Genomic DNA, 56,722 nt, shown 5'->3' with positions numbered 1-56,722 from the left:
TGACACCGGGGCAGACAAGGCGGCGGGGCGGTTCCGGGTGGGACGGTTCCGGACGGGGGGCTCGGTGGCGCGGGTCCGCGCGACGGTTCGTCCACGGGCCGAGGGGCCGGGCCCGCCCCGGGCCTTCCGCCCCCGGATGCCACTGCCTACAGTCGACCGTAGAGTTCCCCTCACACGGGGCCTGAGGTCCCCTCACGCCCCCTTCCCCACGTCCTCCGCAGGACCCCACCGGACCGAGGAATACCAGCCATGCACCGGGCACTGATCGTCGTCGACGTGCAGAACGACTTCTGCGAGGGCGGCAGCCTGGCCGTCGCGGGCGGGGCCGAGGTGGCCGCCGCGATCACCGACCTCATCGCCGAGTCCGCCCCCGGCTACCGGCACATCCTCGCCACCCGGGACAACCACATCGACCCGGGCGACCACTTCTCCGACGACCCCGACTACGTGCACAGCTGGCCGGTGCACTGCGTCGCGGGTACCGAAGGGGTCGGCTTCCACCCGAACTTCGCGCCCTCCGTCACCTCCGGCGCGATCGAGGCGGTCTTCGACAAGGGCGCCTACGCCGCGGCCTACAGCGGCTTCGAGGGCGTGGACGAGAACAACCGGGGGCCCGCCGAGTGGCTGCGCGAGCGGCAGGTCACCGAGGTGGACGTGGTCGGCATCGCCACCGACCACTGCGTCAAGGCCACCGCGCTGGACGCGGCGCGGGCCGGGTTCACCACCCGGGTGCTGCTCGACCTCACCGCCGGGGTGGCCGCGCCGACGACCGCCGCCGCGCTGGACGAGCTGCGGGCGGCCGGGGTGGAGCTGGTCGGCACCCCGATGGTCGGGGGCTGAGCCGGGCCCCGTCCCGTTCGCGGGAGCGGCCCCCGGGACCGCTCCGGCGTTTCGGACCCTCCGGCGGCGGCAGTGGCGGCTCCGGACTCCCGGGCGCTCACCGCTCGGTGACCAGCAGTTCCACCACGTCGGTGCCGCCCAGCCGGAAGGCCTCCCGCAGTTCGGCGCCGACCGCGTCCTCGTCCTCGGCCAGCCGCGCGCCGGAGACGTACACCACCCGGACCCCGAGGTACTCCATCCGGTGCTGCCCGCCGCGCACCCAGGCCGCCTCGCCCTCGCTGACGCAGCGCAGCTCCGAGTCGACCTCGACCGCGACACCCGCCTGCGGCCAGTAGAGGTCCGGCACGGCGACGTAGGTGCCGCCGCGCATCCGCAGCTCCGGCGAGGTCAGCGGGACCGGCAGCAGCCACTCGTCCACCAGCTCGCCGACCCGCTCCAGCACCCGGTCCCGCTCGGCGGCCAGCAGGCCGTCCAGCACGGCCCGCACCCGGGGGTCGGCGGTCAGTCCGGACTCGGCCAGCTCGGCGGCCAACTCCCCCACCGAGCAGTGCAGCTCGGGCCGGCGGACGGCCTCGCCGAGCACCTCCCGGACCGGCGCGGGGGCGAACACCCCGGCACCGGCCCCGGCCGTCCACTCGGCGGAGGTCCACTCGCGCAGCGCGTCGGCCACCGCCCTGGCGACCGGCGCACAGGCCAGGCCGTGCACCGAGCGCGCCACCAACTCCCGCTCGGTGCGCCGGATCCGCACCTCCCCGGCGTCCTTCAGCCGACGCTGGCGCGGCACCAGCACGTCCACCCCGGTGACCGCCGGCAGCCGGGGCACCGCGGCGAACCCGTACAGCGCGAGCGCGGCCGGGCCGGTGATCACCGCCCCCTCCCGGCTCCCCTCCTCCCGGCCGTTCTGCGCCGCGTACAGCAGCGCGGCCCACATCCGCTGCTCCGGCGAGGGTTCGCCGGACTGCATCAGATAGACCCGGGGCAGCAGCCGCTGCCAGGGCCCGCCGCGGCGGCAGTGCTCGCTGACGACCCGGGACGGCACGCCCCTGGCGCGCAGCTGACCGGCGGTGAGGACGTTCTGCTGACGGCGCGCCAGCTCCTCCAGGGAGGGCGGCGGCGTGGGAATCCGGTAGTTCATGCCGACACCATCCCCAACGCTCCGGAGCCTTTCCCGGCCGCCTGACGCACTGTTACCCAACCGTCGCGAAACCGGGACCAGCCCGCACTAAAGTCCTCATACCCTCACCCATTCGGAGGAATGGGTGATCATCGTCTTGTCATACTCGATCAGTCTCGATCGACCACCTGGCCGTCTGACCGTGCGTGACCAAGCACATACGGCAAAGTCACCTCCGGGCGTCACTCCAGCCCGCCGGATTGCCTACCCTTAGTACATGTCACGTGACGAGACCGCCGGCCTCCGCGCGGCCCAGCTCCGCCTCGGACGCCTGCCCGGATACGTCCGCCGGCCGGACCCGGCCCGCCGCAGCGGCGCACAGGGCCATACTTACAAGAAGGGTTGGGAGGTCCGCTTCACCGCGCGCAGCGAAGCGGAGATAGCCGAGATCCGCGACCTCGTGGTCGCCGCCGGATTCGCGCCCGCCCGACCCTTCTTCAAGGGCCATCAACTGATTCAGCCCGTCTACGGGATGGCAGCCGTCCAGGCCTATCTGGCGGCTAGACAGGCGGCCGAGGAACAAGCGGCGCGCACCGCCCCCGGACGAGTCCGGGGGACCTCCGCGACGGCCCGCCTGCGCACGGCCACCAGGGCCGCGCACGAGGCCGCCGAAGGCACCGCGCACGAGCTGCGCGAGCTCCACGAGGACCCCGGCCGCGAAGCCGCGGAGCACCCCGACCCGGGGCTCGCCGCCCGGGACGGCGATGCGCCGGGCGCCGATCTGCCGGAGCTCCCGGACCTGCCGGACGGCGGCGCGGCGGGACGCGGGACCGCGGACCACGGCACGGCCGATCTCCGCCCGGAGGAGCTCCGGGGCCGGGAGCACGAACGGCAACGGCTGGCCGTGGCCGAGGAAGTGGCCCGCACCGCAGGGGCCGCGGCTGCGGCGGCCGCGCGGCGCGCCCGCCGCCGGGCCGCGGAGGCCTTCCCCGCCCAACTCGCCCGGGGCACCGCACCGGACGACCTGACCGCTCCGACGAAGACCCGCAACACGACCTGACAGTTCGTCAACTCTTTGCTCGTACACGGCGATCCGCCGACGAAGGGCCGGGCACGCGGGACGCGTGCGACGGGGCCGGCCCACCGCCCCACCCCCTCCGGAAACGCGCCGCCAGGCCGCTGCCCGCGTCATCGCCGCAGCCCGGCCCGGCCGACCCAGCGCGCGAGCGGTGGTGCGCACGGTGGTGCGGGCGCGGCTTCGCGCCGCAGGCGTGGACGGGAACCGCCGAACCGCTTACGGTGGCACATCACACCCCCCGCGGTGGCGCACCGACCGATCCGCCACCACGGCCGTGCCACCCCGCTGACCGGCCACGAAGCACCGCACCCCAGCCTCTGACACCACTGCGCAGCACTCCACGCCCCTCCGCCACCGCCGCACCGCACGCCGGCCCCCACCCGGCCACCGCCGGAACCGGCCGCACGGCGACTCCTTCCGGGCATTCCATCCGATTGGTAACCCAGCGCACCGAGCGCCTACCGTAGAGTGAGCACAGATGATCGACCGTCAGATGCCCATCTCACTTGCCGAGAAGCCGAGATGACCCAACGCCACGACAGCACCGCCGAGCCACCCCCGGGGCCCGGCGAACCTCCCGCCGTACCGCTGGAGTTCGCGGCATTCTGCGAACTGCACCGGCCGCGGTACCTCAGCTACGCCCGGGTCTGGCTGCCGGACCCGGACCGGGCCACCGGCGCCGTCCAGCAGGCCCTCGCCGAAATCGCCGTCGAGTGGCGCGAATTACTGGGGAGCTCGAATCCCACCGCGCACGCCTGGCAGATCCTGCGCACCACCGTCGACGAGCACACCCGGCAGAGCGGCCTGCCCGCGGCCCGCCCCGCCGCCCAGGACCGTCCCGGCCACGCCGCCGACGACGACCTCGCGATCCTGCACTACGTCGTCGGTCTCGCTGCACCCGAGATCGCCGACGTCATCGGCACCGACACCGCCAGCGTGGCCGGCCGGCTCCGCCGCACCATGCTGCGTGAGGCCTCCGGCTGGTGAGCCGCCGCCGGGCCCCGACCCGGCCCGCACCGGCCCGCACCGGCCCGCACCGGCCCGCACCGGCTCTCCCGGGCCCCATCCGGCTCTCCCGGGCCCCATCCGGCCCGCCCGGGCCCGACCCCGGGCTCCCGTGCTCAGACCCGCTCGCCCGTCACGTCGTACAGGTGGTGGACCGGGTCGTGGATCAGGTAGCGGGCGAACGACTCCACCGTGAACCGCGCCCCGTCGGAGCGGTTGCCGGTCCGCTCCCACCGCGCGCCCGCCACCCCCTCGAACGCCGCCGCCAGCGCCTCCGCGGCCTCCGCCAGCTCCACCGCCACCACGGCCGGCCGCTGCTCGCCGTAGCGCTCGGCGACCGCCGTCGCGTCCTGGTCCCAGTTGGCGAACAGCGGGTCGTCCTGGTCCAGCATCAGGTCCAACCGGACCCGGAACAGCCGGAAGACGTCGCGGACGTGGCACGCGTATTCGAGATCCGACCAGATCTCCGGACGCGGACGACGACGCAGCGCCTCCGGGTCGCCGCCCAGCACCGCCGTCCAGCCGGCCGCGTTCGCCCGGACCATCCCGGCCACGTCCTCCCGCACCACGGCGCCCGCGTCCAGCCCGCAGTCGGCGCATGGCTGCTCCAGCACCCAGGTCCAGTCCTTGGTGTCGGGAACGATCGCGTCGGCGGTGACGGCGGGCTCGGGCGAGGTGTGCTCGGAATCGGTCATGCGCCCAGGATGACCGCGCCGCGACCGCCCCCACCAGCGGCTTCAGCGCCAGCGGTCACCGAAATCCTGCCAGCCCTACCGCTCCGCGAGCTCGGAAGCCCGCTCGGAGGCCTCCCGTGCGGCGAGCAGCTCCTCCAGATTCGCCCGGCTCCAGTCGCACAGCGCGTCCATCGGCCCCAGCAGCGTCCGCCCGAGCGGCGTCAACGCGTACTCGACCCGCGGCGGGTTCTCCGCGAACTCCGTCCGCTCCAGCACGCCGTCCTGCTCCATCGACCGCAGCGACTCGGTCAGCACCTTCGCCGTGATCCCCACCAGCGGCACCCGCAGCTCCGAGAACCGGCGCGGGCCGCCCTCCAGGCAGCGCAGGATCCGCCACGCCCACTTCTTCCCGCCCAGCACCGGAACCGTCGGCACGGGGCAGTCCGGGTCGAAGAAGTCCGGCGGCAGCGGCGCGGGCACGGTCCGAGTCATCCCCCGACCGTAACCGAGGAGAGGTCCCCGCCGGTACCGTTGAAGTAACCGGCACCCCCCGGTCTACCGTCACCGCACCAGCGGACGGCCACCCCGGCCCCCGCCCCGAACCACCGACGGAGACCGCCATGAACCGCACCCCCGCCACCACCACCGACCTCGTCGTCTTCGGCGCCGGCGGCCAGGTCGGCCGCGCCGTCGTCGCCGAGGCCCGACGCCGCGGACTGACCGTCACCGCCGCCGTCCGCGCCCCCGAACGGCACCCCGACCTGGCCGGCCCCGGAATCACCCTGGTCCCCTGCGACGTCACCGACCCCGACGCCGTCGCCACCACCGCCCGGGGCCACGCCGCCGCCGTCAGCACCGTCTACACGCCCGAGGTCCCCTCCGGCGAGTTCTACCCCGCCGCCACCCGCGCCCTGATCACCGGCCTCGCCACCGCGGGCGTCCACCGCCTCGTCCACGTCGGCATCGCCACCACCCTGGAGACCGCCCCCGGCGTCGCCGTCCACGACGACCCCGCCTTCCCCGAGGCCCACCGCGCCTTCTCCCTCGGCCACGCCGCCGCCCTCGACCTGCTCCGCGACTCCCCCGCCGCCCTCGACTGGGTCGTCGTCACCCCGCCCCTCGACCTCGACCGCACCGCCCCCGGCACCGGCCACTACCGCGTCGGCGGCCCCCAGGTCCTCGGCGCCCGGATCGCCCAGGCCGACCTCGCCGCCGCCGTCACCGACCAGCTCACCGGCCCGGCAGCCCGCCACCGCGAGCAGATCGCCGTCGCCGAATAGCCCCTCACCCCTGCCGCGGCGGCGGATACCCCTGGTACGCCGCCGCGGCCGCCCGGTCCCGCCGACGCCGCCCCCGCACCACCAGTACCGCCACCACACCCCCCACCAACACCGCACCGGCAACCCCCGCCGCCCCCACCAGCACCCACCGCATCCCGCGGTTCCCCCCGTCCGCCACCGGCACGGCGGCCTCCGGCGACTCCCATGCCTCCTCGGTCGGCTGCGGCACACTCCCCTGCGACTCCGCCCGGCCCAGCAGCGGGTTCTCCCGCGAGCCGCTGTCCACCGCCGGATTCGCCTCCAGCGCCTTGCCGGGCGCCAACACCCCGTAGCCGTAGCGGTTGCTGGGGACGGCCGACCCGTCGGCTGGTGCCGAGGCGGACTTGATCATCCGGTTGATGACCTGCCCGGCGGAGAGCGACGGGTACTTCGCCCGGATCAGGGCGGCGGTGGCGGAGACGTAGGCGGTGGCGTCGGAGGTTCCGTTGGCCATGGCCTGCCCGCTCGTCGACTTGGCGCTCGCCCGGGGGATATCCGCACCGGGCGCCACCAGGGTGGTCTGGGGGCCGACGGTGGACTTGCTCCAGAGCTGCCCGTTCCGGTCGACGGCCCCGACCGCGACGACTCCGGGAAATGCCGCCGGGTACTCCACTGCGTTCGCACCGTTGCCTGTACTTGCCACTAGGACCACGTCCTTGTCGACTGCGTACTTGACCGCCGCGCGTTCCTCAGGATCGGTACCGGAGAGTCCGCCGAGGGACATGTTGATGACACTCGCACCGTGGTCGACGGCGTAACGGATCGCCATAGCAAGCTCCGACTGCGGCGAGATCGACTCTCCCTCCATCGGGATCCGAACCGGAAGAATCCTGGCCTTGGGAGCCAGACCCATGATGCCGGCCCCATCACCGTGACCGTGGCCGGCGATGAGGCTGGCCATGCCGGTTCCGTGGCCGTCAGTATCAACAGTGCCGTCGGTGTTCGCCGCGGTGAAGTCCTTACCTGCCAGTACCTGCCCCGTCAGATCTCGATGGTCCTTCAGCACGCCGCTGTCGATGACTGCGACTGTGACACCGTCACCCTGCGATACCGGCCAGACAGCGGACTCGGCCCGGTAAGTAGCAAGCGGCCACTGAGAATCCCTCACGCTGTCGGCATGGGAGGCCCCAGCACCGATCGCTGCCAGCAACACCCCCGCCAACACGGCTGCCCCGCGACTCAGACGCCAGCCACTCAAGCCCTGCCACCCCACTCAGCGCAGAGGCTGCCCCTGATCCGAACGACCTATGGAGCAACCGATCGATTCGCCCGGGCCCGAAGGCCGACTGTCATTCCACCACGTTCGGATTTGCGGGCTCGTCGGACACCCAGGTCTCCTCGTCCTCGACCAGGTAGTCGGGGCGTCGCCGCTTCTTCTCCTCGTCCTTCCTTCCTCTGTCGGAGCTACCGAAGGGCATCAAAGGCGACTGCGTCGAAGGACTCCTGCCACCGGTCTCCGGCTGGATCCGCCCGCGCGCTCCCAACCCCGAGCCGCCTTCGGTAAAGGCCTGCTTGCCTCCGCCACCCTTCCCGGGCCGGTCACCGACACCGACGACCGTGCCTCCGGCGTGCCCGGCTGCACCTCCGGCAGTACCCCTCCCTCGGGCAGAACCGGCGCCGACGGTCCCACCTCCACTCATGCCGGGCATGCCCGCCGCACCGAAGGCCGCACCACTGCGACCGGCGGCGGTGCGGCCCGGTGCACCTTCCTTGCCGGCCCTCACAGCCTCAGGCCCTGCCGTGTCGCGCCGAGCCCCTGTGCCTGGCCCTTGGTTACCGACAGGAGTGAAGGGCTGCCCCGTCCCGTTCGAATGAGGAGATGCGCCGCCGATTCCCTGTGAGGCGACGGGCTGGGTCGCAGGGTTGTTCGGCAGCCCTTGATTGCCGCCGCTCCCCGGTGTACCGAGCAGAGACGTACTGCTCGGGTCGGGCGACTTTCTACCGGGCGCCTGAGCGGAACCGGGCTCACTGCCGTCCACTACCGTTCCGGAACCGAAGCTCACCGGAGCGGACTTGGGTGGCGGCGTGGCAACCCCACCTTTGACACCGGGGTCGGACGGGGCTGGCGGTGGCTTCGAGAACGACGGACTCGCCGTCTGGGCGGTCGAGCGTCCGGTACTGCCCGTCCGAGGATCCGGCATCCCTGCCTCTCGCGGCCGGGAGACAGACGCTGCTCCCGCCCCGGAGTTGCCTGCGCCGACACCGCCGAGGAAACCACCCACAGCCGCGTATCCACTCGCCCCGGCGTCGCCGCCCTCAGACAGGTCCGTTTTATCGTCCCTCCTGACCGGCTTCGGCGGCTGCCCCGGGGGTGGCGGCGGCTTCAGCATGGGGGCGGCGGTGCGGTAGTGCATGGCGAGGGTCTGGAGGACGGTGGCGGCCTCGGCCTTCTTCTGGTTGGCGAGGTCGGTGCGGGAGTCCTCGTCGTCGGCGCCGAAGAGGGAGGAGAAGGTGTCGCCGACGCCGTCCTTGAACTGGGCCCAGCCGCTGGGTTCCTCGGGCATGTTGCGTTTGGCCTCGGCGATGGCCTCGGAGACCGCCTTGAGGGTGATGGCCGCGTCGTTGGCGTAGGAGGCGGCGGTGTTGATGGTGGTGGCGAGGTGGAGCATGCGGGTGTGGAAGGCGTCGCTGGTGCTGCCTTCCCAGCTGGTGGCGGCCTCGGTGCTGGCGCGGGTGAGGGTCGTGCGGATGGCCTTGAGGGTGTCGGCGGCGCGGCGCCAGGGGTCGGCGGCGGCCATCACCTCGCCGGGGTTGAGGGCCTGGACCATGGCGCGGAGTTCGGCGTGGCTGAACTGCCGGAAGTCGGTGTACTTCATCGGACGCCCTTCCCGTCGTCGTGCTGGGCCGGGGCGGTGGTCCGGGCGTAGGCGGCGGTGCTGGTGGCCGAGGGGTCGGCCACGGACCAGCCGTCGTCGCCGAGCTTCAGCTTGGTCCGGGTGCGGTGTTCCTGTTCCTCGTAGTTGGTGGCGGTGAGTTCGGCCTTCTTCTGGGCCTCGTCGACCGCTTCCTGGAGCTGGTCGAGGACGTCGCGCAGGCCGTCGCGCATGGTCTGGTAGCGGCCGTGCAGGTCGGTGGCCTCGGCGAAGGTGCCGAGGGCCTTGGGGCCGATGCCGCTGCGGCCGTGGGTGGCGGTGCCGTCCGCGTGGTGCTGGAACTCGGCCAGGAGCAGCCGCACTTGGGCGGCGAAGGCGCGCAGTTGTTCGACCTCGACGCGGTAGCCGCGTCCGGACCCGCCGGTCGATCCTGTTCCGTTCCCCGTTCCGCTTCCCGTTGCCACTGCGGCGCCTCCCCCGTGCGTCCGGCCGGTGTGTCGTTCACGGTTCTGCTGATCCGGTCATGTCTAACACACGATCCGCGCCCCTGGCGTGCCGTCAGTTCACGTCCGACGTAACGACGGTGGTGCCGGTGGCTCCGGTTGCGGTGAGCGCGGCGAGGGCGCGGCGGCAGAGCGAGTCGGCGTGCCGGGTGGTTTCGGGGAGGCGGTAGTGGGGGGTGAGGGCGAGGGTGGTCTCGACGGCTTCGGTGAGGCCGATGCGGTGCCCGACGGAGACGAAGACGGGTTTGACGCCGGCCCGGGTGCGGACGGCGCTGCCGACCTCCTCTCCCGTGGCCGGGTCGGTGAGCGGGGTGCGGTCGCCGCGGTCGGGGCCGGGGGGCCGGTGGTCGAAGGTGAACGGGGTCTTGGCGACGCCGAGGGTGCGCAGGCCGGTGAGGACGCCGAGGTGGCTGGCGAGGCCGAGGCGGCGGGGGTGGGCGAGGCCGTAGCCGTCGCAGACGACGGTGCCCGGGCGGTGGGTGAGGGCGTCGAGGGCGTCGAGGACGGCGGGGATCTCGCGGAAGGCGAGCAGGCCGGGGATGTAGGGGAAGGCGATGCGTCCGGTGGCGGTGGCTTCGTCGACGACGGCGAGGGTGGCACGGTCGAGCACCACGGCGGCCGCGACGACGAGGTCCCGTTCGTCGTCGTAGGCGACGTCGACGCCGGCGATCAGCCGGTCGTCACCGGCCGGAACGGAGGAGGCCGCCCCGGTCGGCTCGACCAGCGGGCGCAGGCGTTCCTGTTCGGCGAGCGCCTCGGCCTCGGTGGTGGGCCAGTCGGCGGGGATGGGCACGGCGGTTCCCCCTGGTGCGTGGTGCGGTGCTGCGGTCGGGCCCACGGTACCGAGCGGGACGGACGGGGTCGGGGGCGGTTCCGTGAGCCCGTGCGCCCCCCGTGCCCCGGGCGCGCCGGGCTAGCCTGGACGGAATGCCGCGGACGAACCGCCGGAACGCGCCGAACGCCCTTGCCCCGCACGGTTCCCCGCCGCGGCCCGGGCGGCACCGGGGCGGCCGGTGTCCGACTCCGGCGGCGGCCCGCCCGTTCCCCCCGACGCGCGAAGGACTCCGCCATGTCGCACCGCCCGACCACCGCGCAGTTCGCTCTCGGTGTCTTCACCGTGGTCGCCGCCACGGTCGCCCTGCTGGCCGCCACCGGTGTCTCGGGTGTGCTGGGGGTCGCCGTGGTGGTGCTCTTCGCGCTCGCGCTGGGCACCTTGGTGACGGTGCTCGCGGCGCCGGCCCCGCACGCGGCCGACCGGCGCGCGGAGCACCGCACGCCGGTCGGCGGGCACGAGTAGGAAGCCGCTCGGGCCCCCCGCGCAGGCGCCACCCCACAGGCGCCACCCGCACAGGCGCCGCCCACGCGGGTTCAGGCCGTGGAGACCACCACGGTCTTCGCGGCCTTGTCGTGGATGCACTGCCGGTACGGCTTGTCGAACACGCCGAACACGCCGTCGATCAGCCACCAGAGCACGGCGCAGCAGAGCACGGCGGGCAGGATGAAGACCGCCGCCCTGGTCCAGGCGGCCGACGGGGTCGGGGTGTTGCCGTCGACCAGCATGGCCACCCGGACCTTCATGGCCTTCTTGCCGAGGGTCTGGCCGTCCCGGCTGAGCATCACGCCCTCGTAGACGAGCCAGATCCCGCAGGCGAGCCAGAACGAGCCGGCCGAACCGGAGCGGTCGGTGAGGCTGGCGAAGGGCAGGACCAGGATCAGGGCGACGGCCTGGACCAGCAGGTAGTCGATCAGCCGGGCGAGGATCCGGTTGGGCCAGGTGCCGAGCGGGGGCATCCCGGGGACGGGGCCGCCGCCGGGCGTGCCGTATCCGGCGGGGCCCTGCCCGGGCGGTGGCTGGTCGTAGGGCGACTGGCCGTAGGGGCCCTGGCCGCCGGGGGCTCCGCCGTAGGTGCCGCCGTACGCGCCGGGGCCGCCGGCTCCGGGGCCACCGGCTCCGGGACCACCGGGGGGCGGCGGGGTGCCGTACGGGTCCGACGGCGCACCTTCCGGCGTGCCGCCGCCCTGTTGCGGGGGCTGCTTGCCGAAGGAGGGCTTGCCGCCCCCCTCCGGCTCGGGGCCTGAGGGGTCGTAGGTACTCATTCCCCGAGTAGAACATCACGCATTCTGTGAATTCGGGATATTCAATCCGTTTTGTCCGCCGAGGCCACCGACAGGGCGGCGTTCAGAGCTGGCGTCAGAGCCGGGGTCAGAGCCGGACGACCCGGGTGCGGGCCGCCCGGTCGTGCCAGCCGCGCCGGGCCGGGCGGTCGAACAGCGGCCAGAGCAGTCCGACCACCAGCAGCGCCGACACCTGCCCGACCAGCCAGCGGACCAGGGACCGGCCGAGCCCGGGGCGGTTCCGGGCGGCGGCCTGGCCCGCCCCGGCCGCGGCGACCACCCGGATCCGGGCGAGCCGCTTGCCGAAGGTCTGGCCGGTGCGGGCGGTCGGCAGGGCCTCGTAGAGCAGGCCGACGAAGAGCAGGATGCCGAGCAGCACGGCGACCTTGCCGAGCACCGTGCCGTCCACCAGCCAGACGTCCACCTGACGGCGGGTGAGACTGCTCGCCATCCGGGCCTGGTCGAGCTTGCGCTGGAGGTGGGCCTCCACGGAGCGGCCGAGCGGGACTCCGGCGGCGACGCCGACCACGGCCAGGACGGCGGTGTCGACCAGCCGGGCGACGAGCCGGCGGCCGAGGCCGGCGGGGCGGAGCGCCGGTGCCGCCCCGGTGCGGCGGCGGGAGGCGGGGGACGACGCCCGGGCGGGCGCCTCGGCAGCGGCGGTGGCAGTGGCAGTGGCAGTAGCGGCGGGGGCGGGAACCGGACGGCGGGCGGGAACGGCGGCGGCCGGGGGCGGCTCGACGGCCTCCGCCACGTCCACCACGTCCACCGCCTCCTCCGGTTCCGACTCCGACTTCGGCCGCGCCCGGAGCTCCACGACGGCGGACGGCACCGGGGCCGAGACCCTCGGCCCCGGGACGGCACGCGGCTCGTCCGGACCGGGGGCAACGGGCGAGGCCGCCCCGGAGAACGGCTCGGAGAGCGACGGGGAGAGCGGTGCGGGCACCTCGACCACGGCGGGCACCTCGGCAGGCACCGCACCGGACGCCTCGCCGGACGGCCCCTCCGTCCCGGGAAGCACCCCCCAGGACACCCACCGCGGCGCGCTCCCCGTCTCCATCAGGCCGCGCTGCGCCCGGGGGTCCGCCTGCCAGCCGGCCGGCTCCGGTACCGACCGGTCCGGCGTCTCCGGGACCGGGTCGGGCACCAGTCCCGCCGTCCCGTCGACCACCACCGGCCCTCCGCCGCGGCGGAACACCGGGCCGTTGTCCGGGGCCGCGAAGGTGAACGACGCCCCGCCCGCCGTCCGGTCCAGGTACACCGGCCCGGTGTCCCCGCCGGACGCCGGTTCCGGCACCGGCGGGGACACCTGCACCGGCACCGGCTCGGCGACCACCGGCGGCGGCACGTACCGGGCCCCGGCACCGGCGCCCGCGGCGGCGGCGGGACGGCGGGTCGCGTACCGGGGCGGCTCCAGCACCTCGCCCTCGGCCGGGGCGGCCCTGCTGGTGCCGGGCACCCAGGCCGAGCCGCCCCAGTAGCGGACGAAACCGGGAACGGACGGGTCGGGGTAGTAGCCCGGCGCGGGGCCGACGGCCGTCTCCGTGCTGCCGCCGGCGTGGGGCCGGTCCGTCATGGGGGTCTCTTTCCTGGCAGGGCCGATGCGGCTCGCCCGGCGAGCGGGGTGTGCGCGACGGTGGCACGGGCGACCCGGATGGCTCCGCCGTCGGCGCGCGCGAGGGGGTTACCGCCGAGGAGGCGGACAGTCGCCGGGCAGTCACAAAGCGTAGTACCTCGGCGGGGGCGCGGTGCGAAGTTGCCCATTCGGGGGACAGCCCGGGGCCGCCCACGGTAAGGAATACGGCGCACATGCCCGACCGTGCGCCCGCCCTTGCCCGTTCACCACTCCGTGTACCACCGGCAACGGGCCGGCCGGGGAGTCCCGGGCCGAAGAAATTCCGGAAACCCGTGTAAGAGCGCTCCCGGGCCGCGCTCTCCCAGGTGACAGGGCCCGACACCGGGCACGAACCGCAGGCAGAGAGGAACCCGATCATGGAGCGCCCGACGAGCGTGGTCGAGCACGAGCTGGAGCTCAACCTGGTGCTCTCCCCCGAGCACAGCGTCCCCGTCCCCGCCCGGCTGTCCTACGGCAGCCACGACCCGTACGCCGTGCACATCACCTTCCACCTGGACACCGGCTCGCCGGTCACCTGGGTGTTCGCCCGCGAGCTGCTGGTGGAGGGCACCTTCCGGCCCTGCGGCCAGGGCGACGTGCGGATCTGGCCGACCAGGTCGGGACGGCGCAGCGTGCTCTGCATGGCGCTGAGCTCCCCGGCCGGGGACGCGCTGCTGGAGGCGCCGCTGCCGGTGGTGGCCGCCTGGCTGGAGCGGGCGCACCGGCTGGTGCCGCCGGGCAGCGAGATGGCCGCGCTGGACATGGACGGCTCGCTGGCCGAGCTGCTCGCGTGAGGCGCCGCGTCCCGGCCCCGCGAACGGACCGGACGGCACGAACGGATCGGGCGGACCGACGGGGCCCCACCGGCAGCCGGACGACCGTCCCCGACGCCCGGCCGGCCCTCCCCGCCCCCGCCCCCGGTACCCGGGCCGAGTCAGCGGGCCGCGGGGGCCTGCTGACGCTCGCGCGCGGACTCCGACGAACCGCTGTCGCGCTGACCGGGCAGCGCGGTCGGCGCCGCCCCGGCCGCCAGGCGCCGGGCCCGTACGCGTAGCGCGGCGGCCAGCAGGAAGCAGATCCCGACGAGCGGGTAGACCGAGGTCGGGATCTGGTGGAGCGGCGACAGCTCCAGCACCAGCGCGCCCTTGGGCTTGGCGAGCCACATCGCGAACGACAGGAAGGCGATCAGCGTGGCCCCGAAGGCGAGCCGCCAGCGCAGCTTGCGGACGGCGGCCGGGCGGGCCCGTTCGACCGCCGCCTCGCTCGCGAGCAGCACCAGCAGGGGCACGCACCAGACCCAGTGGTGGGTCCAGCTGATCGGCGAGATCAGGACGGCGGTGACGGCGGCGCAGCAGACGCCCCAGGCCTCGGAGCGCGCCAGCCGGCGCGAGCTGCGGGCGGCCCAGGCGGCGACGCCGAGGCCGGCCACCGCGACGGCGACGGCCGCCAGGGTGCCGGCGAGGCCCGGTGCGGGGGTGTGCAGCAGCCGGGCGACGGCGCCGCTGAGCGCCTGGTTGTCGACGATCTCGGTCTTGCCGACCCGCGAGGAGTCGTAGAGGTACTTGGTCCAGAAGCCCCAGGTGGCGTCGGGCAGGACGAGCGCGCCGAGCAGGAAGGTGCCGAGGAAGGTCGCGCCGGCCACGAACGCGGCCCGGACCCGGCCGGTGAGCAGCAGGTAGACCGCGAACAGGCCGGGGGTGAGCTTGATGCCGGCGGCGATGCCGATCGCGACGCCCTTGCTGCGCTTCCCGTCGGGCCGGGTGAGGTCCCAGAGGATGAGGCAGGCCAGCGCCAGGTTGATCTGGCCGTAGCGCAGCGTGGTGTAGACGGGTTCCAGCCAGACTCCGGCGCCGGTGACCAGGATCACGGCGATCGCGCGGAGGTCCCGGCGCGGCCAGCCGACCAGCTTGAACGACAGGTGGGCGAACAGCGCGAGCAACCCGAGGTTGCAGAGCGTGATCGCGACCCGCAGGAACGGCACCGGGAACCAGGTCGTCGGCACGAACAGCATCGCGGCGAACGGCGGGTAGGTGGCGGGCAGGTTCCACTGGGTGACGCGCAGGCCGTAGAGGTCCCCGCCGTTGACGACGGCGGCGCCCTCGGCCCGGTAGACGATCATGTCGACCATCGAGGTGTGCGCGAAGTGCCGCACCACCGCGTAGCCGAGCAGGGAGACCAGTGCGAGCACGGAGACGATCAGCAGCGGACGGCGCGGGGCCTCGCGCAGGGCGCGGACGGGCGCTCCGAGGGCCGTGCGCAGCCGGTCCGACAGGGGGGCGGGCGTCAGGTCGGGTGGGGTGTCCACCGCGCCGCGCTCGTCTTGCACCGCTGTCACTTCTCGCTCCGTCCGCCGATCGGCCAACCAGCGACGATACCGGATGCCCGGCGGACGGGCCGGTTCGTCTTCGTCACGGAGAGTGATGGTCGGGGAATTGGAGCCGGCCGGCCGTGCCCCGTTGCGGTCGGGGCACGGACGGCCGGAGTCGGTGCGGCGGACGGGTCCGCCGGGTGCCGCGCCAGGTCGGCGGACCCGGCGGGCCGGTCGGCCGGGGGGCCGTCGCGGACAGGCGGGCCGGTCAGCCGGTGTAGGCGCCCAGGGCCCGGGTGAAGTCCAGCGGCTGCTGGACGATCGAGCTGCAGCTCGCGTCCGCGTACGCCTTGGCGCCGCCCTCGCAGGCCTTGTCGCGGGTGCCGGACCACATCGCCAGCCAGGCCAGGTGCTTGCTCCCGGCGAACTCGGCGAGCTGCTTGGCGTCCGCGACGGTGAAGACCTCGCTGGCCACGTCGTTGACGCCGATCATCGGGGTGACCGCGACCCGGCGCCAGGCGGCCGCGTCGTCCAGGCCGAGCACGCTCTTCACCTGTGCCTGGGTGGCGGTGGCCGCGGCGATGGCGTAGGTGCCCATCCGGCCCTGCGGGGAGGGGGCGACCCCGTCGCCGTAGTCCATCGCCATGATGTTGACCGCCCCGATCGCCACACCGTTGTTCTTGGCGTCGGCGACCAGGTCGACGCCCTCCTGGGTCAGTCCGGAGGGCAGCGCGGGGAGGGTGAAGGAGACGTCCAGGGCCTTGCCCTTGGCGGCGGCGTTCTTCTGCAGCTGGGCGACGGCCTGGGCGCGCCGGGTGTTGGCCGCGGTGTTGGAGATCGCGCCGCCCTCGACGTCGAAGTCGAGCCGGGTGAGGCCGAAGGCGTCGACGGTCCGCTGGTAGACGGCGGTCAGCTCGGCGACCGAGGAGCAGGCGAGGGCGAGCTCGCTGCCGTTGGCGCCGCCGAAGGAGACCCGGACGTCGCCGCCGATCGCCCGCAGGGCGCCGATCCGGGCCGCCACCGCGTCGTCGGCGAGCTCGGTGACGCCGCCCCACTTCGGGGTGCAGCCGCCGCCGGAGACGACGAAGGCCAGGGTGAAGTCCTTGACCCCGGTGGCCTTGGCGGTGGCGACCAGGTCGTACGGCGGGTAGAGCGAGGTGTCGACGTAGGGCGCGAAGCGGCCGCCGCCCGCGGGGGCGGGGGTGCCGGTCGCGGTGGCGGTCGGCGCCGGGGTGGTGGGCGCGGCGGTGGCGGTCGTGCTGGCCGACGCGGTCGGAGAGGTCGGGGTGGTCGGGGTGGTCGGCCGGACGGTCGCGGTGCCGGTCGGAGTCGGTGCCCCGGTGGTGGGCCGGGCCGTCCCGGTGGCGGTGGCCGAGGCGGAGGCCGTCGCGGTCGCCGGGACGGAGGCGGACGGCGAGGCGGAGGGCGAGGCCGTCGCGGTACCGGTCGGACGGCCGGAGGGGGTGGGCACGGTGCCGTCCCCGGCCTTGCAGGAGGTCTTGTTGATCAGGCAGTTGCCCGGCTCGGCCTGGGCCGCGCCGGTGCCCTGGGCGACGTAGCCGACCACGACGCTCCGCCCGGGCTCCAGCCGCTTGCTCCACTCCTGGGGCCGGACGGTGATGTGCCCGCCCTCGGCGGTGAAGGTGGCGTTCCAGAGCGAGTCGATCTTCGCGCCGGCGGGCAGGTCGAAGGTGAGCGTCCAGTCCTCGATCGCCCGGTCCGCCGGGTTGGTGACCAGGTACTGGCCGGTGTAGCCGGAGTCCCAGCCGCTGGTGCGGGTGTAGACGGCGCCGAGCGGCGCGGCACTGGCCGAGGAGGCGAGGACGACGACTCCGCCGGCGACCAGGGCGGCGGCGACCGCCGAGGCGCCGAGCACCGTGCCCCTGCGGCTGCGCCGACGGCGGCCGCCGGGGCGGCGGTGGGGCTGCTGGGTCGTCATGGGGCGTACCTCCGGAGCTGGCAGATGCGCGGTCGGGGGGTGACCGGCGCGGCCGACGCTAGCGGGGCCGAACGGCCGGAATCCGACTGCTGAGCCAGGGGTAGACCTCCCTTACGGCGCGCTTAAGAAACGCGCTCAAGAAAGTGGTCCTCCGGCCCGCCACCGGCCCGCCACCGGCCCTGCCCCCGGCCCGGCCCGGCGCCGAAACCTTTCTTCAACCGCTCCACGGCACCCCTGCTCAACGCGCGAACAGCGATCCCCGGCCACGGCGCCGGCCGGTCCGGGGCGGGACGGTGCCGTCCGGCCGGGACCGCAGCCGCAGCCTGATCTCGGCCCCGCCCAGCACCGCCGACCGGCCGAGCGCGAGGTCCCCGCCGGTGGCCTCGGCGAGCTTGCGGACGATGTCCAGCCCGAGCCCGGTCGAGCCCTCGCCGCCGTGGCCCTCGCCCCGCACCATGGCGGCCTCCGGATCGGTGAAGCCCGGACCCGCGTCGCCGACCAGCACGATCACCGAACTCCCGGTGGCCAGCACGTCCACCGAGAAGGCGGTGCCGACCCCCGTGTGCCGGAAGACATTGCCGAGCAGCGCGTCCACGGCGGCGGCCAGGTCACCACGCTGGACCGGGACCGGAGTCTCCCGGTCCGCGCCGGCCAGCTGCCAGCGGCGGCCCTCGTCCTCGGCGAGCGCCGACCAGAAGCCGACCCGCTCACGGATCACCTCGGCCGCGTCGCAGCCGACCGTGACGGCGGGCGCGTCCTCGGGTGCCCGGCGGGCCGAGCGGATGATCTGGTCGACCTCGCGCTCCAGCTGCGCCACCGCGTGCCGGGTGGCGTCGGCCGCGTCGCCCTCGCCCAGCGAGGCCGCGTTGAGCCGCAGCACGGTCAGCGGGGTGCGCAGCCGGTGCGACAGGTCGGCGGCCAACTCCCGCTCGGCGGCCAGCAGCTGGACCACCCGGTCGGCCATGGCGTTGAACGCGTGGGCCGCCTCCCGGAGCTCCTCGGGGCTGCCGGCGGCCTGCTTGCCGTCCACCGGCACCCGGACGGCGAGGTCGCCCGCGCCGAGCGAACGGGCGGCGGCGGCGAGCCGGCGGGCCGAGCCGACGATCCGGGCGCCCATCCGGTCGGCGACCAGCACCGAGACGGCGACCAGGCCGAGCGCGACCCCGGAGAGCACCTGCCAGGCGGTGGCGACGCCCCGGGTGAGGTCGCCGTCGGCCACGAACACCTCGACCACGGCGGTCCGGGCGGTGTCCACCGCGACCGGCTGGAGCAGCGCGTAGCCGCCCGGGACCTCGACGGTGAAGGAGCGGCCCTGGCCCCCGGCGCTGGCCACATCGGCGGCCAGTGCCCGGACTTCGCCGATGGTCGCGCCGGCGGCCGGCCCCGATCCCGCGGCGGCGCCCGCCACCGCGGGGTCCGAGACCTTCCCCGCCGGGGCCGTACCTCCCGGGGCCGTACCTCCCTGGGCCGTCCCGCCGGAGGCCGTCGCACCGGGCGCCGAGGCCACCCCGCCGGCGCCGCCCGGTCCCGACAGCGCCCCCGCGCCGGCCCCGGCCGCCCCGGCCGGCGGCAGGTGCACCGCCATCCGCCCCTGGGTGCCGGCGTCCGTCGAGGCCACCGCCCGGGCGATGGCGTCCTGGTCGGTGGTGATGGCCAGGGCCGGGCCGAGCGCCGCCGCCTGCCGCTCCGCGGCCGTGAACGCCCGGTCCCGGGCGGTCTGCTGGACCATCAGGCCGAGCGGGATGAGGAAGGCCAGCGCGACCATCGTGGTACCGGCCACGGCGGCCTTGATCAGGGCCCAGCGAAGCGAGTGCCGCAACCGCATCATGTCCGGCGCTCCACCGGGACGGGCCCGGCGGGATGCCCGGACGCCTCCAGCCGGACCCCGACCCCGCGCACGGTGTGCAGATAGCGCGGGCTGGACGCCGTCTCCCCGAGCTTGCGGCGCAGCCAGGACAGGTGCACGTCGATCGTCTGGTCACCGCCGTAGGTCTGCCGCCACACCTCCGCCAGGATCTCCTTGCGGGGCACCACCACGCCCGGGCGGGCGGCGAGGAAGGCCAGCAGGTCGAACTCACGCCGGGTCAGGTCCAGCGCCCGCCCGTCCAGGGCGGCCTCCCGGCGCTGGAGGTCGATCGCCAGCCCGCCGACCCTGAGCACCTGGCTGACCGGGGCCGCCCCGCCGCCGAGCCGGCGCAGCACGGCGGCCATCCGGGCGCTGAGGTGCTCCCCGGAGAACGGTTTCACCAGGTAGTCGTCGGCGCCGTCGTTGAGCAGCCGGACGATCTCGGCCTCGTCGTCGCGGGCGGTGGAGATGATGACCGGCACGTTGGTCAGGCCGCGGATCATCTTGAGCGCCTCGCTGCCGTCCAGATCCGGCAGTCCGAGGTCCAGGATCACCAGGTCGCAGCCGACCTGGGCGACCTCGCGCAGCGCCTCGAGTGCCGTGCCCACGCTGCGGACCGCGTGGCCGGTGTCGGACAGGTGGCGGATGAGGGCGGATCGTACGAAGGGGTCGTCCTCGACCACGAGCACTGTTGCCATGGGGCTGCACGGTACGGCATCGGCCCCGAATGGTCTGTACCTCGGGGTCGCCCCGGGCAGCGCTTCGTGAACCTTCGGGACGGGTTCGCCCGGAACGTCGCGGGTTTGTGCAAGTCCCCTGTGGAAGTGCGGGGGTGCCCACCTGCCGGGAGCGGTGATGGGGCAGGATGTGCGCACTATGCGGAACGGACTGGTACAGCTCGGCGCCTGGGCGGCGGCCACCGGGGCGGCGGTGGCGCTGTCCTGGTTCGGCGTGCACACGGTGCTGACCGGGGCCGCGTTCGAACAGCCCACCGCGCTGCCGCTGCCCTCGCCGGCGTCGGCCGGTGGCGCGAGACCCACGCCGACACCGTCGGCGGAACCCACGCAGTCGGCCGGCCGGCCGGATCCGGCCGCGCCGCCGTCCACCGCCCCGGTGTCGGCCACCCCGTCCAAGGCCGCTTCCCCGGCCGCCGCCGCGCCGACCGCGGCCCCGTCGACCGCCGCCGCCGTGTCGCACCGCCCGGCGCCGGCCACGAGCACGACGTCCTCCGTCCGCAGTTATCTCGTCCCGGGCGGCAAGGTCGCCCTGGACCTCGGGCCCGACCGGGCCTCGCTGGTCACGGCCGCCCCGGACCCGGGCTGGCAGATGCAGGTCTGGGACGGCCCGCAGTGGATCCGGGTGGACTTCACCAAGGACAACCAGGCCAACTCGGTGTTCGTCTACTGGAACGGGCATCCGCCGGTGGTCGACACCGTCACCCGCTGAGCGGGTCCGGCCCGCGCCCCCGGCGCTCCGTCACCACCGCTCGAAGGGCACGTAGCCCGGCAGGTAGGGCCCCCGGTAGCGGGACCGGTCGACCAGGGTGTGCCTGGTCCCGCCGGGCACCCCGATCGCGGCGAGCACCACCGTGCCGTACGCGTCCCGCACCTCGTACGGCTCGGCGAGCGAGGCCGCGCCCCGGTCGACGGCGTAGTCGTAGGCGTAACAGACGTCCGGCACGGCCACCGCGAGGTCGATCACGCCGTCGCCGTGCCGGGCCAGGTGGCCGGCCAGCTCCCGGCCGCGCGGGCCGATCACCTGGACCAGCGAGGTCAGCACGAAGCGGGTGCCGGGCCCCTGCAGTACGTAGGAGACGATCTCGGGTTCACCGGTCTCGGGCCCGGCGTACGCCGCGCAGCGCAGGCCGAGCGCGACCGCGTACCGGTGGGCCGCCCGTTCGGCGTCGCCGACCACGAAGACCACCGCGTCGGCGCGGCCCATCGGGAGGAGGCCGGGCTCGTCGGGCCCGGCGGCGGTGAGCAGCACGGGTTCGGCGGCGGTGTCGGTCATGTCAGCCCTCCCGGTGGGGGTACGGGACCACGGTTCCGCTCGCGGACCGGTGGGGGCCGGCGCGCGGGGTTGTGGCTGGAGGGTGGCGCCGGGGCGACATCCGCGCAACTGTTCCGTTTCCTCCTGGTCAAGCTGTGCTCCGGGGCGGGAGAATCGGCCGCGCCGCTGTACACAATGCCCACCCGAGGACGGAGCCCGTGATGCCCCCCGCCCACGCCGCCAGCCCGACGGGCGCGCCCGGATCGCCCAACTCGCCCACCGGGCAAGGGCATTCCGGCACCACCCCGCCCCCTGCCGGAACCGCGGCCGGAGCCGGGACCGGAGCTGCGACCGGAGCCGGGGTCCCGGCCGGGGCGGCCGCGGGGAGCACCAACGACGCCATCGACGCCCTGGACGGCCGGCTGATCCGGCTGCTCGCCGAGGAGCCCCGGATCGGCGTCCTGGAGTGCTCGCGCCGGCTCCAGGTGGCCCGCGGCACGGTGCAGGCCCGGCTGGACCGGCTCCAGGCGCGCGGGGTGATCGGCGGCTTCGGCCCCGAGGTGGACCCGGCGGCGCTCGGCTACCCGGTGACGGCCTTCGCGACCCTGGAGATCTCCCAGGGCCAGGGCGCGGACGTGCGCGCGCACCTGGCGGCGGTGCCGGAGGTGCTGGAGCTCCACACCATCACCGGGCACGGCGACATGATGGTCCGGATCGTGGCCCGGTCGAACGCCGATCTGCAGCGGGTGATCGACCGGGTGGTGGGCTTCGACGGGATCGTCCGCTCCTCCACCGCGATCGCGCTGGAGAACCCGGTGCCCTACCGGATCCTGCCGCTGGTCGACCAAGCCGCCGCGGAGTAGCCCACCGCCCCGGCCACCCGACCGCTCGGCTGCTCGGCCGCTCGGCAGAACCCGGCGACCCGGCGGCTCAGCACCCCGGAACGGCCCCGCCCGACTGCAGCGCCTCCAGCACGGAGACGGACTCCCCGAGCGTGCCGACCGGCACCAGCCGCAGCCCCGCCGGGAGGTTCACCTTGGCGTCCGAGCACTCGTCCTTGGGCACCAGGAAGACGGTCGCGCCGTCCCGCGCCGCCGCCTGGGTCTTGAGCGGCACACCGCCGACCGGGCCGATCACACCCTGGTCGTCGATGGTCCCGGTACCGGCGACGGTCTGCCCGCCGGTGAGGTCGCCGCCCTTGCCGTCCCCGCGGAGCTTGTCGACGATGCCGAGCGCGAGCATCTGCCCGGCGCTGGGGCCGCCGATGTCACCGAGGTCGATCTTGACCTTCACCTGCGCGGGCGACAGCTGGAGGTAACCCAGTGCGGCCGTGGTGGCGGCGTCCTGGGACTCGGTCATCTGCTGGGCGGTGACCTCGTTGGCCTTGGCCGGGTCGCCCTGGGGGTAGACGGTCTCGCTGGGCCGGACGGCCTCGTCCTCGTCGAACCAGGCCTGCAGCGAGCGCCACAGCGTGGTCCGCTCCCCCGGGTTGGTCGCCGAGATGGTCACCATCCGCAGCTGCCCCTGGGTGGCGCGGACCGGGGCGCCGGTGACGGTGAGCACCGGACGGCCCTGGTAGCTGCCGAGGGTGTCCGCGGTCACGCCGGGGAAGGTCAGCGTGTAGGGCAGCGGGACGAAGGCGGCCACCCCGAACAGCGCGGCGACCGTCGCGCCGCAGAGCGCGAGGGCCCGGGTCCGGGGGGAGGTCAGGGCCTTGGGCAGCTTGGTGTCGGACACAGAGGCATCCAAACACACCGGGGCCGTCCGGCGGGCACGCACACGGCCACCCGAACGGCCCACCCGGCGGCTCGGGCGGTCAGCGCAGCGCGTCGGCGACCTCGGTGGCCGCCTCCACCACCCGGGGGCCGACCCGCTCCGGGACCAGCCCGTTCAGCATCACCACGCCTACGCTGCCCTCGATGCCGCTCAGTCCGAGCAGCGCGGCGGCGGCGCCGGACGCGCCGGACTGCTCCTCCGCCCGGGTGATGACGAAGCCCTGCTCCGGCCGACGCTGGCTGGGGAAGGTCCGGGCCTCCAGGATCGCCCGGCCCGCCGCGCTCTCCCCGAGGGGGTGGCGCAGCCCGGTCCGGTAGGCGACGTGGAAGTCGGTCCAGCTGGGTTCGACGACGGCCACCGCGAGCGCCTCGTTGCCGTCCACCAGGGTCAGGTGGGCGGTGGCCCCGAGGTCCTCGGCGAGGCTGCGCAGCGCGGGCAGTGCCGCCTCGCGCAGCAGCGGGTGCACCCGGTGGGCGAGCCGCAGCACGCCCAGGCCCACCCGAGCCCGGCCGCCGATGTCCCGGCGGACCAGCCCGTGCTGTTCCAGGGTCGCCAGCAGCCGGTAGACGACGGTCCGGTTGACGGCGAGGCGGGCCGCCAGTTCGGTCACGGTGAGCCCGCGCTCCGAGTCGGCGAGGAGTTTGAGGACCCGGACTCCCCGGTCCAGGGTCTGGGAGGTCTCTGCAGTCACGACGCGCAATTCCTTTCCGCGGCGGTCGCGGATCGGCTGGCCGGTCCGGGACTCGGTGGTCGCGCGCAGGGGGGTGGCCGCGCCAGGGCCGCGGTGTGTCGTCCTTGACGTCCTGGGGCCCTGCGGCGCCCGTCCGGCGGGGGTTGCCCGGCGGGAGAGCGTGGGGGAAAGGTAGTGAAGGAATTGCGGCGGCGGAAGTGTTTGTCCAAAATTCGGTCAAGATCAATTCTTCCGGGCCGGACAGAAGCGGACGAACCCCCGCATTCCACCCGGCCCAACCGGGCGCAAGTTCGAGCACAGTCCGAAGTCCGGACAGACAGCCGGGACCGGAGGAGTCGGGCGACCGACCCGGAACAGCCCCGGAGCGCCCGGGAACGACCCGGAGCACCCCGGCAGCACCCCCCGAACGCCGACTCGGCCACCCCGCCGGCGAATCCGGCGGAACGGCAGGCCCACAGACCGGCGGACCCACCGGCCCACCGGCCCGCGGCCCCGACGGATCGTTACTTCGCCCACTCCCGGATCTTGGCGATCCGCGCCTTCAGCTGGTTCGCGGTGGCCTGCGCGGTCAGCGGACCGCCGCACTGCCGGCGCAGCTCGTTGTGGACCGTGCCGTGCGGCTGGCTGGTGCGGTGGTGCCAGGCGGCCACCAGCGCGTTCAGCTCCTTGCGCAGCTCCCGCAGCTCCTGATGGGTCACCACCGGCCGCTGCTCGGCCGGCAGCTCCAGCAGGTCGGCCTCCTCGGCCGGCTTGCCCTTGCTCCGCTGGATCTGCCGGTGCTGACGCTTCTGCAGCAGCATCTGCACCTGGTCCGGCTCCAGCAGGCCCGGGATGCCGAGGTAGTCCTCCTCCTCCTCGCTGCCCGGGTGCGCCTGCATCCCGAACTCCATGGCGTTGTAGAGCACCCGGTCGAAGACCGCCTCGGAGCCCAGCGCCTCGTAGGAGAACTCGTCGCCGCCCGCGCCGTCCGGGCCGTCGTTGGCCCGCTCGGCCTCGGCGAGCAGCCGGTCCTCCTCGTCGAAGAGGCCCTCGCCCTCCTTCTTCGGCCGGTCCAGCACATGGTCGCGCTGGAGCTCCATCTCGTTGGCGAAGCCCAGCAGCATCGGGACGGTCGGCAGGAAGACGGAGGCGGTCTCGCCGCGCTTGCGGGCGCGCACGAAGCGGCCGACGGCCTGGGCGAAGAACAGCGGGGTGGAGATCGAGGTGGCGTAGACGCCGACGCACAGCCGGGGCACGTCGACGCCCTCGGACACCATGCGGACCGCGACCATCCAGCGCGAGGTCCCGGCCGCGTAGTCGGAGATCCGCTGCGAGGCCTCGGTCTCGTCGGAGAGCACCAGGGTGACCTTCTCGCCGCTGATCTCGCGCAGCATCTTGGCGTAGGCGCGGGCCACGTTCTGGTCGGTGGCGATCACCAGGCCGCCGGCGTCCGGGATCGCCTTGCGGACCTCGGTGAGCCGGCGGTCGGCGGCCTGCAGCACGGAGGGGATCCACTCGCCCTGCGGGGAGAGCGCGGTGCGCCAGGCCTGGGCGATGAGGTCCTTGGTCATCGGCTCGCCGAGCCGGGCCTCCAGCTCGTCGCCGGACTTGGTGCGCCAGCGCATGTTGCCGCTGTAGGACAGGAAGATCACCGGACGGACGACGTGGTCGGCGAGCGCGTGCCCGTAGCCGTAGGTGTAGTCGGCGACCGACTTGCGGATGCCGTCGCCCCCGGCCTCGTACTGGACGAAGGGGATCGGGTTGGTGTCCGAGCGGAACGGCGTACCGGTCAGCGCGAGGCGCCGGGAGGCCGGCTCGAAGGCCTCGAAGCAGGCCTCGCCCCAGGACTTCGAGTCACCGGCGTGGTGGATCTCGTCCATGATGACCAGCGTCTTGCGGGCCTCGGTGCGGTTGCGGTGCAGCATCGGGTTCACGCCGACGCCCGCGTAGGTGACCACGATGCCGTGGTACTCCCGGGAGAGCGGACCGGAGGAGTAGCCCGGGTCCAGCTTGATGCCTATCCGGGCGGCGGCCTCGGCCCACTGCTTCTTCAGGTGCTCGGTGGGCGCGACCACGGTGATCTGCTGCACCAGGTGGTTGTGGAGCAGGTACGAGGCCAGGGTCAGCGCGAAGGTGGTCTTACCGGCGCCCGGGGTCGCGACCGCGAGGAAGTCGCGCGGCTGGTTCTCGATGTACTTGTCCAGCGCCCCCTGCTGCCACGCCCGGAGCTTGCCCGCCGTACCCCAGGGGGCACGGCCGGGGAAGGCCGGGGACAGCTGGTGCGAGGTGGTCGGCGCGGCATGGCCGACGGCCCGGACGGGCGCGTGCGACTCGTTCGCGTCGGAGAAGAGCGGCATCGGGGCGGCGGCAGTACTCACGGTCTCCGAGGGGGGATCATCGCAGGTCAGAGGCGGTTTCGCGGCCTCGATCCACGGTCGGACGGCGTTCGGACAACCCACCCAGCGTACCGGTCCCGGCGTCGTTCGGGCGGCCACGGCGGCGCCGGGCCGGGCGGGCGTCCGCCCTGCCCGGGGCGGGTGCGGCCGGAAATCGATGTGAGGTGGATCACAGCGGAATTCCGGGAAACCCGGGTAAGCGGAACCCCTCCCACCGCCTCTCTTCGGGGTGAGGCCGCTCCACCCTCCACCGCCCGCCGCGGCCTCACCAGCGAAGGGAAGCGCCGTGCACGCCACCGCCGAAGAGACCGTCCAGGCCCGACTGATCCTGTCCGCGCACCGGTCCGCCCGGCTGCGGGTCACCCTGACCTATCGGACGGACGACCCGCTCGCGGTCCGGATGGCCTTCCCCGGCGAGTTCTCGCTGGACGAGCCCACCGCCGCGGCCGGGCCGGAGGGCGGCGACATCGTCTGGGTCTTCGCCCGCCGGCTGCTCGCGGGCGGCCTGGAGCTGCCCTCCGGCGTCGGCGACGTGCAGGTGCGGCCCGGACCCGGCCGGAGCACCCTGGTCGAGCTGCGCGCGCCCGAGGGCACCGCGCTGGTCCGGTTCGACGCCGCCGACCTGCGGCGCTTCCTGTGGCGCAGCCGCCTGCTGGTGCCCGAGGGCGAGGAGCACCTGTACCTGGACGCCGACCGCGCCCTCGCCGAGCTGCTCGGCTGAGCGGGGCGGCCCGGGTACGGCGGACGCCGGTCGTCCGGGACCGAGGTCCCGGACGACCGGCGTGACGAGGAGCAGGCATCCGGCTAGGACGACAGCTTGCGCATCAGCCGCACGCCCTGCGTCGGCGTGAGGTGCGGCAGGTACGCCTTGCCGATCGCCCGGGTGATGCTGGGCAGCGCCGCCGGGTCGGGGTACGCCATGTACATCGGCCGGTACTCCGGCTGGAACTTCGCCTTGAAGGCGAGCAGCGAGCGGAAGCCGTACACCGGCTCCAGCACCCGGCCCAGCCAGTCCAGGGTCTTCTGCAGCCCGGTGGGCGGCTCCTTCTCCGAGCGGGCCAGCGGCGCGCCGGAGAGCGAGAGGAAGCGCGCGCCCTCCTGCTTGAAGCCGAGCGCGGCCGAGGCGATCAGGAACTCGGTGACGCCCCGGAAGCCGTCCGAGCGCCGCCGCATGAAGTCCAGCGTCCAGCCGACCGGCTCGCCGTTCTCGTAGACCGGCATCCAGCTGGTCAGGCCGTGCACACTGCGGTCCTCGTCGATCGCGAGCAGCAGCCGCACCGCCGGGTCGTCCAGCTCCTCCAGGCCGCCGAGGGTGAACCCCATCTCGGGCAGGCCCTTCTCGGAGACCCACTCCTCGGAGATGGCCCGGATCTGTTCCTTCAGCGCCAGCGGGGCCTCGTGGTAGGACCACCACTCGGCGGTGATGCCCTGCTTGCCGGCCTTGTTGAGCGCGGTCCTGATGTCCTGCCACTTGCGGCCGGTGAAGGCGAGGTCGGGCAGGGCGACGACGGTGTCCTCGGCGACCTGGAGCGAGCGCCAGCCGAGCTCCCCGGCCGCGGCCCGGGTCTGCGGGGTGACGCTGTAGAAGCACGGCGTCCAGCCCTTGGCGTCGCAGTACCGGGCGAAGCCGGCCACCGCGCGGTCCCGGGCCGCCGGGTCGCCGAAGGGGTCGCCGGTGGTCAGCGCCACGGTGTTCAGCACCCGGTAGGCGACGGCGGCCCGGCCCTCCTCGTCGAACCAGTAGTGGTTGCCGTCCCAGGTGGTGAGGAAGGACAGCGTGCCGCCGCCGTGCTCGGTGAGCAGCGCCCGGGCCCGGGCGGCGTCCTCGGCGGCGACCTGGACCACCGGCCGGCGGAAGGTCAGCAGCAGCGCGGCCAGCGCGACCGCCCAGAAGCCGAGCCCGCAGTACGTCTCCAGGGCGCGGGCGAACGGCCCGACCGCGATCGGGTAGTCCGGCAGCAGGTCGTTGTAGGCGGGCGGCAGGAACTGGGCCGGCAGCCCGTGGACCAGCCCGCGGAAGGTCGCGCCCGGCTCGAACTGCCCGGCGGCCAGGACGCCCAGCCCGGTGTAGGCGGCGGAGGCGACGACCAGCGCCCCGCCGACCACCGCGAACAGCCGGCCGAGCACCGCGCCCGGCAGCCGCAGCGTGAAGCGCTTGCGGGTGGCCAGCAGCAGGCCGACGGTGACCATCGGCAGCAGCAGCGCCTCGACGAAGTACTGGACGACGTCGCTCGAACCGGTGCTGGTCTCCGCGAACAGGACGACCAGCATCGCGGTCCAGAGCAGCTCGGTGGCGACGGTGATCCGCCAGGCGAAGCGCAGGCCGCGGCGCAGGCCCTCGGCGAGCACCAGCAGCAGGGCCGGGAAGAGCGTGGCCATCAGCCGGGCCGGGGTGTCGAAGATCCGCTGCACGGCGTGCGCGCGGGCGCAGTCGTGGGCCGAGACCGAGCAGAAGTCGGCCACCTCGTCCGGGGTGAGCCGGTGCGAGAGGTAGATCTCCGAGAAGGTGTTGAACGGGCCGGCCGCGTTGTCGTACAGCGAGGCGATCATCGGGCCGAGCGCGGCGGCGACCAGGCAGAGCGCGACCAGCACCCGGGTCTCGGTGTGGGAGGAGCGGTGCGAGCGCAGGTGCGGGCGGCGGCGGAACAGCAGCGCGCCGGCGGCGAGGCCGACCAGCGCCCCGCTGAAGCGCTGGACGCTCTGCAGGTGCCCCACGTACAGCGCCATCACCAGCGGCATCAGCAGCACCAGCAGGTGCAGCCGCCGGCGCCAGAGCACGGTGAGCCGGTAGCCGAGCACGCCGGCCAGCGCGAACAGGCCGACGCCGGGGCCGACCGCGGTCTGGCCGGCTATGGAGAGGGTCCACTGCTCGCCGAGCTTCGCGCCGACCACGACCACGACGGTCCCGGCCATGACGCCGGCCAGCTGTCCGGCGACCAGCACCGCGACGGTGCGCAGCCGGCCGAGGCGGCGCTCGGCGGCCGGGCCGACCAGGAGCAGCAGCAGGCTGGTGAAGACGTAGGCGCCGATGCCGGAGCACCAGAACAGCGAGGTGAGGGGCGTCCACCAGCGGCCCGCGTGCAGGGTCGGCCGGCCGATGCCGACCTGCTCCAGCAGGGCGTCGGACGGCCCCCGGGTGAGGCTGCCGGTGGCGGCGCCGACGGCCCACAGGCCGACCAGCAGCACCAGGGTCAGCGGCGCCTCGCCGAGCCGGGCGGCCAGCCGGGCGACGAGCCCCGCGGCCGCGCGGACGACCCGCTGCCGGGGCCGCGGCGCGGGCGCGCCGGGGCCCGGGGCGCCGCCGTCGGACCCGCCGGAGTCGGCGGACGCGGCGTCGGCGCGGTTGGAGCCGGCCCCGGTACGGAAGGGCCTGGGCACGAGCAGGCGCGACTGTCCCCCGCCGCGGCTCTGCTCCTGCTCGGCGGCGACTCCCGGGGAGGCGCCGAGCAGGGTCACCGGATCATCCCGGTCTGCTGTGCCAGCCAGGGCAGCTGGTCGGCGATGCCGGGCCGGAAGATGATCCAGCCGTGCCCGCCGGGCATGAGGTCGAACTTGGCCTGCATTCCCGCCTCCACGACCGCGCGGTACACCTTCTCCTGCTGCGGCCGGAACTCGTCGTCGTCACGGCCGACCACGATGGCCCCCGCGGTGTCCGGGAACTTCTTCCGCGCCATCACCTGGAGCGGGTCGACGGCGGCGAACTTCGCCGCGTCGCCGTCGTAGGCCGCCTGGACGGTCTCCTCACGGGTGCCGAGGGTGGGCTCGTCCTGACCGGACATGTCGAGGAACGAGCCGTAGACCTCGGGCGCGTTGACGGCGAGCTGGAGCGCGCAGGTGCCGCCCATCGAGGCACCGGCGATCACCCAGTTCTTGCGGCCCTCGGCCGTCTGGAGGTTGGCGTGCACCCAGGCCGGCACGTCCTCGGCCAGGAAGGTCTGGACATTGGCGATCTTGGAATCGAGGCAGAGCGTGTTGTTCCAGGTCGAGCCCAGCTGGTCGACCATCACCACGATCGGGGCCAGCCCGTGGTGCTCGGCGGCGAAGGCGTCGAGGGAGTCGGCGATCTGGCCGCCGAACACCCAGTCGCCCGGCGTGCCCGGCTGGCCGGCCAGCAGCACGACCACCGGCAGCAGCGGACGGGGAGTGGCCTGGTAGGCCGGCGGCAGGTACACGTACCCGTCGCGGGACTCGAAGCCGGACTTGGTGCCCGGGACGGCGACGGAGGAGACGGTGCCCTTGGCCGGGAGGTCCGCGGGCGGCTGCCAGACCTCCTCCAGCACCTTGCCGGGCGGGCGGCCGATGGTGGCGGCGGCCTTCCCGGTGGTCAGCTCCTGGGTCTTCTCCAGCCACGGCGCCAGCATCACCCGGCCGGTCGGGTACTGGTCGAAGCCCCGGTTCACCTGGGAGGAGGCCATCAGCAGCACCAGGGCCCCGGCGGCGACCGCCAGCAGCCTGCGGCGCAGCGTGCTGCCGCGCATCCGGAAGGCGACCAGGGAGAGCCCGAGCAGACCGACGGCTATCCACCAGGTGACGTAGTGCGGGGTCCCCTCGGGGAAGGGGTGCCACCAGTCGTCGACGGCGGTGTCCAGCAGCAGGCTGAGCGCCGCCGCCGTGACCAGGGCCGCGGGCAGCCGGCGGCGCCACCACCCGCGGGTGCGGGAGTAGCAGGCGAGGAACAGCAGTGAACCCCAGCCGGCCACCAGGACGGCGCGCGGGATCGGGCCGCGGGTCAGCGGCCAGTCGATCGGGTTCCAGCTCAGGGCGAGGGAGACGGTGGTCATACGTTCGTCCCCGAATGCCTGGTGTCGGCCAGGAAGCCGTAGGCGACGACGTTGCCGTCGTAGCCCCGCTCCTCGCTGTAGCCTCCGCCGCAGGTGATCACCCGCAGCTGGGCATCGGCGGCCTGGCGGTACACCCGGTCGTCCGGGAAGTCCTTTCGGTCGTGCACTTCGATGGCGTAGAGCTGGTAGACCGCGGTGCGGCCGTCCTCGCGGAGGATCTCGATCCGGTCCCCGCGGTGCAGCGCGCCCAGGTCGTAGAAGACGGCGGGCCCACTGTGGTTGTCGACATGGCCGGCGATGATCGCCTGGCCGGGGGTGGCACCGTCCCGGTACCAGCCGGCGAGGTTTCGGTCCTCCTCGGGAGGGGTCTGGAGGTGGCCGTCCCGGTCGAGGCCGAGGCCGGTGACCGGGGCGTCGAGCCGCACGGCCGGGATCCGGATCCTGGTCGGCCGGGAGGGGCCGAGCGGTGGCACCACGGAGACCGGTGCGAAGCCGGTGAGGGCCTGCCCGCTGCCGGGGGCCGGGGGGAGTACGGCGTGACCGCCGTCGGTGAGCAGCCATGCTCCCAGCACGAGCGCGGCGCCGACCGCCAGGGTACCCGGCCACGGGCTCCTGCTCTGCTGGGCGCCCACCGGCGCTCCCCTCTGCTGACGTCGGACGGTTGCCGGTTTCTGGGAGATGTCTGAGAACAATGCAACCGGATCGGACCTTATGCCACATCCATACGATGGTCGTACTCACTCCCCCCGATCGGCAGGGTCCGAGGGGCCCGACATGGTCCGCGCGGGTGAGTCGTCACCGTGACGCCACACTCCGGTCACCTGGCGGTTGTCCGGTGAAGGGACAATCTCTTCATCTGACACTCAGGAACGTCATCGCGGTTGCATCCTTCGGGCGATGAGTTCCGACCGTTCGTGGTGGAGCGTTGACCGCTTCCGATCACATGCCATGCTGACCCCGTTCACAGGCCTATCACCGCACTTGTCCCACCGGACCCCCGTCCGGCGGACGGTCGCGCGCGCCTGCCGTGCCCCGCCCCCGCGCACGCCCCACGAACGGAGTGACCATGGACGCCCTCTCCCGCCGCACCCTGCTGGCCGCGGGTGCCGCCGGAGCCGCCAGCCTCGCCGCGGGCTGCGCGAGCCGGACCGGTCCCGACGGCGCGCAGGCGAACACTCCGGCCCCGGTCCCGGCCACCCCGGCCGAGGACCACGCGACGACCCCGACCGAGGCCGCCAAGCCCCCGGTCACCCTGATCGGCGACGGCTCCACCTCGGACACCGGCCCGCAGCCGAACCAGCCCACCCTCGAACCGCTGCGGCCCGGCCAGCGCCCGCCCCAGTTCGTCGTCTTCTCCTGGGACGGCGCCGCCGAGCTCGACAACGGCCTGTTCGCCCGCTTCCGCCGGCTCGCCCGGGAGCACAACGCGTCCATGACCTTCTTCCTCAGCGGCTCCTACCTGCTGCCCGAGGGGAAGAAGGACCTCTACCGCCCGCCGCAGCACAAGGTCGGCGCCTCCGACATCGGCTACCTCAGCGACCAGCACATCCACGACACCCTGGAGAACCTCCACGCCGCCTGGCTGGAGGGGCACGAGATCGGCACCCACTTCAACGGCCACTTCTGCGGCGCCAACGGCGTCGGCCAGTGGTCCCCCGAGGACTGGGACAGCGAGATCGAGCAGGCGATGGGCTTCGTCACGAACTGGCGGACCAACACCGGCTTCACCGACCTGCCGGCACTGCCCTTCGACTACCGCAAGGAGCTGATCGGCAGCCGCACCCCCTGCCTGGAGGGCCAGCGCAACCTGCTGCCCACCGCCGTCCGGCGCGGCTGGCGCTACGACAGCAGCGGCAACGGGACCCAGGTGTGGCCGCAGAAGATCCAGGGCGGCGCGCTCTGGGACCTCCCGCTGCAGTCCATCCCCTTCCCCGGACACACCTTCCAGGTGCTGTCGATGGACTACAACATCATGTTCAACCAGTGCGGCAGCAACACCAAGGCCGACCCGGCGCTCCACCCCGGTTACCAGACCCAGGCCCGGGAGGCCTACCTGCTGGGCTTCGAGCGCGCCTACACCACCAACCGCGCCCCGTTCGTCATCGGCAACCACTTCGAGGAGTGGAACGGCGGCATCTACATGAACGCCGTCGAAGAGGTGATCAAGGCGATCGCCGACCGGCCCGAGGTGCGGATGGTGTCCTTCCGCCAGCTGGTCGACTGGCTGGACGCCCAGGAGCCGGCGCTGCTGCGCAAGCTGCAGAGCCTCGCCCCCGGCCAGGCACCGCCCGGGGGCTGGGAGACCTTCTGATTGTCGCCCGCTCGCCTCCGGGGCAGGGCTCGGGGCGGGTTTCCACCCGTTCGCGCACAGGTGGGGGCCGGGGCGCCCGCTCAGGCGGCCTTGCGGACCCGGCCGGAGACCAGGGCGCCGAGCAGCGCCACCCCGGCCATGACCCCGAAGATCACCGCGAAGGCGCCGGTCGAGCCGGCGCCCGTCGCGCCGTCGTGGACGGCGGCCACCGAGCCGCCGCCCAGCGCCCCGAACAGCACTCCCGCCAGACCCATCAGCAGCACATTGCCCAGCGCGTCGCTCACCTGGAGCGAGGCCGAGTTGGCGCCGGCGTCCTCCGGTGTGGACAGCTTCATCATCAGCACGCTGATGCTCGCCACCGCCAGGCCCATGCCGATCCCGCCGACGCCCCAGGCCACCGCCGCCACCCAGGCGGGCACCGCCGGGACCAGCACCAGCGCCGCGCCCGCGATGGCCACCGCGGTCAGCACGAAACCGCCGCGGATCATCAGCGTCCGGTGGCGCTCCGCCCCCGGCCGGCCCTGGATCCAGGAGCCCAGCGCCCAGGACAGGCCGCCGCTGGTGAGGGTGAGGCCGGCCAGCGTCGGCGAGAGCCCGCGCTCGGTCCTCATCATCAGCGGGATGAACGCCTCGGCCGCGAAGAACGCCCCGGCCGCGACCCCGCGCAGCAGGATCACCGTCGGCAGCCCGCGCCCGGCCCGCAGCGTCCCGGCCGGCAGCAGCCCCAGCACCGCCGGGAGCAGCAGCGCCGCCCCCACGGCGGCCGGCAGCAGTCCGGGCAGGTCGAGCCGCTGGCCCGCGTACTGCAGCAGACCGGCGCCGACCGCGGCCATCGCGGCCAGCCCGGTGCGGCGGCGGTCGAACGCGGCGCCCTTGAGCAGCGGCTGCTCACGCTCCGAGCGGCGCAGCGCCGGGCCCATCACCGCGAGCGGCAGCAGGATCAGCGCCGGCACGGCGAGGAAGACCCAGCGCCAGCCGATGTGCTGGGTGACCGCCCCGGAGACCAGCGGGCCGACGATCGAGGGCAGCACCCAGGCCGCCGAGAAGGCCGCGAAGACCGAGGGCCGCAGCCGCTCGGGGTAGGCCCGGCCGACCACCACGTACAGGGCGACGATCACCAGGCCGCCGCCGAGGCCCTGGAGCGCCCGGCCGCCCACGAAGATCCACATCCCGGGTGCCGCCCCCGCCACCAGGAGACCGGCGCCGAACACCGCGATGCCGGTGAAGAGGGGTCGCAGCGGCCCGCTGCGGTCGCACCACTGTCCGGAGACCACCAGGGCGAACAGGGTGGTGGTGAAGTAGCCGGAGAAGGCGAAGGCGTACAGCCCGAACCCGTCGAGCTCGCCGGCGGCGACCGGCATCGCGGTGTTGACGGCCGTCGCCTCGAAGGCGATCACCAGGACCACCGAGACGATGCCCAGGGTCAGCGCCCGGAAGCGGTCGCCCATGACCCCTCCGCCGGGGTCGGTCGATATCGGAACGGAGGCGGTGTCGGCCGACACGGGGGAGGCTGTGGTCATACGTATGATCGTAAGGCGCATCTGGCCCGATGGCCCCTGACCGTGGTCGTAGTCCCACTCCTCCCCCGGTCCTAGGACGGGAGGGTCACGGGAGGGTCAGTGCAGCACCTTCAGGCCCACCACGCCGGAGACGATCAGGAGCAGGCAGCCGATCCGGGCCAGGGTCGCCGCGTCACCGAGCACGGCCATGCCGTAGAGCGCGGTACCCACCGCGCCGATGCCGACCCAGACCGCGTAGCCGGTGCCGATCGGGATCGTGCGCATCGCGTACGCCAGTCCGCCCATCGACAGCGCCAGGGCGATGCCGAACACCACGGTCGGGACCAGCCGGGAGAAGCCCTTGGAGTTCTCCAGGGCCACCGCCCACACCGTCTCCAGGACACCGGAAATGATCAGAACGAGCCAAGCCATGACGGCCGTACCTCCGCAGTCGGCAGCGGCCGGGTTGCCGCTGTCACTGCGCCGTCTTGTCGTGACCGGGTACGACGCGCTCGTCCGGGGCGGCCGCGAGGACCACCTGTTCCCGACCGTAGCACACCCGGTCGGGAATCCCGCCACACAGAATTTACAACAGGATATTGACGCTCCGCCCGGTATTCCGCCAGACTGAATTCATCAACACGGCGAACGACGACAAGGAGTCGGACATGGACAGGAGGACGGCGGCCCTCGCGCCCCGCACCTGCACCACCGCTCCCCGGTGTTGTCGCGCCTGTCGCTGCTGCCGCTGCGCCTGAGCGCACCCGCAGTTCCAGCCCGCACCACCAGCCCCACCCCATGGCCGTGTGCCCGAGTGGTTTAGGGAACCGCCTGCAAAGCGGTGCACACGGGTTCGATTCCCGTCATGGCCTCCAGAAAACGAATTGCCGGTCCGGCGCCGAAATGGCGCCGCCCGGCAATTCGTCGTGCTTTCCGAAACAGAACGCGGGCCCCGGGGGATTCCGCGCTCCTGCGGAATCACCCGGCGGCACCGGCTCAGCCGGTGACGGCGTCCTCCGGGCGGATCGGCAGCCGGCCCACCGGCAGGCCGGTGGCGGCCCGGACCGCCGCGGCCACCGCCGCCGGCGCGGTCACGGCCGGCACCGCGCTGACCGCCTTGGCCCCGAACGGCGCCACCACGTCACGCTCCTCCAGCAGGGCGGCGACCCGGATCTCCGGGGTGTCCAGCGCGGTCGGCAGCCGGTAGCCGGTCAGCGAGGGGTTCGCCAGCACGCCGCCCTCGGTACGGAGGTCCTCCAGCAGCGCCAGGCCGACGCCCTGGGCGACCCCCGCCTCGATCCGATCCTCGATCTGCCGCGGGTTCAGCGCCCGGCCGACCTCCTGGGCCACCGTCACCTCGACCACCCGGACCGCGCCCAGCTCGATGTCCACGTCCACCACCGCGCGCATCGCGCAGAACGCGATGGAGACGAAGGCGTCGCCCTGGCCGGCCTCGTCCAGCGGCTCGGTCGGGTGCGGGCGGCACTGCGCGGTCGCCCACAGCTCCTTGCCCTCCAGCGCCTCGGCCACCGGCATGCCGAGCACCCCGTCGTACGAGGTGATCTTGCCCTCGGCGATCTGCAGCAGCTCCACCGACATCCCGAAGTCGGCGGCGATCGGCTGGAGCAGCTGGTGGCGGACCATCAGCGCGGCCCGCTCGACCGCGCCGCCGGACACCCAGGTGTGCCGGCCCCGGGCCGCCGGCCCGGCCACCGCCTGGTCGCTGTCGGCGGGCGCGATGTACACCTCGCTGACGCCCAGCACGCTCTGCACGATCTGCCGGGCCAGCGTGGCGAAGCCCTGGCCGGCGTCGACCGCGGCGCAGATCACCGTGGCGTGGTCGCCGCTGACCCGCACCGTCGCGGTGGCGACCTCGTCCTCGCCCTCGGCGCCCAGCATGTGCACCATGCCCAGCGCGTAGCCGATCCCGCGCCGCACCGCGGCCGGGTCGCCCGCGCCGCCGGGCCCGCCCGGCAGCAGCCATTCGGCGTCCGGGTCGTCCACCGGCAGCGCCGGCAGCGGCTCCGCGGCCACCGCGTCCAGCAGCGCGGCCACCGGCGCCGGGCAGGTGACGGCCTGTCCGGTGGGCAGCGGGTCGCCGGTCGCCATCACATTGCGCCGGCGGACCTCCACCGGGTCCACGCCGATCCGGGCGGCCAGCTGGTCCAGCTGCGACTCGTAGGCGAAGCACGCCTGCAGCGCGCCCTCGCCGCGCATCCGTCCGGCCGGCGGGTTGTTGGTGCGCACCGCCCAGGCGTCCACGAAGACGTTGGGGCAGTTGTACGGGCCGACCGAGAAGGCGGTGGCGGCGGCCAACGCCTCGGCCGAGACGTCCGCGTAGGCGCCGCCGTCCAGCAGGATCTGCGCCTCGACCTTCACCAGCGTGCCGTCGGCGTCCGCGTGGTGGCGGTAGCGCAGCAGCGCCGGGTGCCGCGAGGTGTGGGTGTGGAAGGACTCCTCGCGGGTGAGCGTCATCTTCACCGGACGGCCGGTGCGCAGCGCCAGCAGCGCCAGGGTGACCTGGAAGGAGAGGTCCTCGCGGTCGGAGGTGGCGCCGGGCACGCCGGTGACCACCAGCCGGACCCGGTCCGGCTCCAGGCCCAGGCAGGTCGCGGTGCGGTCCCGGTCGCCGTGCGGGTCGGTGGAGGACAGGTGCAGCTCGACGCCGCCGTCCGGGCGCGGCACGGCCAGGCCGGCCTCGGCGCCGAGCGGGGCCGGGTCCTGTCGGCCCACCTGGTACAGGCCCTCGACGATGATCTCGCCGGCCGCGTCCGGGTCGCCGGTGCGCAGCGGCAGGTGGCGGAAGAGGTTGCCGTCCGGGTGCAGCGGCGGGGCGGTGAAGGCCTGCTCGGGGTCGGTGACGGCCTCCAGCGGCTCGTACTCGACGACGATCAGGCCGACCGCGAGCCGGGCGGTGTCGGGGTGGTCGGCGGCGACCGCGGCCACCGGCTCGCCGTGGTGGCGGACCACCCCGGCGGCCAGCACCGGGCGGTCGGCGACGATCGGCCCGGAGGGCGCGCCGTCCGGGCTGCCGTCCGGACCGGCCGGCAGGTCGGTGGCCGTGACCACCGCGTGCACACCGGGCAGGGCCAGCGCGGCCGAGGTGTCGATGCCGAGGATCCGGGCGTGCGGGTGCGGCGAGCGCAGCACCGCGCCCCACAGCAGGCCCTCGGCCCACAGGTCGGCGGCGTACGGGTAGATGCCGAGCGCCTTGGGCAGGGCGTCGCTGCGCAGCGGGGAACTGCCCAGCCCGAACGGCTCCGTCGCGCCGCCCGCGTCGCCGTCCTGCTGGGGTGCTGCGCCGATGTCGGTAGGCGACGTCATGATGCGTGGTCGTCCTCGGGGAGCCGGATGCCGTGGGCGGGGGTGGCGCCGTACGGGACGCCGGCCTGGGCGGTGCCCTCGGCCGGGACGCCGTGCGGGGGTGCGGGGACGTACGGCGTGCCGTGCGCGGGGGTGGCGGGGGTCTCGTAGACCGGGCCGTCGTACGCCGAGGCGGTGTCGTAGCCGGGCTGCTGCGGGTAGCCGCCCTGGTCGGGGTAGCCGGTCCCGGGCAGGTAGGTGCCGTGCGCCGGGGTCGCGCCGGGGTACGGCTGCTGCTCGGGGTAGCCCTGGGCGGGGTAGAACCCGGTGGACCCGTCGGCCTGCTGGGGCGGGACGTCCCGGACCGGGGCCAGCACGGTGGTGTCGTACACCCCGCTGTCGTAGCCGCCCTGCCCGTCGTAGCCCCCCCGGCCGTCGGGGGCGCCGTGACCGTCGGGAGCGCTGTGCCGGTCGGGCGTGCCGTGCCCGTCCTGGGTGCCGTAGCCCGTGCCGACTCCGGCGCCGGTGCCGGCCGTGGTGCCGGCCTCCTCCGTGCGCGGCTGCGGAACGTGCTCGATCCAGGTGTTCTCGGTGTAGACGGGCAGGTCTGCGGTCTGCGGTCCGGGGTCCGCGGGGGCGGCCGCGGCGGGTGCGGCGGCCCGGTCCGCCGGGGCGGCCGCGGCCTCCTCGGCGGCCGCCTCCGCGGCGCCGGCCACCGCCGCGCGCGCGTCGGCGACGGTCTGGACGGCGGCCAGCGCGCCCCGGTAGCCCGTGCACCGGCAGAGGTTGCCGCACAGCGCCTGGCGCGCCTCGACCTCGGTGGGCCGGTGGTTGCGCTGGAGCAGGTCGTGCACGGCCATCGCCAGGCCGGGCACGCAGTAGCCGCACTGCACCGCGCCGGACTCGGCCAGCGCCTGCTGGACGTCGCTGGCGCCGCCGCCGGCCGACAGGCCCTCGACGGTGTTGATCTCGCTGTCCTGGGCGAGCGCGGCGGGCACCAGGCAGCCGGCCACCAGCTGGCCGTCGACCTGCACCGAGCAGGCCCCGCACTCGCCCTGCTCGCAGCCGTCCTTGGCGCCGGCCAGGCCCAGCCGCTCGCGCAGCACGTAGAGCAGGCTCTCGCCGATCCAGGCGTCCGTGACGGGCCGTTCGAATCCGTTGACCCGCAGGGTGTACGAGGTGGTCGGCCGCAGCTCCCGGCTGACCTGCGGCGCGTGGTCGTGCGCGTGGTCGAGCAGCCCCGCGTCCAGGGCCTCGATGGGGTGGTCTGTGGTCACTTGAGCGCCCTTCCCAGTGCCCGGCGGGCCAGCACGGCTACGGTACGCCGCAGACGGACGGCGGCCGCGCTCGGCCCCTCGGTGACGGCCTCCCAGGCGCCCTCCGCGCCGTAGCCGTCGGGGACGCAGGCCGCGGCCACGTACTCGCCGAAGGCCGCGGTCGCGGCGGGGTCGATCTCCCGCGAACCGTCCCAGTCGATGCAGCCCGCGACCCAGGCCTCGGCCTCCAGGGGCCGCAGCGGGACCGGGGCGACGGCACCGACGGCGCAGCGCACGGCGCGCCGGGCCGGGTCCAGGACGAGGGCGACGGAGGCGGTGGCGCGGGCCGGGCCGCTGCGGCCGGTGGCCTTGAGGAAGACCTGCGGGGCGTGCAGCAGCGGCACCCGCACCCAGGTGAGCAGTTCGCCGGGCCGCAGCGGGTCGAGACCGGTCAACAGGTGACTGACCGGGACCTCGCGGGTGGCGCCGGCCCGGGCCAGGGTGACGCTGGCCTCCAGCGCCGCGAGCACCGGCAGGGTGTCCCCGGCCGGGGCGGCGGTGGCGATGTTGCCGCCGAGGGTGCCGACGTTGCGGACCTGCGGGGGGCCGGCGGTGCGGGCGGCGTCGGCGAGCGCCGGGATCAGGGCGGCGAAGTCCGGGCGGTCCATCCGGGCGTGGGTCAGCCCGGCGCCGAGGACCGCGGTGCCGCCGTCCTCGTAGCGCCAGCCGCGGAGTTCGGTGATCCGGCCGAGGCCGACCAGCGAGGCGGGGCGGAGGCGTCCGGCGTTGACGGCCTCCATCAGGTCGGTGGCGCCGGCCACCGGCACCGCGGCCGGGTGAGCGGCCAGCGCTTCGACGGCCTCGTCGAGGGAGGCCGGCAGCATGATCGTCCGGTTCACCTGGGTCCCACCGTGCTCCACTTGCTCATCGATCGCCTGCCGCCCGCGGCCCCTGGACCGGGGTGTCCGCTCCGGCAGCCCGGCCTGGCCCGTAGGGTACGGGCGATCGGGCCGGGTTGGGCAACTCTGGCACACAATGCTCGATGATCATTTCGGGACAGGCGAACGGTACTGCCCGATTGGGACCGATACCGGGCGGTATCCGCCCCGGTCCGGTTCGGACCGGGGCGGATGTTCATCTGTTCTTGACGTCCGACGACCGCCCGGAAGTTCCCGCGGGCCGTCCGGTCCGGACCGCCGGCCGTGCGGTTCAGACCGCCGGCGGGGGTCCTTCGATCGGTCGGCCCACCACTCCCGGCCGGGTCTGCCACGGGTGCGGCCCGCCCGCCGGGCGGTACTCGACGCCGAGCGCGTCCAGCACCTCCAGATGGCCGGCCAGCCGCTGTTCGAAGCCGGCGAAGTCGCGCGCGGCCGGGTCCGCGGGCAGCGCGGACCAGGCGACCTCGGCGAAGGCCGCGAGCCGGGGGAAGGCCCGGTAGTCGATGTCCCGGGCGCTGTCCATGAACTCGCTCCACAGGTTCGCCTGGGTGCCGATCACCCGGCGCGCCGCCTCCTCGTCCAGCTGGGCCGGCACCGGTTCGAACCGGTAGACGTCCTCCAGGGTGCGCACGAAGCCGACCGGGATCGGCTCCTGCTCCCCCGCTGCCTGCCGGTGGTCCAGGTAGACGTGCTGCTCGGGGCACATCACCACGTCGTGCCCGGCCTGCGCGGCGGCGATCCCGCCGCCGTAGCCGCGCCAGGACGACACCGCGGCGCCCGGGGCGAGGCCGCCCTCCAGGATCTCGTCCCAGCCGATCAGCCGGCGGCCGCGCTCGGCCAGCCAGCGGTCGAAGTGCCGGATGATGTGGCTCTGCAACTCGTCCTCGTTGCTCAGGCCCAGCTCGCGGATCCGCGCCTGCGCGGCCGCGCTGTCCTTCCACTGCTCCTTCGGGCACTCGTCGCCGCCGAGGTGGACGAACTCGGACGGGAAGATCTCCAGGACCTCCTCCAGTACGCCCTCGAAGAACCGCAGGGTGGCCTCGGAGGGGTTGAGCACGTTGTGGCTGACCCCCCAGTCGGTCCACACCCCGAGCGCCCCGGTGTCCACCACGTCGGTGTTGCCCAGCTCGGGGTAGGCGGCCACGGCGGCCTGGGTGTGGCCCGGCAGGTCGATCTCGGGCACCACCGTGACGGCCCGCTCGGCCGCGTAGGCGACGATCTCGCGCAGGTCGTCCTGGGTGTAGAAGCCGCCGTGCGGGCGGTCGTCGCGGCGCCCGGCGGACCGGTAGCCGACCATCGAGCGCTCGCGCCAGGACGCCCGCTCGGTGAGCCCGGGGTAGCGCTTGATCTCCACCCGCCAGCCCTGGTCGTCGGTCAGGTGCAGGTGCAGCACATTGAGCTTGTGCGCGGACAGCTGGTCGACGAAGCGCAGTACGTCGGACTTGGGCAGGAAGTGCCGGGCGACGTCCAGCAGCGCCCCGCGCCAGCCGAACCGCGGCTCGTCCGCGAGGTCGACGCCGGGCAGCACCCAGCCGGACGGGCGCAGCGGCGCGCGCCGGTAGGCGTCCGGGCCGAGCAGCCGGCGCAGCGTCTGGGCGCCCCAGAGCGCGCCGGCCGGGCCGCCGGCGGTGACCACCGCGTGGCCGGGGCGCACCGAGAGCCGGTACGCCTCACCGGCGAGCGCCGGGTCGAGGAGCAGTTCGACGCCCTCGCCGGGCCGCCCCGGGGCGAGCGGCAGGCCGGTGGCGGCGGTCAGCGAGGAACGCAGCCACCGTTCGGCCCCGGCCAGCTCCGGCGGCGCGGTCAGGGTGGTCGTCCGGTCGAGCGGGAAGTCCTGGTCCGGGAGGCGGACGGAACTCACGGGGGCAGGGATGAGGTCCATTGCGCCATCCTGCCCCGACCCCGACCAGTGGCATAGACCACTCGGGAAACGCGGCACCATGCAAAACGGTGGTGTGCGGAACGGGCGGGACGCGGGCTACTTGCCCTTGTCGCCGTCCCCGTCCTGCGGCTTGCCGATGCCGTCGTAGATCTCCTTGCACATCGGACAGACCGGGTACTTCTTCGGGTCGCGACCGGGCACCCACACCTTGCCGCAGAGCGCCACCACGGGGGACCCGGAGAGCGCGCTCTCCATGATCTTGTCCTTCTGGACGTAGTGCGCGAAGCGCTCGTGGTCGCCGTCCCCGTGGGACACCTGCGGGACGGGCTCGACCAGGGTGCCGGTGCCGAGGCCGCGCTCGGGCTCAAGAGTGCTCATGAGTGCCAAGTCTATGGGCGCCCCGGAGAAGCGGGCCAGTGTCGCGGCGCCGGTGTGACGGCGCACCTTCGATTCCGAGCCGGATTCAGTTCAGGGTCGGATCGTCCGGATAGGTCGCCAGCAGCGCCAGCGGCCCGCGCTGGCGCCGCAGTACCGCCCGCCACAGCCGCTCCGGCTCCGGGCTGGAGATGTCCCCGGGCTCGCAGTCCACCAGGTACCAGGCACCGGTGGAGATCTCCGACTCCAGCTGCCCGGGCGCCCAGCCCGCGTAGCCGGCGAAGATCCGCAGCGCCCCCAGCTCCCCGGCCAGCACCTCGGGCGGCGCCTCCAGGTCCACCAGGCCGATCGCGCCGTGCACCCGGCGCCAGCCGAGCGGCTCCCCGGTGCCCGGCTCCCCCGGCGCCACCGCCAGGCCGAGCGCCGAGTCCAGTGCCACCGGACCGCCCTGGAACACCACCGCGGGCAGGCCGACCAGCACCCCCCAGCCGTCCAGCACGCTGCCGACCTCGACCGGCGTCGGCCGGTTCAGCACGACACCGAGCGCCCCCTCGGCGTCGTGGTCGAGGAGGAGCACCACCGCCCGGGCGAAGTTCGGGTCGGTGAGCACGGGCGTCGCGACGAGCAGTCGGCCGGTGTGGGACCGGCCTCCGTGCGAATGGGCCGCCGTCATGCCTCACATGATCCCGCAGAACCCCCGGCGACGGCACCCGAAACGGCGACCGCACCGGCCACCCGGCCCCGCCCGACCCGCTCGCCACGAACACCCGTACGGACGCACCGGCGCGCGCCCCGGGGCCCGGGGAGAGCACCATCACGGGAGAGGCTCACAGGAACCATCGGCACGACCACTACCATCTACTGATGGTGGACGCCCCTCCACGGTGCCGACTCGGTCACACCGGGGGCCCGACGCGCCCGTGAAACGCTCCACCGACCGGCTCGTCGCCGAGCCCGCCCCACTCCTCTGGCACCCCGGATTGCGAGAACGATGACCGACGACGTCCTGCTGGTCCACGGCGGAAACCCGCTCGAAGGCGAGATCCGCGTCCGCGGTGCGAAGAACCTGGTCCCCAAGGCCATGGTCGCGGCCCTGCTCGGCCAGGGCCCCAGCAGACTGCGCAACGTCCCGGACATCCGCGACGTCAAGGTGGTCCGCGGCCTGCTGCAGCTCCACGGCGTGACCGTGCGCACCGGCGACGAGGACGGCGAGCTGATCCTCGACCCCTCGCACGTGGAGAGCGCCAACGTCGCCGACATCGACGCGCACGCGGGCTCCTCGCGCATCCCGATCCTCTTCTGCGGCCCGCTGCTGCACCGCCTCGGCCACGCCTTCATCCCGGGCCTGGGCGGCTGCGACATCGGCGGCCGTCCGGTCGACTTCCACTTCGAGGTGCTGCGCCAGTTCGGTGCCACCATCGAGAAGCACCCGCAGGGCACCTACCTGGTCGCCCAGCAGCGGCTGCGCGGCACCCGGATCGAGCTGCCCTACCCCTCGGTCGGCGCGACCGAGCAGGTGCTGCTCACCGCCGTCCTCGCCGAGGGCGTCACCGAGCTGCGCAACGCGGCCATCGAGCCGGAGATCGTCGACCTGATCTGCGTGCTGCAGAAGATGGGCGCGATCATCACCCTGGGCACCGACCGCACCATTCTCATCACCGGTGTGGACGAGCTGGGCGGCTACAACCACCGGGCGCTGCCGGACCGGCTGGAGGCCGCCTCCTGGGCCTGCGCGGCGCTGGCCACCAAGGGCGACATCTACGTCCGCGGTGCCCGCCAGCTGGAGATGATGACCTTCCTCAACACCTTCCGGAAGGTCGGCGGCGCCTTCGAGGTGGACGACGAGGGCATCCGCTTCTGGCACTCGGGCGGCGAGCTCAAGGCGATCGCCCTGGAGACCGACGTGCACCCCGGCTTCCAGACCGACTGGCAGCAGCCGCTGGTCGTCGCGCTGACCCAGGCCACCGGCCTGTCCATCGTGCACGAGACGGTGTACGAGTCGCGGCTGGGCTTCACCGGCGCGCTGAACCAGATGGGCGCGCACATCCAGCTCTACAGCGAGTGCCTGGGCGCCACCCCGTGCCGCTTCGGCGCCCGGAACTTCCAGCACTCCGCGGTGGTCTCCGGCCCGTCCAAGCTGATCGGCTCCGAGCTGGTCATCCCGGACCTGCGCGGCGGCTTCTCGTACCTGATCGCTGCGCTGGCGGCCGAGGGCACCTCGACCGTGCACGGCATCGACCTGATCAACCGCGGCTACGAGAACTTCATGGACAAGCTGCGCGACCTCGGCGCCCACGTCGAGCTGCCGAGCGAGCTGCCCGCGGTGGCCGCCGGTGAGCCGAGCGGCGCGCTCGTCGACGCCTGACCGGTGCGTCCGGCGGCCCTCCGGGGCCGCCCGGGCCGCCGAGGCCCCCGGAGAACGAACAGGAGGCCGGGTCCCCACGAGGGGGACCCGGCCTCCCGGGCGTTCAAGGGGTTGTTCAGGCGCCCTTGGCGGCTTCCTTCAGCTTGGAGCCGGCGCTCACCTTGGCGCTGTAGCCCTCGGGGATCTGGATCGGCTCGCCGGTCTGCGGGTTGCGGGCGGTGCGGGCCGCGCGGTGGGTGCGCTCGAAGGTCAGGAAACCGGGGATGGTGACCTTCTCGTCGCCCTTGGCGACGACCTCGCCGACGATCTCGGCGAAGGCGGCCAGAACGGCGTCGGCGTCCTTGCGGGTCACCTCGGCGCGCTCGGACAGCGCGGCCACCAGCTCACTGCGGTTCATGTGTACTCCTGTGGTCTGTTCGCTTGCGGTGTGCCGGGGCCCGTCGGTACTCCCACCGGGAGGCACCCCGATGGGCCGCGGGTCCGCACACTGTGCTCATGCAGGCAATGCGTGGTCGCGGGCCGGGTCCGCACCCAGTGCCGCGCGCCGTGCCTTCGAAGGCCCGCCTGCCTGCCCGGATACGAATCCTGCCCCGACCGGCCCCGAGAAAGCCAATCGGGCCCCGGCGGAACGACCCGAACAGCGCCCGCCCGCCGGAGGTGTGACGCTCCGTCGGCTCCGGCGGACCGGGCGCGGGCGGCGGTCGGGACGACGCGCCGGAAGACCAGGGGGACGTTCCGTACTTGTCGGACACGCCTGCCCCGTGCAGGGCTACCGTACGCCCTAGGTCCGACAAGCCCAAACACGCCCCTCGCCCTTGTGTCGCAAGGGTTCGGGGCGGGAATGGGCGGGTACGACCGTTAATCGGTCATTTGATCGATCCACGTCACCGCGCGGGCACCGCCGCGGAAGCCGGATGGCGGGCCCGGCGCAGGGGCCCGTCGACGGATTCCGGGGTCAGAGCCGCACAGCGGGGAAGGACGCGGTGTCGAGCGTGCCGACGATGCCCGGGGTCGGGCGGGACGGCGCGGGCGCCTCGGAGGTGGCGGCCAGGGCGGCGTCCCGGACGGCGGCGGCCACGGTCTTGGCCACGTCCTTGTGGAACACGCTGGGGATGATGTAGTTCGGGTTGAGCTCGTCGTCGCCGACGGTGGCGGCCAGCGCCCGGGCGGCGGCGATCATCATCTCGGTGTTGACGGTGCGGCTCTGGGCGTCCAGCAGGCCGCGGAAGACACCCGGGAAGACCAGCACGTTGTTGATCTGGTTCGGGAAGTCGCTGCGGCCGGTGGCGACCACCGCGGCGGTCTGCCGGGCCACCGCCGGGTCGACCTCCGGGTCCGGGTTGGCCAGCGCGAAGACGATCGCGTCCGCGGCCATGGTGGCCAGGTCCTCGCCGTCGAGCAGGTTCGGGGCCGAGACGCCGATGAAGACGTCGGCGCCCGCCACGGCCTCCTTGAGGCTGCCGGTGCGGCCCGAGCGGTTGGTGTGGTCGGCGATCCAGCGCAGGTTGTCGTTGAGGTCGTCGCGGCCCTGGTGGACCACGCCCCGCACGTCCGCCACGGTGGCGTGCTCGACGCCCGCCGCCATCAGCAGCTTGAGGATCGCGGTGCCGGCGGCGCCGGCGCCCGACATCACCACCCGGATCTCGGAGATCTCCTTGCCGACCACCTTGAGCGCGTTCATCAGCGCCGCCAGCACCACGATCGCGGTGCCGTGCTGGTCGTCGTGGAAGACCGGGATGTCGAGGGCCTCGCGCAGCCGGGCCTCGATCTCGAAGCAGCGCGGCGCGGAGATGTCCTCCAGGTTGATGCCCGCGAAGCCCGGGGCGATCGCCTTGACGATGGCCACGATCTCGTCGGTGTCCTGGGTGTCCAGGCAGATCGGCCAGGCGTCGATGCCGGCGAAGCGCTTGAAAAGGGCCGCCTTGCCCTCCATGACCGGCAGCGCGGCGGCCGGGCCGATGTTCCCCAGGCCCAGCACCGCGGAGCCGTCGGTGACCACGGCGACGCTGTTGCGCTTGATGGTGAGGCGGCGGGCGTCCTCGGGGTTCTCGGCGATCGCCATGCAGACCCGGGCGACACCCGGGGTGTAGATCATCGAGAGGTCGTCACGGTTGCGGATCGGCAGCTTCGAGGACATCTCGATCTTGCCGCCGAGGTGCATCAGGAAGGTACGGTCCGAGACCTTGCCGATCGTGACACCGTCGATGGTCCGGAGCTTCTCGACGATCTCCTCTCCGTGCGCCACCGAGCTGGCCGCCACGGTCACGTCGATCCGGAGTGCCTCCAGGCCGGAGGCCGTGACGTCGAGGCCGGTCACCGAGCCGCCGGAGGACTCCACGGCCGTGGTGATCGCGCTGACGGCGTTGCCCGTGGCCGGGACCTCCAGCCGTACCGTGATCGAGTTGGAGACACTGGGCACCGTCGCCATCGACGTTCCTTCTTCCGTCTGTCCGTCCGCGAGTTCAACAAATTGTTGAAGTCCCTCGCCTGCGCATGCTAGACCTCGATCGTCGCACCTACCAGGGCACAGTCAGAAATAACGTTCATTGAGTGTGCGGACCCGACAACTTCTTGCCTCCGGCGCCCGATGCGTTACATTGGACGGGACACCGGCTCGATCCAAGCCCCCGGGCCCAACCTTCGTCCCTTCGAGGGACCACTTGCCGCGAGGCGAGCATGGCGGGTCGGTGTCGTAGCTTCTGAAGGCCCCTCACCCACCGGGTGAGGGGCCTTCTTCGTGCTCCCGCAGTGCTCTCGCGGTGCTCCGCGTCAGCACTCCGCCGCCGTGCCCGCGCAGCGGCCCGGCAGCCCGGCGACGGCCGGTCCGGGCGGACCGGCCGTCACACTCCGTCAGGTGCCCGCGCAAGCGGACGGCGGCGCGCTCAGCCGCGCAGCAGCGCGGGCGTCCCGGCCGCATCGGGCAGGTCGTCCGGCCCGGACAGCACGGTCAGCCGCTGGGTCGCCCGGGTGAGCGCCACGTACAGCACCCGCAGGCCCGCCTCGGACTCACCGGCGATCCCGGTCGGATCGGCGACCACGGTCGCGTCGTACTCCAGGCCCTTGGCCTCCAGGCTGCCCAGTGTCACCACCCGCTCGCCCAGTCCCTCGGCCCAACGGGCCGCCTCGGCCCGCCGGTCCATCGGCACCACCAGGGCCACCGTGCCGTCCACCTCGCCCAGCAGCAGCTCCAGTTCGGCCCGGGCGGCCGCGCCGAAGGCCTCCGGCGAGGGGTCGGTGACGGCCGCGAACCTCGGCTCGACGCCCACGTGCCGCACCGCGCTCGGCGACGGGGTGCCCGGCGCGGCCAGCGCCAGCACCTTGGCCGCCACCTCGGCGATCTCGGCCGGGTTCCGGTAGTTCACGGTCAGCGTGTAGCGGCGGCGCGGCTTGCCGGACAGCACCTCGTCCAGCGCGGCCTGGGCCTCCTGCGGGAACGGCCAGGAGGACTGCGCCGGGTCGCCGACGATGGTCCAGGTGGCCATCCGGGCCCGGCGGCCGATCATCCGCCACTGCATCGGGGTGAGGTCCTGCGACTCGTCCACGATCACATGGGCGTACTCGGTGCGCTCGGCCGGCACCCTCTCCCGCTGCCGGGCGTTGCGGTCGGCGAAGGTGGTGACCTCGTCCAGACCGGTCAGCAGGTCCGCCGCGTCGACCTCGCGGAACTTCGGCCTGGCCGGCTCGCCCAGCAGCAGCTGCAGCTCGTCCACCAGCGCCACGTCGTGCGCCGACAGCGCGCCCTCGCCGTGCTCGGACAGGTGCCGCCAGGAGGCGGCCAGCACCTTCGACTCCTCCGGCGTGACCGCGCCGCGGGCGATCCGGTTGGTGTTCCGGGACTGCTTCAGGGTGCCGAGCACCGCGCGCGGGGTGACCGCGGGCCACCAGGCGTCCAGGAAGGCCAGGAACGGCGCCTCGTCCGAGACGTACTCGTCGAAGGCCTCCTTCTCCTCCTGGCGCCGCTCGCGGGCGTAGTGGTCGGCCGGCCTGGGCAGGTCGCGGACGGCCTCCTGCCAGAGCGCGTCCAGCAGCAGCCGGCGGGCTCGCGGGCGGAGCAGGTTGAGCGGGGTGCCGCCGGAGCCGACGACATTGCCGCGCACGGTCCTGAGCCGGCCCGCGTCCAGCCGCAGCACCTCGCCGCGGGCGACCACCTTGAGCTCCTGCGGGGCGCGCAGCTCCAGGGTCGCCCTGGCGGCCCGGCGCAGCAGCTGGACCATCCGGGCCGAGCCCTTGATCCGGGCCGCCCGCGGGGTGTCGTAGGTGCCCGCCTCGATGCCGTCGACCAGCGAGCCGACCGCGCGGATGGCGACCTGGCCCTCCTCGCCGAGCGAGGGCAGCACGCCCTCGGTGTAGGAGACCAGCAGCGGGGTCGGCGAGACCACCAGGATGCCCCCGGCGTACCGGCGGCGGTCCTGGTAGAGGAGGAAGGCGGCACGGTGCAGCGCGACCGCGGTCTTGCCGGTGCCCGGCCCGCCGGTGACCAGGGTGGCCCCGGCCGCGGGGGCGCGGATGACCTCGTCCTGCTCCTTCTGGATGGAGGAGACGATGTCGCGCATCGTGTGGCTGCGGGCGCGTCCGAGCGAGGCCATCAGTGCGCCGTCGCCGACCACCGGCAGTTCCTCGCCGTCCAGGGTGGGGGTGAGGTCGGGGCGGAGCAGGTCGTCCTCGACCCCGATCACCTTGCGGCCCTTGGAGCGGATCACCCGGCGGCGGAGGACCCGGCCGGGCTCCAGCGGGGTGGACCGGTAGAACGGCGCGGCGGCGGGCGCCCGCCAGTCGATCACCAGCGGACCGAACTCGGCGTCCAGCACGCCGAGCCGGCCGATGTGCAGGGTCTCGGCGACGGTCGGGTCGGCCGGGTCGAGCGGGGTGTTCGAGGGGATGCCGTGCTCCTCCGGGGCATCGGCCTGCTGGAGGTCGACCCGGCCGAACAGGAAGTCCTCGAACTCGTTGTTGAGCCGCTGGAGGTGCGCGCCGGCCCGGTACACCTGGGCATCGCGCTCGGCGAGCGCGCCCGGAGTTCCGACGTGCACCCGCTTGGCGGCGTCCTCGAGGATGTACTCGGCCTCGGCGAGCTTCTCCTCCAGACGGTGGTAGACGGTGTCGAGGTGGCGTTGCTCACCGGCGATCTCGCGCGCGCGCACTGTCTCGTGGTCGGTGGCGGTGGTGTCCGTGTTGCTCTGCATGGCCTCGGTGGTTGCGGCGGAATCCCGCTCCGGGATACGAGCGGACGGACGATCCTACGCCCAGGCCGGGGGAAACGTGAAGGCCGCCCTCCGCAACGCGGTGGACGGCCTTCACTGTGAACATGGGGTGGTGGAGATGCCGGGAATCGAACCCGGGTCCAGTGGAGTTAATTCAGGGCTTCTCCGAGCGCAGTCCGCTGTGCTTTTCTCGGCCCTGGCAGTCACACGGACAAGCCGCCAACAGGCCCAGCTGCTGTTTGATTTCCCATCCACCCTCGCAGCCCGGGCGGACGGTTGAGTTCCCTAGATTATGCCAGGGTCCGGGTCGGGAACTCCCCGGTCTGACACCCAAGCGCTATCGGTGCTTATTAGGCAGCGAGAGCGAACTGCTGGGAATCGCGCTTAGAGTTGGCGATTATTTTTTTGCGGCATGTGGTTAACGAGATCATTGCCGCGTTCCTCGGCTCGCTTCCCCTGTTTCAACATCCCCTGTCGAAACCGATCATCCCCATGTTTTTTTGAGAAACAGCGCGGACGGTGACCGTCCTTGTTGCTGGCGCCATCCTACGCGAGGCGACCAGCGGGGGTCCAGCCGATTAACTCTGGCGTCGCCGGGCGGCCGCCACGGCGCGTGCCGTCTCGCGGGTGTCCTGCTTCTCGCGCAGGGTCTGCCGCTTGTCGTAGAGCTTCTTGCCGACCGCGAGGGCCAGTTCGAGCTTCACCCGGCCGTCCTTGAAGTACAGCGAGAGCGGGACGAGGGTGTGGCCGGCGTCGCGGACCTTCGTCTCGATCTTCTGGATCTCCATCCGGTGCAGCAGCAGCTTGCGCTTGCGCCGGGCCGCGTGGTTGGTCCACGTCCCCTGGGTGTACTCGGGGATGAAGACGTTGTCGATCCACGCCTCGTGGTTCTGGATGTAGGCGTAGCCGTCGACCAGGTTCGCCCGCCCCTCCCGCAGTGACTTCACCTCGGTCCCGGTGAGCACGAGGCCGCACTCGTAGGTGTCGAGGATGGTGTACTCGTGTCGCGCCTTCTTGTTCTGCGCGATCAGCTTGTGTCCGGTTTCCTTTGCCATAGCGCCGTCATTCTCGCACCTCCGGCCGTGTTCCAGCAGCCCCTTTACGTGCGGCTGCCGAGACCGGCGAGCACCCGCAGGGCGAGCGCGTCCGCGTCCTCCGCGGCGCCCGCCGGGACGTCCGGGGCCAGCCCGGCGCCCTCCGGGGAGCGGCCGGCCGGGGTGTAGTAGCGGCCGACGGTGAGTTCCAGCACGGCGCCGTCGGCGAGCCGGCTGGGCTGCTGCACGGTGCCCTTGCCGAAGGTCCTGCTGCCGGCCACCACGGCCCGGCTGCGGTCCTGGAGGGCGCCGGTGAGCAGTTCGGCGGCGCTCATGGTGCCGCCGTCCACCAGCACCACCAGCGGGGTGCGCTGGTCGCCGCCGGGCGGGGCGGTGAGCTCGCGGGTGCCGCCGCGGTCCTGGTAGGAGCCGACCGGGCCGCCGTCCAGGAAGGCCCCGGCGGTGCCGACGGCCTCCTCGACCAGCCCGCCGGAGTTGCCGCGAAGATCGAGCACCACCCCGGCGTGCGCGCCGCGCACGGCGGCGCGCACCTGCTCGGCCACGCCGGAGGTGAAGGCCCGGACGGCGATCCGCACCACGCCGCCGGCCAGGTGCTCGACGGTCACCTGCTGGCTGTCCAGCAGCGCCCGGCGCAGCCGGACCTCGCGGACGTCGCCCTCGCCCCGCCGCAGCTCCAGCACCACCTCCGAGCCCGCCTGCCGCTCGGCGCCCTCGCGTCCGCGCAGCCGGGCGACCACCTCGGTGACCGGCAGCCGGTCGGCCTCGTCCTCGCCGATCCTCAGCAGCCGGTCGCCGACCGCGATCCCGGCGGCGGCCGCCGGACCGGCGGGCAGCACCTGGGAGACGGTGGTGACGCCGTCCTCGCCCCGGCCGACCGACAGGCCCACGCCCAGGTAGCGGCCGTCCAGGCCCTGACTGAACTCGGCGTACTCCTGGGCGCTGTAGTACGCGCCCCAGCGGTCCCCGGTGGCGCCGATCAGATGCTCGGCCTGCTGCTCGGAGAGGTTCGCGCCGGCCGGGTCCTGGCCGGCCCCGAGAGGCGCGGCGACGGCCTGGGCGGCGTCCGCCGAGGGCGGGCGCGCCGCCGCGCCCGGCTCGCCCCAGGCGCCGGTGGCGGCCCCGGCCAGCAGGACCACGCCGAACACCAGGCCGAGGGTGGCCGCCTGACGGGTCGCACGGGGAGAGACGGGCATGGCACCGGAGTCTAGGCGCAGGCCGTCACGAGCAGGGCCGCAACGGACGGCGGCGGAACGCGGGCGGCCCCGGACGGCGCAGTGCCGTCCGGGGCCGCCCGGTCGTCCGGAGCGTCGTCCGGTCAGACCTTCAAGTACTTGCGGAGGGTGAAGAAGGCCGCGATGCCGGCCATGCCCATACCCACCACGACCAGCAGCGGTATCACCGCGAGCACCGAGGAGAGGCCGATGAAGTGGATGAACTGCACCCGCTCGGCCAGCCAGTTCTGGACGAAGAAGTGCCCGCCGAGCAGCAGGCCGGAGGCCATCACCGCGCCGAGCAGCGCGGAGAACGCGGCCTCCGCGATGAACGGCATCTGCACGTAGAAGTTGGAGGCGCCGACCAGGCGCATGATGCCGGTCTCGCGCCGCCTGCTGAACGCCGACACCCGGACGGTGTTGACGATCAGCAGCAGGGCGACGAAGAGCATCAGCACCATGATCACGAAGGCCGCCGTCTGGAGGCCGTTCAGCAGGCCGAAGAGGTTCTCCAGGATCTTCCGCTGGTCCTCGACCGACTTCACGCCGGGCTTGCCGGCGAAGGCGCTCTGGATGACGTCGTACTTGGTCGGGTCCTTCAGCTTCACCCGCCAGGACTGCGGGATGGCGTCCGGGCCGAGGACGGAGATGAGCGGGTTGTCCGGGTTCATCTCCTTCCAGTGCTTGTACGCCTCGGTGGAGTTCTCGAAGGTCGAGGTCTGGACCACCGAGTCCATCTTGTCCAGCTGGGTCTTGATGTCGGCGATCTGCTGGTCCGTGGCCGCGCCCTTGTCGCACTGGGGCGAGTTCCGGGCGTCGGCCTTGGTGCAGAAGTAGATGCTCACCTCGACCTTGTCGTACCAGTACCCCTTCATGGAGTTGACCTGGTCGCGGACCAGGAGGGAGGCACCGGCGAGGGCGAGGGAGAGCGCGACACTGACGACGACCGCGATGGTCATCGTCAGGTTGCGGCGGAGACCCACACCGATCTCCGACAGGACGAACTGGGCGCGCATGCGTTCAACAACTCCAGGGTCGGTACTGCTGGTCGGAGGAGGCGGGCGGACGGCCCACGGGTTCAGCGCCGAGCGGTCAGTGCTGGTACCCGTAGACGCCGCGGGCCTGGTCGCGGACCAGCAGCCCCTTGTCGAGCTCGATGACGCGCTTGCGCATCTGGTCGACGATGGCCTGGTCGTGGGTGGCCATCAGCACCGTGGTCCCGGTGCGGTTGATGCGGTCGAGCAGTTTCATGATGCCGACCGAGTTCTGCGGGTCGAGGTTGCCGGTGGGCTCGTCCGCGATCAGCAGCATCGGGCGGTTGACGAAAGCCCGGGCGATCGCGACGCGCTGCTGCTCACCACCGGAGAGCTCGCCGGGCATCCGGTCCTCCTTGCCGCCGAGGCCGACCAGGTCGAGCACCTCGGGCACCACCTTGCCGATGGCGCTCTTCGGCTTCCCGATGACCTCCAGCGCGAACGCGACGTTCTGCGCGACCGTCTTGTTCGGCAGCAGCCGGAAGTCCTGGAACACGGTGCCCAGCTGGCGGCGCATGTGCGGCACCTTCCAGTTGGACAGCTTGCCCAGGTCCTTGCCCAGGACGTGCACCTCGCCGGTGCTGGGCCGCTCCTCGCGCAGGCACAGCCGCAGGAAGGTGGACTTGCCCGAGCCGGACGAGCCGACCAGGAAGACGAACTCACCCTTCTCGATCTCCAGCGAGACGTTGTCCAGGGCGGGACGGTTCTGCTTGGGATAGGTCTTGGAGACGTTGTCGAATCTGATCACGGCTGCATCACGGAGGCCATCCTAGGCGGCGCCAGTCCTCGGTCGATCCGCCCCTCGGCATGCCCGCCCGGGGGCGGGCGAGGGGAGCGGAACGGCCGCTCCCGGCTTGGGACCATACGCGAAGGCCCGCCCGGCCCGCAGGTTCAGGGAGTGACAGCGGCAGAAAACTGGGGGAGAATGCCCGGTTATGCCCTGAAAATTGGGAGCCATCTCACAGCCCGGGGGCCGGAACGGCCGGAACCTGGCAGAGTGGAGGGTGCGGTCGGGCCCGACCGCTCCGCCGCACAGGGCACAACAAGGAACCAAGGCCCGCTCCGGTGCGTTGGCAGTAGCAGCGAGGAGGAGATCGCATGACCTGCGACCATCTGGTGTGCGCCAACTGCAACGGCCGCGTCAGCGACGGCCGCTGCCCCGCCTGCCGGGCCACCCGGGCCAGGCTGCAGGAGCAGCAGGGTCCGTTCGCCGCGCTCTCCCCCGCGATGCTGCTGGCCGTACTGGCCGGGCTGCTCGCGGTGGTGCTGCTCGCGCGGCAGGCACTGGCCTGAGGAAGGTACCGGCGGTACACGTACCCCGCGGTACACGGACGTACGGGAAGGGCCCCGACCGGAACTCCGGTCGGGGCCCTTCCCGTATGTCCACCGCTGTCGACTACTGCGCGGCGGTCTCGCGCTGCTTGCGCCAGCGGATGCCGGCCTCGATGAAGCCGTCGATGTCGCCGTCCAGCACGGCCTGCGGGTTGCCGGCCTCGAACGCGGTCCGGACGTCCTTGACCATCTGGTACGGGTGCAGCACGTAGGAGCGCATCTGGTTGCCCCAGGAGCTGCCGCTGTCCTTGAGCGCGTCCATCGCGGCGCGCTCCTCCTGGCGGCGCCGCTCCAGCAGCTTGGCCTGGAGGACGTTCATCGCGGACGCCTTGTTCTGGATCTGCGAGCGCTCGTTCTGGCAGGAGACCACCACACCGGTCGGGATGTGCGTGATGCGCACCGCCGAGTCGGTGGTGTTGACGCCCTGGCCGCCGGGGCCGGAGGCGCGGTAGACGTCGATGCGCAGCTCCGACTCGTCGATGTCGACGTGGTCGGACTGCTCGACGACCGGGAGCACCTCGACGCCGGCGAACGAGGTCTGCCGGCGGCCCTGGTTGTCGAAGGGCGAGATGCGGACCAAGCGGTGGGTGCCCTGCTCGACCGAGAGGGTGCCGTAGGCGTAGGGCGCCTTCACGGTGAAGGTCGCGGACTTGATGCCGGCCTCCTCCGCGTACGAGGTGTCGTAGACCTCGGTCGGGTACCCGTGCCGCTCGGCCCAGCGCAGGTACATGCGCATCAGCTGCTCGGCGAAGTCGGCGGCGTCCACGCCACCGGCCTCGGCGCGGATGTTGATCAGCGCCTCGCGGGCGTCGTACTCGCCCGACAGGAGGGTGCGGACCTCCAGCTCCTCGACCGACTTGGCGAGGGCCGTCAGCTCGACCTCGGCCTCGGCGCGGGTGTCCGCGTCGTTCTCGGCCTCGGCCAGCTCGAACAGGACGCCCAGGTCGTCCAAGCGGCCGCGGAGGCCCTCGACCCGGCGCAGTTCGCCCTGGAGGAAGGAGAGCCTGCTGGTCACCTTCTGCGCGTTCGCGACGTCGTCCCACAGGCTGGGGGCCGCTGCCTCCTCCTCCAGGACCGCGATGTCGGCCCGGATCTTGTCCAGGTCGAGGACGGCCTCGATCGACCCCAGGGTCGTATCGAGGTTCTTGAGCTCTTCGGAAGGATCGACGGCTGCCACGCCCCCAGGGTAATGGTTCCCGGGGTGCACATGACGACCCCGGGGGCCTCCGGGGCCCGGAGTGCGCCGTCGGGGCGGCCGCCCGGGGCGCGGGCGGCGTCGGTCAGGGAGCCCGCGGAGCCGTCGCGGAGGTGGCCGGGCGCGGGCCGGGACCGGCGTCCGGGACGGTCGCGGCGAAGGCGGTCCAGGCCGCCGCGGCCCCGGCCAGCAGCAGGATCGTGGCCAGCAGCACGGCCAGCATCCGGCGGCGGCGCAGCAGCGCCTGGCGGTCGCGGCGGTGGGCCGTGCCCGGGGCGGTCCGCTGGGCCCGCGACTCGGCCGCGTAGGTGGCCAGCTCGTGCGCGGAGGGGCGGCGCAGGCTGGTGTGGGTGTCCCGGGTGGAGTCCGGGGCGGCGCCCGGCACCAGCGGGACGGCCGGGCCGCGGCGGCGCTTGTGGGTGCCGGGGGCGGCGTCCACCTCGGCGTAGACCGCCTCGCCCGGGGTCAGCTGCTCCTCGGCCGGCGCCCGGCCCTGCTGCGGGACGGCCAGCACCGGCAGTCCGGCCAGGGCGGGCAGCTGCTCGCGCAGCCGGGCCGCCAGCTCGGCGGCGCGCAACCGCGAGGCCGGGGCCTTGGCCAGGCACTCGGCGATGATCCGCCACAGGCCGTCGGGCAGGCCGGGGATCGGCGGCACCTGCTCGGTGACGTGCCGGCGCAGCACCGCCCCGGTGTGGCCGCCGCCGAACGGGGTGAAGCCGGCCAGCAGCTCGTAGAGCACGGTGGCGAGGGCGTAGATGTCGACGGCGGCGCGCGGCTCCAGGCCCTCGATGATCTCGGGGGCGAGGTAGTCGGGGGTGCCGATGATCCTGGTCGCCCGGGTGCGGCGGGGGGCGTCGACCAGCCGGGCCACCCCGAAGTCGGTCAGCTTGGCCCGGGGCGCGCCGCCGGGCCCAGGGGCGGCGGACAGGTCGAGCAGGACGTTCTCCGGCTTGACGTCGCGGTGCACGATTCCGGCCGCGTGGG

At 73.8% G+C, this 56,722-nt stretch carries 50 protein-coding genes, 1 tRNA gene, 1 other RNA gene and 1 riboswitch (1 of these 53 only partly in view); of the genes, 14 read left to right on the top strand and 38 right to left on the bottom strand.

Features of this window, described 5'->3' with window-relative positions:
- Window positions 1-3 carry the 3' end of a nicotinate phosphoribosyltransferase gene (locus BI06_RS33890; RefSeq protein WP_043474789.1) on the top strand. It extends 1,314 nt beyond the left edge of the window, so only the last 3 of its 1,317 coding nucleotides appear in the window; its start codon lies beyond the left edge, outside the window; it ends in the stop codon at window positions 1-3.
- 246 nt (window positions 4-249) lie between these two features.
- Window positions 250-840: an isochorismatase family protein gene (locus tag BI06_RS33885; protein WP_030394237.1), complete on the top strand. Its 591-nt coding sequence runs from the start codon at window positions 250-252 to the stop codon at window positions 838-840.
- Window positions 841-937: 97 nt separating this feature from the next.
- On the opposite strand, the gene BI06_RS33880 is transcribed toward BI06_RS33885, so the two are convergent.
- Window positions 938-1,975 (bottom strand): hypothetical protein, encoded by a 1,038-nt coding sequence (locus BI06_RS33880; RefSeq protein WP_051742546.1) that lies wholly within the window; start codon window positions 1,973-1,975, stop codon window positions 938-940.
- Between the two features lie 256 nt (window positions 1,976-2,231).
- On the opposite strand from BI06_RS33880, the gene BI06_RS33875 reads away from it, so the two are divergent.
- Both BI06_RS33875 and BI06_RS33870 read left to right on the top strand, forming a co-directional pair.
- Window positions 2,232-3,014, top strand: a complete 783-nt coding sequence (locus BI06_RS33875; protein ID WP_030394239.1) for a hypothetical protein — start codon at window positions 2,232-2,234, stop codon at window positions 3,012-3,014.
- 540 nt (window positions 3,015-3,554) lie between these two features.
- A complete protein-coding gene (locus BI06_RS33870) occupies window positions 3,555-4,019 on the top strand; it encodes a hypothetical protein (protein ID WP_051742545.1) in 465 nt (154 codons plus the stop codon).
- Between the two features lie 134 nt (window positions 4,020-4,153).
- On the opposite strand, the gene BI06_RS33865 is transcribed toward BI06_RS33870, so the two are convergent.
- A complete protein-coding gene (locus tag BI06_RS33865; RefSeq protein ID WP_051742544.1) occupies window positions 4,154-4,732 on the bottom strand; it encodes a DinB family protein in 579 nt (192 codons plus the stop codon).
- Window positions 4,733-4,807: 75 nt separating this feature from the next.
- Window positions 4,808-5,203: a helix-turn-helix domain-containing protein gene (locus BI06_RS33860; protein WP_043474787.1), complete on the bottom strand. Its 396-nt coding sequence runs from the start codon at window positions 5,201-5,203 to the stop codon at window positions 4,808-4,810.
- A 128-nt stretch (window positions 5,204-5,331) separates the two neighbouring features.
- On the opposite strand from BI06_RS33860, the gene BI06_RS33855 reads away from it, so the two are divergent.
- Window positions 5,332-5,991: an NAD(P)-dependent oxidoreductase gene (locus BI06_RS33855; protein WP_043474785.1), complete on the top strand. Its 660-nt coding sequence runs from the start codon at window positions 5,332-5,334 to the stop codon at window positions 5,989-5,991.
- Between the two features lie 4 nt (window positions 5,992-5,995).
- On the opposite strand, the gene mycP is transcribed toward BI06_RS33855, so the two are convergent.
- From mycP to BI06_RS33835, 4 genes are all read right to left on the bottom strand, one after another.
- Window positions 5,996-7,195 (bottom strand): type VII secretion-associated serine protease mycosin, encoded by a 1,200-nt coding sequence (mycP, locus tag BI06_RS33850; RefSeq protein ID WP_051742543.1) that lies wholly within the window; start codon window positions 7,193-7,195, stop codon window positions 5,996-5,998.
- 124 nt (window positions 7,196-7,319) lie between these two features.
- On the bottom strand, window positions 7,320-8,846 hold the full coding sequence (locus tag BI06_RS49830) for a hypothetical protein (RefSeq protein WP_149030569.1): 1,527 nt from the start codon (window positions 8,844-8,846) through the stop codon (window positions 7,320-7,322).
- Window positions 8,843-9,307: a hypothetical protein gene (locus BI06_RS33840; protein WP_149030568.1), complete on the bottom strand. Its 465-nt coding sequence runs from the start codon at window positions 9,305-9,307 to the stop codon at window positions 8,843-8,845. Before BI06_RS33840 ends, BI06_RS49830 begins: the two co-directional genes overlap by 4 nt.
- Window positions 9,308-9,401: 94 nt before the next feature.
- Complete coding sequence (locus tag BI06_RS33835) at window positions 9,402-10,139, bottom strand: endonuclease V (RefSeq protein WP_082558882.1); 738 nt, start codon at window positions 10,137-10,139, stop codon at window positions 9,402-9,404.
- Between the two features lie 276 nt (window positions 10,140-10,415).
- Between BI06_RS33835 and BI06_RS33830 the strand changes: the two genes are divergently transcribed.
- On the top strand, window positions 10,416-10,643 hold the full coding sequence (locus BI06_RS33830) for a hypothetical protein (RefSeq protein WP_037779993.1): 228 nt from the start codon (window positions 10,416-10,418) through the stop codon (window positions 10,641-10,643).
- Between the two features lie 71 nt (window positions 10,644-10,714).
- On the opposite strand, the gene BI06_RS33825 is transcribed toward BI06_RS33830, so the two are convergent.
- Window positions 10,715-11,443, bottom strand: a complete 729-nt coding sequence (locus BI06_RS33825; protein ID WP_043474780.1) for an RDD family protein — start codon at window positions 11,441-11,443, stop codon at window positions 10,715-10,717.
- 106 nt (window positions 11,444-11,549) lie between these two features.
- Window positions 11,550-13,037, bottom strand: a complete 1,488-nt coding sequence (locus BI06_RS33820) for an RDD family protein (RefSeq protein WP_043474779.1) — start codon at window positions 13,035-13,037, stop codon at window positions 11,550-11,552.
- A gap of 416 nt (window positions 13,038-13,453) precedes the next feature.
- Here BI06_RS33820 and BI06_RS33815 point away from each other — a divergent pair, with 416 nt between their 5' ends.
- A complete protein-coding gene (locus BI06_RS33815; protein WP_030394251.1) occupies window positions 13,454-13,870 on the top strand; it encodes an SsgA family sporulation/cell division regulator in 417 nt (138 codons plus the stop codon).
- 140 nt (window positions 13,871-14,010) lie between these two features.
- Here BI06_RS33815 and BI06_RS33810 read toward each other — a convergent pair whose 3' ends face one another.
- From BI06_RS33810 to BI06_RS33795, 4 genes are all read right to left on the bottom strand, one after another.
- On the bottom strand, window positions 14,011-15,411 hold the full coding sequence (locus BI06_RS33810) for a glycosyltransferase 87 family protein (RefSeq protein WP_082558881.1): 1,401 nt from the start codon (window positions 15,409-15,411) through the stop codon (window positions 14,011-14,013).
- Window positions 15,412-15,652: 241 nt separating this feature from the next.
- Entirely contained in the window at window positions 15,653-17,323 is a 1,671-nt protein-coding gene (locus BI06_RS33805; protein WP_043474775.1) for a cellulose binding domain-containing protein, read from the bottom strand.
- A gap of 238 nt (window positions 17,324-17,561) precedes the next feature.
- Window positions 17,562-19,151 (bottom strand): HAMP domain-containing sensor histidine kinase, encoded by a 1,590-nt coding sequence (locus BI06_RS33800; protein ID WP_233290398.1) that lies wholly within the window; start codon window positions 19,149-19,151, stop codon window positions 17,562-17,564.
- Complete coding sequence (locus tag BI06_RS33795; protein ID WP_082558880.1) at window positions 19,148-19,867, bottom strand: response regulator transcription factor; 720 nt, start codon at window positions 19,865-19,867, stop codon at window positions 19,148-19,150. Before BI06_RS33795 ends, BI06_RS33800 begins: the two co-directional genes overlap by 4 nt.
- A gap of 178 nt (window positions 19,868-20,045) precedes the next feature.
- On the opposite strand from BI06_RS33795, the gene BI06_RS33790 reads away from it, so the two are divergent.
- Complete coding sequence (locus BI06_RS33790; protein ID WP_037779999.1) at window positions 20,046-20,615, top strand: hypothetical protein; 570 nt, start codon at window positions 20,046-20,048, stop codon at window positions 20,613-20,615.
- Window positions 20,616-20,645: 30 nt separating this feature from the next.
- On the opposite strand, the gene BI06_RS33785 is transcribed toward BI06_RS33790, so the two are convergent.
- Entirely contained in the window at window positions 20,646-21,179 is a 534-nt protein-coding gene (locus BI06_RS33785) for a VOC family protein (protein ID WP_051742541.1), read from the bottom strand.
- Between the two features lie 380 nt (window positions 21,180-21,559).
- Here BI06_RS33785 and BI06_RS33780 point away from each other — a divergent pair, with 380 nt between their 5' ends.
- Window positions 21,560-22,021 (top strand): Lrp/AsnC family transcriptional regulator, encoded by a 462-nt coding sequence (locus BI06_RS33780; protein WP_030308163.1) that lies wholly within the window; start codon window positions 21,560-21,562, stop codon window positions 22,019-22,021.
- Between the two features lie 67 nt (window positions 22,022-22,088).
- Here the strand turns inward: BI06_RS33780 and BI06_RS33775 are convergent, their stop codons facing one another.
- The 3 genes from BI06_RS33775 to BI06_RS33765 form a co-directional block, all read right to left on the bottom strand.
- A complete protein-coding gene (locus BI06_RS33775) occupies window positions 22,089-22,895 on the bottom strand; it encodes a S16 family serine protease (protein ID WP_030394258.1) in 807 nt (268 codons plus the stop codon).
- A 79-nt stretch (window positions 22,896-22,974) separates the two neighbouring features.
- Window positions 22,975-23,625 carry an IclR family transcriptional regulator gene (locus BI06_RS33770; protein ID WP_030308168.1) on the bottom strand — a complete coding sequence of 217 codons (651 nt, stop codon included), beginning with the start codon at window positions 23,623-23,625 and terminating at the stop codon, window positions 22,975-22,977.
- Between the two features lie 503 nt (window positions 23,626-24,128).
- The gene (locus tag BI06_RS33765) at window positions 24,129-25,961 is read right to left on the bottom strand and encodes a DEAD/DEAH box helicase (protein WP_051742540.1); all 1,833 of its coding nucleotides are present in this window, start codon (window positions 25,959-25,961) and stop codon (window positions 24,129-24,131) included.
- Between the two features lie 325 nt (window positions 25,962-26,286).
- On the opposite strand from BI06_RS33765, the gene BI06_RS33760 reads away from it, so the two are divergent.
- Window positions 26,287-26,721, top strand: coding sequence for an SsgA family sporulation/cell division regulator (locus BI06_RS33760; protein WP_030394260.1), 435 nt, complete (start codon window positions 26,287-26,289; stop codon window positions 26,719-26,721).
- Window positions 26,722-26,804: 83 nt separating this feature from the next.
- Here the strand turns inward: BI06_RS33760 and BI06_RS33755 are convergent, their stop codons facing one another.
- From BI06_RS33755 to BI06_RS33745, 3 genes are read right to left on the bottom strand one after another with little or no spacing between them, the layout of a single operon-like run.
- The gene (locus BI06_RS33755; protein WP_051742539.1) at window positions 26,805-29,456 is read right to left on the bottom strand and encodes a rhomboid family intramembrane serine protease; all 2,652 of its coding nucleotides are present in this window, start codon (window positions 29,454-29,456) and stop codon (window positions 26,805-26,807) included.
- The gene (locus BI06_RS33750) at window positions 29,453-30,781 is read right to left on the bottom strand and encodes an alpha/beta hydrolase family protein (RefSeq protein WP_051742538.1); all 1,329 of its coding nucleotides are present in this window, start codon (window positions 30,779-30,781) and stop codon (window positions 29,453-29,455) included. Before BI06_RS33750 ends, BI06_RS33755 begins: the two co-directional genes overlap by 4 nt.
- The gene (locus tag BI06_RS33745) at window positions 30,778-31,413 is read right to left on the bottom strand and encodes a class F sortase (protein ID WP_082558879.1); all 636 of its coding nucleotides are present in this window, start codon (window positions 31,411-31,413) and stop codon (window positions 30,778-30,780) included. Before BI06_RS33745 ends, BI06_RS33750 begins: the two co-directional genes overlap by 4 nt.
- 434 nt (window positions 31,414-31,847) lie before the next feature.
- Here BI06_RS33745 and BI06_RS33740 point away from each other — a divergent pair, with 434 nt between their 5' ends.
- Entirely contained in the window at window positions 31,848-33,092 is a 1,245-nt protein-coding gene (locus BI06_RS33740) for a lipoprotein (protein WP_043474768.1), read from the top strand.
- A gap of 80 nt (window positions 33,093-33,172) precedes the next feature.
- Here the strand turns inward: BI06_RS33740 and BI06_RS33735 are convergent, their stop codons facing one another.
- A complete protein-coding gene (locus BI06_RS33735) occupies window positions 33,173-34,612 on the bottom strand; it encodes an MFS transporter (protein WP_037780001.1) in 1,440 nt (479 codons plus the stop codon).
- A gap of 96 nt (window positions 34,613-34,708) precedes the next feature.
- Window positions 34,709-35,023 carry a multidrug efflux SMR transporter gene (locus BI06_RS33730; protein WP_030394266.1) on the bottom strand — a complete coding sequence of 105 codons (315 nt, stop codon included), beginning with the start codon at window positions 35,021-35,023 and terminating at the stop codon, window positions 34,709-34,711.
- Window positions 35,024-35,068: 45 nt separating this feature from the next.
- Window positions 35,069-35,133, bottom strand: a riboswitch (guanidine-III (ykkC-III) riboswitch).
- A gap of 258 nt (window positions 35,134-35,391) precedes the next feature.
- On the opposite strand from BI06_RS33730, the gene BI06_RS33725 reads away from it, so the two are divergent.
- Window positions 35,392-35,466: transfer RNA gene (locus BI06_RS33725), tRNA-Cys, on the top strand.
- A 121-nt stretch (window positions 35,467-35,587) separates the two neighbouring features.
- Here BI06_RS33725 and BI06_RS33720 read toward each other — a convergent pair.
- The 6 genes from BI06_RS33720 to BI06_RS33695 all read right to left on the bottom strand — a co-directional run bounded on the left by BI06_RS33720 (window position 35,588) and on the right by BI06_RS33695 (window position 43,018).
- Window positions 35,588-37,915: a xanthine dehydrogenase family protein molybdopterin-binding subunit gene (locus tag BI06_RS33720; protein ID WP_082558878.1), complete on the bottom strand. Its 2,328-nt coding sequence runs from the start codon at window positions 37,913-37,915 to the stop codon at window positions 35,588-35,590.
- Entirely contained in the window at window positions 37,912-39,171 is a 1,260-nt protein-coding gene (locus tag BI06_RS55650) for a 2Fe-2S iron-sulfur cluster-binding protein (RefSeq protein ID WP_369826301.1), read from the bottom strand. The genes BI06_RS33720 and BI06_RS55650 overlap by 4 nt, the downstream gene beginning before the upstream one ends.
- Entirely contained in the window at window positions 39,168-40,034 is an 867-nt protein-coding gene (locus BI06_RS54075; RefSeq protein WP_051742572.1) for a xanthine dehydrogenase family protein subunit M, read from the bottom strand. The genes BI06_RS55650 and BI06_RS54075 overlap by 4 nt, the downstream gene beginning before the upstream one ends.
- Before the next feature lie 325 nt (window positions 40,035-40,359).
- Complete coding sequence (locus BI06_RS33705) at window positions 40,360-41,970, bottom strand: beta-N-acetylhexosaminidase (protein WP_043474765.1); 1,611 nt, start codon at window positions 41,968-41,970, stop codon at window positions 40,360-40,362.
- 96 nt (window positions 41,971-42,066) lie between these two features.
- On the bottom strand, window positions 42,067-42,348 hold the full coding sequence (locus BI06_RS33700) for a DUF3039 domain-containing protein (protein ID WP_030394272.1): 282 nt from the start codon (window positions 42,346-42,348) through the stop codon (window positions 42,067-42,069).
- Between the two features lie 85 nt (window positions 42,349-42,433).
- Window positions 42,434-43,018: a YqgE/AlgH family protein gene (locus BI06_RS33695; protein ID WP_030394273.1), complete on the bottom strand. Its 585-nt coding sequence runs from the start codon at window positions 43,016-43,018 to the stop codon at window positions 42,434-42,436.
- A 318-nt stretch (window positions 43,019-43,336) separates the two neighbouring features.
- On the opposite strand from BI06_RS33695, the gene murA reads away from it, so the two are divergent.
- Entirely contained in the window at window positions 43,337-44,710 is a 1,374-nt protein-coding gene (gene murA / locus BI06_RS33690) for a UDP-N-acetylglucosamine 1-carboxyvinyltransferase (RefSeq protein ID WP_051742537.1), read from the top strand.
- A gap of 115 nt (window positions 44,711-44,825) precedes the next feature.
- Here murA and BI06_RS33685 read toward each other — a convergent pair whose 3' ends face one another.
- From BI06_RS33685 to ftsE, 8 genes are all read right to left on the bottom strand, one after another.
- The gene (locus BI06_RS33685; protein WP_030308200.1) at window positions 44,826-45,107 is read right to left on the bottom strand and encodes an HU family DNA-binding protein; all 282 of its coding nucleotides are present in this window, start codon (window positions 45,105-45,107) and stop codon (window positions 44,826-44,828) included.
- A 558-nt stretch (window positions 45,108-45,665) separates the two neighbouring features.
- Window positions 45,666-47,138, bottom strand: a complete 1,473-nt coding sequence (locus BI06_RS33680; protein WP_043474763.1) for an NAD-dependent malic enzyme — start codon at window positions 47,136-47,138, stop codon at window positions 45,666-45,668.
- Between the two features lie 454 nt (window positions 47,139-47,592).
- Window positions 47,593-49,893, bottom strand: a complete 2,301-nt coding sequence (locus BI06_RS33675; RefSeq protein WP_043474760.1) for a UvrD-helicase domain-containing protein — start codon at window positions 49,891-49,893, stop codon at window positions 47,593-47,595.
- Between the two features lie 128 nt (window positions 49,894-50,021).
- Window positions 50,022-50,403, bottom strand: a transfer-messenger RNA (tmRNA) gene (gene ssrA, locus BI06_RS45595).
- An 86-nt stretch (window positions 50,404-50,489) separates the two neighbouring features.
- Window positions 50,490-50,966, bottom strand: coding sequence for an SsrA-binding protein SmpB (gene smpB, locus BI06_RS33670; RefSeq protein WP_043474758.1), 477 nt, complete (start codon window positions 50,964-50,966; stop codon window positions 50,490-50,492).
- A gap of 44 nt (window positions 50,967-51,010) precedes the next feature.
- A complete protein-coding gene (locus BI06_RS33665) occupies window positions 51,011-52,159 on the bottom strand; it encodes a S41 family peptidase (protein WP_043474756.1) in 1,149 nt (382 codons plus the stop codon).
- 122 nt (window positions 52,160-52,281) lie between these two features.
- Window positions 52,282-53,193 carry a permease-like cell division protein FtsX gene (gene ftsX / locus BI06_RS33660; protein ID WP_030394279.1) on the bottom strand — a complete coding sequence of 304 codons (912 nt, stop codon included), beginning with the start codon at window positions 53,191-53,193 and terminating at the stop codon, window positions 52,282-52,284.
- A gap of 76 nt (window positions 53,194-53,269) precedes the next feature.
- Entirely contained in the window at window positions 53,270-53,959 is a 690-nt protein-coding gene (ftsE, locus tag BI06_RS33655; RefSeq protein ID WP_030394280.1) for a cell division ATP-binding protein FtsE, read from the bottom strand.
- A 350-nt stretch (window positions 53,960-54,309) separates the two neighbouring features.
- Here ftsE and BI06_RS33650 point away from each other — a divergent pair, with 350 nt between their 5' ends.
- Window positions 54,310-54,504: a hypothetical protein gene (locus BI06_RS33650; RefSeq protein WP_030394281.1), complete on the top strand. Its 195-nt coding sequence runs from the start codon at window positions 54,310-54,312 to the stop codon at window positions 54,502-54,504.
- Between the two features lie 103 nt (window positions 54,505-54,607).
- On the opposite strand, the gene prfB is transcribed toward BI06_RS33650, so the two are convergent.
- Window positions 54,608-55,720, bottom strand: a complete 1,113-nt coding sequence (gene prfB / locus BI06_RS33645) for a peptide chain release factor 2 (RefSeq protein WP_030394282.1) — start codon at window positions 55,718-55,720, stop codon at window positions 54,608-54,610.
- 103 nt (window positions 55,721-55,823) lie between these two features.
- Window positions 55,824-56,722, bottom strand: an 899-nt coding sequence (locus BI06_RS33640) for a serine/threonine-protein kinase (RefSeq protein WP_043474754.1), incomplete at its 5' end; no start/stop codon positions are given.

Source organism: Kitasatospora sp. MBT66, from assembly GCF_000710405.2.
Taxonomy (GTDB): Bacteria; Actinomycetota; Actinomycetes; order Streptomycetales; family Streptomycetaceae; genus Kitasatospora; species Kitasatospora purpeofusca.
This window is presented reverse-complemented; position numbering and strand designations above follow the sequence as displayed.

Coding starts and splice junctions, on each gene's coding strand:
- BI06_RS33675 (WP_043474760.1), bottom strand. CDS start 49,893: ATGCAGAGCAACACGGACACCACCGCCACCGACCACGAGACAGTGCGC.
- BI06_RS33870 (WP_051742545.1), top strand. CDS start 3,555: ATGACCCAACGCCACGACAGCACCGCCGAGCCACCCCCGGGGCCCGGC.
- BI06_RS33880 (WP_051742546.1), bottom strand. CDS start 1,975: ATGAACTACCGGATTCCCACGCCGCCGCCCTCCCTGGAGGAGCTGGCG.
- BI06_RS54075 (WP_051742572.1), bottom strand. CDS start 40,034: ATGCTGCCGGCCTCCCTCGACGAGGCCGTCGAAGCGCTGGCCGCTCAC.
- BI06_RS33750 (WP_051742538.1), bottom strand. CDS start 30,781: ATGACCACCGTCTCCCTCGCCCTGAGCTGGAACCCGATCGACTGGCCG.
- BI06_RS33785 (WP_051742541.1), bottom strand. CDS start 21,179: ATGACCGACACCGCCGCCGAACCCGTGCTGCTCACCGCCGCCGGGCCC.
- BI06_RS33680 (WP_043474763.1), bottom strand. CDS start 47,138: ATGGCGACGGTGCCCAGTGTCTCCAACTCGATCACGGTACGGCTGGAG.
- BI06_RS33685 (WP_030308200.1), bottom strand. CDS start 45,107: ATGAACCGCAGTGAGCTGGTGGCCGCGCTGTCCGAGCGCGCCGAGGTG.
- murA (WP_051742537.1), top strand. CDS start 43,337: ATGACCGACGACGTCCTGCTGGTCCACGGCGGAAACCCGCTCGAAGGC.
- BI06_RS33865 (WP_051742544.1), bottom strand. CDS start 4,732: ATGACCGATTCCGAGCACACCTCGCCCGAGCCCGCCGTCACCGCCGAC.
- BI06_RS33825 (WP_043474780.1), bottom strand. CDS start 11,443: ATGAGTACCTACGACCCCTCAGGCCCCGAGCCGGAGGGGGGCGGCAAG.
- BI06_RS33735 (WP_037780001.1), bottom strand. CDS start 34,612: ATGACCACAGCCTCCCCCGTGTCGGCCGACACCGCCTCCGTTCCGATA.
- BI06_RS33805 (WP_043474775.1), bottom strand. CDS start 17,323: ATGACGACCCAGCAGCCCCACCGCCGCCCCGGCGGCCGCCGTCGGCGC.
- ftsX (WP_030394279.1), bottom strand. CDS start 53,193: ATGCGCGCCCAGTTCGTCCTGTCGGAGATCGGTGTGGGTCTCCGCCGC.
- BI06_RS33700 (WP_030394272.1), bottom strand. CDS start 42,348: ATGAGCACTCTTGAGCCCGAGCGCGGCCTCGGCACCGGCACCCTGGTC.
- BI06_RS33665 (WP_043474756.1), bottom strand. CDS start 52,159: ATGCCCGTCTCTCCCCGTGCGACCCGTCAGGCGGCCACCCTCGGCCTG.
- BI06_RS49830 (WP_149030569.1), bottom strand. CDS start 8,846: ATGAAGTACACCGACTTCCGGCAGTTCAGCCACGCCGAACTCCGCGCC.
- BI06_RS33720 (WP_082558878.1), bottom strand. CDS start 37,915: ATGACGTCGCCTACCGACATCGGCGCAGCACCCCAGCAGGACGGCGAC.
- BI06_RS33740 (WP_043474768.1), top strand. CDS start 31,848: ATGGACGCCCTCTCCCGCCGCACCCTGCTGGCCGCGGGTGCCGCCGGA.
- BI06_RS33860 (WP_043474787.1), bottom strand. CDS start 5,203: ATGACTCGGACCGTGCCCGCGCCGCTGCCGCCGGACTTCTTCGACCCG.
- BI06_RS33695 (WP_030394273.1), bottom strand. CDS start 43,018: ATGACGGCGGCCCATTCGCACGGAGGCCGGTCCCACACCGGCCGACTG.
- BI06_RS33875 (WP_030394239.1), top strand. CDS start 2,232: ATGTCACGTGACGAGACCGCCGGCCTCCGCGCGGCCCAGCTCCGCCTC.
- BI06_RS33815 (WP_030394251.1), top strand. CDS start 13,454: ATGGAGCGCCCGACGAGCGTGGTCGAGCACGAGCTGGAGCTCAACCTG.
- BI06_RS33800 (WP_233290398.1), bottom strand. CDS start 19,151: ATGATGCGGTTGCGGCACTCGCTTCGCTGGGCCCTGATCAAGGCCGCC.
- smpB (WP_043474758.1), bottom strand. CDS start 50,966: ATGGCAAAGGAAACCGGACACAAGCTGATCGCGCAGAACAAGAAGGCG.
- BI06_RS33830 (WP_037779993.1), top strand. CDS start 10,416: ATGTCGCACCGCCCGACCACCGCGCAGTTCGCTCTCGGTGTCTTCACC.
- BI06_RS33650 (WP_030394281.1), top strand. CDS start 54,310: ATGACCTGCGACCATCTGGTGTGCGCCAACTGCAACGGCCGCGTCAGC.
- BI06_RS33795 (WP_082558880.1), bottom strand. CDS start 19,867: ATGGCAACAGTGCTCGTGGTCGAGGACGACCCCTTCGTACGATCCGCC.
- BI06_RS33730 (WP_030394266.1), bottom strand. CDS start 35,023: ATGGCTTGGCTCGTTCTGATCATTTCCGGTGTCCTGGAGACGGTGTGG.
- BI06_RS33765 (WP_051742540.1), bottom strand. CDS start 25,961: ATGCCGCTCTTCTCCGACGCGAACGAGTCGCACGCGCCCGTCCGGGCC.
- BI06_RS33705 (WP_043474765.1), bottom strand. CDS start 41,970: ATGGACCTCATCCCTGCCCCCGTGAGTTCCGTCCGCCTCCCGGACCAG.
- BI06_RS33885 (WP_030394237.1), top strand. CDS start 250: ATGCACCGGGCACTGATCGTCGTCGACGTGCAGAACGACTTCTGCGAG.
- BI06_RS33820 (WP_043474779.1), bottom strand. CDS start 13,037: ATGACGGACCGGCCCCACGCCGGCGGCAGCACGGAGACGGCCGTCGGC.
- BI06_RS33855 (WP_043474785.1), top strand. CDS start 5,332: ATGAACCGCACCCCCGCCACCACCACCGACCTCGTCGTCTTCGGCGCC.
- BI06_RS33790 (WP_037779999.1), top strand. CDS start 20,046: ATGCGGAACGGACTGGTACAGCTCGGCGCCTGGGCGGCGGCCACCGGG.